We start from the raw sequence: 48,323 nt of genomic DNA, 5'->3' as shown, positions 1-48,323 counted from the left end.
GAAAAAACAAGGGTTAACTCTCAATAAGAGGGGTAAATACTGTTAAAGTGGAGGATTTGGCCAAATATTTATTTTGTTTTTTCATAAAAGGAAATATCAATTTTTTAATAATAAAAAAATATTCATATTTTAGACAATATTTCTCACCAAAGGGTTGCATTTTTTAGTGCATAGGTCTAGAATTGTAAGCGTTTAGTACATATCCTTTCTTCAGTTTCTTTTGGTCTTTAAAGCAATAAAAAGGCTGATTTTTAGTGAATTACTAGGATAAGTGCTACACTAATAAATGATTTAATCTACTGATTTTTTACATATCCAAAGGGGTGTAAGGAAATGATCAATCAACTTTCGTGGAAAGTTGGCGGACAACAAGGGGAAGGTATTGAAAGTACTGGGGAAATCTTTGCAATCGCACTGAATCGCCTAGGATATTACTTGTATGGTTATCGTCACTTTTCATCACGTATCAAAGGCGGTCATACAAATAATAAGATCAGAGTAAGCACAACAGATGTACGCTCTATTTCTGATGACCTTGATATCCTTGTAGCATTTGACCAAGAAACTATCGATGTAAACTACAAAGAGCTTCATAGCAAAGGAGTAATCCTTGCAGATGCAAAATTTACTCCAAAGAAACCAGAAGATACTGAAGCAGCAATGTATGCGGTTCCTTTTACAGAAATTGCAACCGAGTTAGGGACCTCCTTAATGAAAAATATGGTGGCAATCGGTGCGACTTCAGCTGTTCTAGATTTGGATATTCATGTTTTTGAAGAGGTTGTCCGGGAAATTTTTGGCAAAAAGGGCGACAAAGTAGTTGCTAAGAACATGGAAGCAATCAATGCTGGTTTTGAGTATATGAAAGAAAAAATGGATTCCGCTATTCCAACAATGATACTTGAAAAAGCAGATGGCAAAAAGCGGATGTATATGATTGGTAATGATGCAATCGCATTGGGAGCATTAGCTGCAGGCTGCCGCTTTATGGCTGCTTACCCAATCACACCTGCCTCAGATATCATGGAATATTTGATTAAAAAACTTCCAGCAGTTGGTGGAACTGTAATCCAAACTGAAGACGAAATTGCAGCATGTACCATGACGATCGGTGCTAGCTACGGTGGAGTTCGTGCAATTACAGCTTCTTCAGGTCCTGGATTATCATTAAAGATGGAAGCGATCGGACTTGCCGGGATTACAGAGACCCCGCTTGTTATTGTTGACACACAACGTGGCGGTCCTTCAACAGGATTGCCAACAAAACAGGAACAATCCGATTTAATGGCTATGATTTATGGAACACATGGGGAAATTCCGAAAATTGTAATGGCTCCAAGTACTGTAGAAGAAGCTTTCTATGACACAGCGGAAGCATTTAACCTTGCGGAAGAATATCAATGCCCTGTAATTGTTTTATCTGACCTTCAATTATCTTTAGGTAAACAAACAGTTGAACCTCTTGATGTTTCAAAGGTTGAAATTAGACGAGGTAAGCTCGTTGCGGAAGAACTTCCAGAGATTGAAAACAAAGGATATTTTAAACGCTATGAAGTTACGGAAGATGGTGTTTCACCTCGTTCGATTCCTGGTATGAAGAATGGTATTCATCACGTAACTGGTGTTGAACATGCTGAAACAGGAAAACCATCTGAATCGGCTACAAACCGGATTGCACAGATGGATAAACGTATGCGCAAGGTTGAAAATATTCGTTTTAATACACCGGTTTATAAAAATGCACCACATGAAGATGCAGATCTTTTAATTGTTGGATTTAACTCTACTCGCGGTGTAATTGAAGAAGCGATGACACGTTTAGAAAAAGACGGCTTGAAAGTAAATCATGCGCAAATTCGTTTAATTCATCCGTTCCCATCTGATGAAGTGCTACCGCTTATTCGTTCAGCAAAGAAAGTTATTGTCATTGAAAACAATGCGACTGGACAATTAGCCAATATTATGAAAATGAATGTTGGTCATGCTGAAAAAATTACAAAGTATGTTAAATATGATGGTAATCCATTTCTACCACACGAAGTTCATTCAAAATGTAAGGAGTTGTTCTAAATGGCCACTTTTAAAGACTTTCGAAATGATGTTAAACCGAACTGGTGCCCTGGCTGTGGCGACTTCTCCGTACAAGCGGCAATGCAGCGTGCGGCAGCAAATGTAGGTCTAGAACCACAAAATTTAGCAGTTATTTCAGGTATCGGTTGTTCTGGCCGTATCTCTGGTTATATCAATTCATACGGTTTTCATGGAATCCATGGTCGTTCACTTCCGATTGCCCAAGGTGTTAAAATGGCCAATCGTGATTTAACGGTTATTGCTTCCGGTGGTGATGGTGATGGATATGCGATAGGAATGGGACATACCGTTCATGCCATCCGTCGTAATGTAGATATTACCTACATCGTCATGGATAACCAAATTTATGGATTAACAAAAGGACAAACATCACCACGGTCTGCCGTAGGTTTTAAAACAAAATCTACTCCAATGGGGTCAATTGAACAATCTATTTCCCCAATGGAACTGGCTTTAACAGTTGGAGCAACCTTTGTTGCACAAAGCTTTTCAACTGATTTAAAAGACTTAACAGCCTTAATTGAAGCTGGTATTAATCATAAAGGTTTCTCTTTAATCAATGTATTTAGTCCATGTGTAACTTATAATAAAGTCAACACTTATGACTGGTTTAAGGAAAACCTTACGAAGCTTGCTGACGTTGAAGGTTATGATCCATCAAATCGTGAAATGGCGATGCAGACATTAATGAAGCATAATGGCTTAGTTACTGGACTTATCTACCAAAACACGGAGCGTCCTTCTTATCAAGAATTACTTACTGATTACTCTGAAGAACCATTAGTGGATGCAAAATTAACTTTAGATCAATCACACTTTGATAAACTTGTGGCAGAGTTCATGTAATAAATGAATAAAAAAATCCCGTTGAATCGTATTCGCGGGATTTTTTATGGCGAATTTAGTGAAATACATCACATAAATAGTTACTATTTCTCTATATAATTATCTTATTTACGTTAATGTGATTAATGTCATTTGGGAAGAATCTTGATGCGGGAGCGTTTACAGGGTTTTCTATTGTTTTCATAAAGGTAAACCTTTATACTATAATAATGTGCAGATATAGCGGTTATATTCATGTTAATGCACAGGTAAAAAATAACATTTGGAAATCCAATAGACGGTAAATAGGAAATTTTTAAAGAAAGGGGATTTAAAATAGATGAATGAAGAACAGCGATTAGAAGGTCAAAAAGTGGCAACTGAAAATTCTTCGGACAAAAAATCCGCCAAGGATTACAGTAAATACTTTGAACAAGTCATTACCGCACCTTCCTTAAAAGAAGCAAAAAAACGTGGTAAAGAGGAAGTAAAATACCATAGTGACTTTGCCATTCCAGAAGAATTCCGGGGAATGGGTGAAGGGCGTAAGTTTTATATCCGTACCTATGGCTGTCAAATGAATGAGCACGATACAGAAGTAATGGCCGGTATCTTTTTAGCATTGGGTTACGAGCCCACTGACAGCACAGAGGAGGCAAACGTAATTCTCTTAAACACCTGTGCTATTCGTGAGAATGCCGAAAACAAAGTATTTGGCGAGCTGGGCCATTTAAAGGCATTAAAAACAGAAAAACCGGACCTACTTATCGGCGTTTGTGGATGTATGTCTCAGGAAGAATCCGTTGTTAATAAAATCTTAAAAACGTATCAACAGGTTGATATGATCTTTGGTACCCATAATATTCATCGCTTACCTAATATTTTACATGAAGCATATATGTCAAAAGAAATGGTTGTCGAAGTATGGTCAAAGGAAGGGGACGTCATTGAAAACCTTCCAAAAGTTCGCCGCGGTAAAATTAAAGCATGGGTAAACATTATGTATGGTTGTGATAAGTTCTGTACGTATTGTATCGTTCCTTTCACTCGTGGAAAGGAGCGGAGCCGTCGACCTGAGGAAATTATCCAAGAGGTCCGTCAATTGGCAGCACAAGGCTATCAGGAAGTCACTCTCCTTGGTCAAAACGTAAATGCCTATGGTAAAGACCTTGAGGGTGTTAACTACGGTCTTGGGGAGCTAATGGATGATTTACGTAAAATCGATATTCCAAGGATTCGTTTTACTACAAGCCATCCACGTGACTTTGATGATCGTTTGATTGAGGTTCTTGCCAAAGGCGGTAACTTAATGGATCATATCCATTTACCTGTACAATCTGGATCCACAGACGTCTTAAAAATAATGGCTCGTAAGTATACAAGAGAACAATATTTAGAGCTTGTAAGAAAAATTAAGGCGGCAATTCCGAATGTTGCATTGACAACGGATATTATCGTTGGTTATCCGAACGAGACGGACGAACAGTTTGAAGAAACGATGTCCCTTTATCGTGAAGTGGGGTATGAATTGGCTTACACATTTATTTATTCTCCACGGGAAGGAACTCCAGCGGCAAAAATGGAGGATAATGTTCCGTTGGAAGTGAAGAAAGCCCGCCTGCAGCGCCTTAATGCACTTGTAAATGAGCTGTCTTTAGAAGCAATGAAAAAACATGAAGGTCAAATTCTTGATGTTCTTGTTGAAGGGGAAAGTAAGAACAACCCGGATGTCTTAGCTGGATATACTTCAAGGAACAAGCTTGTAAACTTCGCTGCTCCAAAGTCAGCTATTGGAAAAATAGTAAAAGTAAAAATTACAGAAGCAAGAACATGGTCATTAAACGGAGAAATGGTGGAAGAATTAGAACCGGTAGAGGTGAAATAAAGTGGCAAAATATACAAAAGACGATATCGTCGCTCGTGCGACAGATCTAGCACGGATGATAGCAGAAACTGAGGAAGTTGACTTCTTCAAACGGGCAGAAGCACATATTCATGATAATCAAAAGGTGAAGACGCTAATTGCCGATATCAAAGGGTTGCAAAAGCAAGCTGTTAACTTACAGCATTATGGAAAACCAGAAGCGTTAAAGAAAGTAGAAAATAAAATTGCTACTATTGAACAAGAGTTGGATGACATTCCTGTGGTACAGGATTTCAAACAATCACAAGTTGAAGTGAATGAACTACTTCAACTCATTGCATCAACGATATCTAATACGGTTACTGATGAAATTATCCTTTCAACAGGTGGCGACGTGTTACTCGGTGAAACGGGTGCTAGCATGCAAAATGGCGGCGGATCTTGTGAAGGTCATGATGATTGTGACCATGATCATTAACCACAAAGACCAGACTTCTAAATGAAGCCTGGTTTTCTTTTTTTTTACCCATACCCCCGAATGATTCAGCCCCACATTCCTTCATTTTAAAGTACATGCATGAAAGGCACACACCTATAAATCCCGCATAAAATGAACTATGACTAAACTTTTAACCAGTATTCGCAAAATTATATATCACACTAGTCTACAATTTAGCATACGATGAAATGAAAATGAATGAGGAGGGTTCGCGCGAAATGGGAGAATATAGAGAGATAATTACCAAGGCCGTAGTAGCGAAAGGACGGAAATTTACCCAGTCCAATCATACAATTAGCCCGGCACACAGTCCAACAAGTATTCTTGGCTGTTGGATCATCAACCATAAATATAACGCGAAAAAGGTTGGCAAGACCGTAGAGATACATGGCTCATATGACATCAACGTTTGGTACTCATTTAATGATAATACCAAAACAGAAGTAGTGACCGAACGTGTTCAATATACGGATGTCATCAAGTTAAAGTATCGTGACCATGATTGCCTCGATGACAACGAAATTTGTGCTCGAGTGCTGCAACAGCCTAACTGCTGTGAAGCTGTTATTTCCCCTAACGGTAACCGAATCATTGTCCATGTCGAAAGGGAATTCCTTGTTGAAGTGATTGGCGAGACGAAGGTTTGTGTCCGTGTCAGCTCTGAGGGCTGTAAAGACAATGACGAAGATTGGGGACTGGATGTGGACGATGAAGAATTCGAAGAACTAAACCCGGATTTCTTGGTCGGCTCTGAAGAGGAATAAAGACACTAGGAAGGTAATACTTCCTAGTTTTTTTCTTTTAACTAGGAGAGAAGTGTTGATATTACTAACTTTTCGATGCCCGTTTTTCTTGCGAAAATAATAAAGTGACCAATAAGTGACCAAATTATAATAATTCATTAAGTAGATCACTAACATTTTCTTTGTCTGCATCAGTTAAGTGGCTATAAGTTTTAAATATTAATTTAATATCAGAATGTCCAAGTTGCACCTGAACAACTTGAGGATTTGCTCCTTTACTAATCATATAAGAAGCGTAAGTGTGACGAAGGCCATGAAGATTCAAAGATGGTAAATTATATTTTTTTACGATTCCACCCCAAATTGTAGTCAACCTATCAGGATGCGTGGGAAATCCGTTAGATTTGGTAAATAATAAATTGATTGGTTTTTCATTTTCATCAAGCAATGGATTCCAAGCAGAACCAGAAGCATCTTTTAACTTAATTTGTTGTTCCGCATATTCCTTTATTTCCTTCATGAATTTTTTGGGGATATTAACAATTCTAGATCGCTTTGATTTTGTATCCCCAAGAAATATTTTTTTTGTTTCTTTGTCGTATTTTAATGTTCTATCGATTAAAATAGTGCAATTATTAAAATCGAGACATTCCAATCTAATTCCAGCGATTTCTGACATCCTCAGTCCGCCTAAAGCAGCTAATTTAATTTGTATACGGTCTTTTGGACGCACATTCTTTAAGACATCTAGTAAATGTTCAAGTTGTTCCTTATTATAAAATTGAATTTCACGTTTCTCTTTTTTTACTTGTGGACTCCGTACGTTTTTCATAGGATTTTCTTTTATGATCTGCCATTCTACGGCTTTAGCGAAAACACTTTTAAGCACGTTGTATTTTCCTACTAGGTTTGATGCTTTCTTTTCTTTTTGTTCCTTAAAAAAAACAACAATATCATAAGCTTTAATCCTTGCCATTTTAAGTTTTCCTAACGCATCAAGAACACCATCGTTTAATCGATTGTTATATGCATCTCTGGATCCTATGGCCAAGTCAACCTTTACGTAATTATCCATCCAGCGGGTTACAAATTGAGAAAAGGTGATATTTTCTATCCTGATTGATTTCGTTTTTTCTTTATTTGCAACTTCAATTTCAAATTCGGTAATGGCCTTTTTTATAGATCGTTCTGAAATCTTTTTCATTCGTACTGTTTTAAAAAATCTAATCCGTTCACCAGTGAGTTCATTGTATCCGTGTTCAACTGTTATTTTTATCCCAGGTAAGCCTTTTTTATTAGGTCCTAGTTCTTCGTAACTTGCCATGATTAATCACCCCAAATATTAAAAAGAAAGGCGGAGTGTCGTCCGCCTAGGGTTTAAAGGTCCCTTGTATAGCGAATTGCTTTACCTATTATTCTGGCTGGATTCTCCTCATTGATAATGTAAGATGGGAAGGCAGGATTATCAGGCAATAACATAATTACATTACCTTGTTTTTTTACTCTTTTCAGAGTTGCTTCTGTATCGCCATTTACTAAGACTGCTGCAATCTCACCATTTTCCACATCTTCCTGCTTCCGTATCAATACGAAAGAACTGTTAGGAATTGTAGGTTCCATTGATTTTCCTTTGGCTTCTAAATAAAAGATTTTCCCACTTGGTAAAGTATCTGGGGATTCATTTCTGTACCCCGCGAAGTTTTCTTCAGCATAAATTGGATCCCCACAAGCAATAGTACCCAATACCGGCACCTTAACTGTTTGAGGCATTATTTCGTACAAATTGGATGGCCGTTCTTCTATTAGTTCTGTCTTTTCAACATGAAAAAAATCTGCCATCATTTGTATTTTGTCAATTCGTGGATATTTTTTTCCTTGGGTCCAATAAGAAACAGATGTTTCACTTACTTTTAAATGATCTGCTAAATCTTTTTGGTCAATCCCTTTGGTGTTCAGTAACCTTTGAAGGTTTTTGGAAAACACTTCTCTCTGACTGCTCAATTTTTTCATCTCCTTCCACCTTTTCATTATAAACTTTAAGTTATTAATTTTAAACGCATTTTGCAAAAAAAATTAACTTTTAGTATTGACAGTTAACTTTAAGTTAATTATGATAAATGCATAAGATAAAAAAACGAGGTGATAACATGCAAATGTCACTAGAGGCTTTGCGAGTAAACAAAGGAATGACTCAACAAGATGTAGCTGATAGACTCGGAGTCTCTCGAAACACCGTAATAAAGTGGGAAAGTGGTGAAGTGAAACCTAAAGAATTAGTCATATACGCACTAGCCAAACTGTATGAAGTAGATTTGGATATGATGCGGGTTCCTGTTTAATTTTTTTTACTCTCCACTTAACTTTAAGTTAATAAACGAGGTGGTCTTTTTGAGAAAAGTTAGAGGAGTAAAAAGTGTTTGTGATTATCTAAGTTCCATTCAATGTCCGATGAGTGAATCAACCATTTTTCGTTTGATGCGGACGAATGAAGTGCCGTTTTCAAGACCAGCTCCAAGGGTTGTTATTTTTGACCTTGATGAAATTGATTGTTGGATAGGAAATGCTTCCAAAGAAAAACAAATTACTAACTAAAAGGAGGTTTTAAAAATGAAAAAAATCTCAAAAACAGAAGCTATCCAAAGCATGAATGAAATCGATCATAAAGTCATGGCCCAGGAATTAGAATCAGTTTTCAATTCGGATCAACGAAACGGTCGGGAAATGACTAATCATTTTTTCTTGGATAGTGATAATTCTATCGTCCTTGAAATGTATTGGGATAAAGTTCTGGTTCAAACGCTACGATTTAGTCGGCATTGAACCAAATTTCGTCGTAAAGGAGAAGATTGAGTGAAATATAAATTACAGCCAATAACCCTAAAAGAGGCTCAATTATTCGTTAATGAGTATCATCGTCATAACGTTTCTCCTCAAGGACATAAGTTTTCAATTGGATTAAATAATGGTGAGAAGATCATAGGGGTTGTAATGGTTGGCAGACCTGTTGCTAGGCATAATGACGATGGTTGGACGCTTGAAGTCATTCGTTGCTGTGTCATTGAAGGTTATAAGGATGCGTGCTCAATGCTATATGCTGCCTCTTGGAGAGTAGCAAGAAATTTAGGATATAACAGATTAATTACCTACACTTTGAAAGAAGAACCTGGATCTAGTTTAAAAGCAGCTGGTTACAAAATTATTGGAGAAACAAAAGTAAGACCTAAAGGATGGGATACTCCGTCTCGGCCAAGAGTAAAAGCCGAACGTTACCCAGAAGGGCAAAAAACGATTTGGGAGATTAATTAAGACGCATTACGAAACAAAATTTACACCAAGCCTATCTAGGCTCTTCTTTTTACCATTATGGCGAAACTTGATGAACGAAATTAGTAATACCTTAAGGAGGTGATGAATAGCGTGGGCATCGCAGTGACAGGAATCATCATTATCGGGTTAATGGTTGTTGGTCATGCGGCGGTTTGGGCATTTGGATTAGTTAATGAGGGAGGGGAGTAAGTGAGAAACAAATATCCTGGTACCTGTTATAGATGCGGAAAGGTAGTCGCAAAAGGCGAAGGGCATTTCGAGCGGTATTTAGGTGGCTGGCGAACACAACATGCTGATTGCGCAATTAAATACCGTGGTACTAATCAGCATTTCTTGAGGGGAGGTGAGACAAATGGACAGAAAAACGCTTGAGCAAATGGAAAAACAAGCAATAAAGGCTCGGGAGATTGTTGATGAAATTGAAAGTCTGGAAAGAGCAATCGAAAGAGTTGCTAATGCGGATGAAGTAGATTTTTCGACGAATGAGTTACTGTTTTGTGTGAACGTTACAGACAAATCCACGGTTAAGTTATTAGCAGAAACATTTGCTGCCATTGCAAAAGAAGAAATCCAACGGCTAGAACAAGAACTAGCTGAATTATAAGGAGGAGTTAATCAATTTGAGGGAGGTGATACATATTGAATAAGAAGGAAAAATTAGAAGAATTAATTCAAAAATTCCAAGCACTAGGGATCAAGATCGACTGGTGTAAAAGGTTTTTCGAGCAATAAAAAAGACCACTCCGTTAAAGTGGTCCATAAAAATTAAGACAGCTTAATTATAGCACGACTTGGAGGTTGAAGGAATGAGTCATAAAAGTATTGATTTACCATTATCTCGGTTAGCTAATGGTGCCATTCAAGAAAAATTAGATATTGAGCTTCAAAAGGTATTCGATAACATTCATGATCCTAACACAAAGGCAGAAGATAAACGTGCCGTAACGATTAAACTGGAATTCGCTCCTGATGAAAATCGGCAAACAGTAAAAGTAAATAGCAACATTTCTATTAAATTAGCAAATGTCCGCGATGTTTCCATGACGGTATTAACTGGCAAGGATCTCTCAAATGGAAAAATCGAAGCGAAAGAACTTAAGTCGAATGTGCCAGGGCAAACTTATTTTGATGATGAATTAACTCCTAAAACAGATATCGGTGTTCCGGTAGATGTCATAGAACGTGAGTTAAATAGAAAAAAAGTTATTAATCTTCAAGAAAATAGGGGGTAATGATCCATGTTAAAAGAAGCCATTAAGTTTTTAGTAGATTTATCAATTCAGCCGGACGAAAGATTCGTAGATATCCAAGATTCAGAAGGGGAAAATCGTTCATTTGTAATTGACAGTGAAGGTGCAGCTCGTGAAATTAAACCTCTTGTAACTCGTGCATCCGAATCATTACGTATAAATACCCTGACTGGATTGGTCGACTATGTGAAAGCTAATCTCGAAAGACAATCTTCTAATTTTTACTTACAGATATTAGACGAAAAAACCGTACTTCTTAAAGGGGTACTTGATATTGATGGCGGCCGCGAAACCTTAGTTACTGCTGAGGCGATTGTTCCTAAATTTAATTATGGATACTTCCATAATGCTGAAGAACTGATCATTGCTTTTCAATCCAAATTTACGACTACTAAGGACCGTGAGTTGCTTCTGAAAGTCATTGGCAACGTCAAGGAAGAAAATGTACGTCAGACTGGAGATAACGGGTTTTCTCAAGCTGTAACTATCAAAACTGGCGTTGCCTCTGCTGACGATGTGTTGGTTCCTAATCCAGTCACTTTAGCACCATATCGCACTTTCCTTGAAGTAGATCAACCAATGAGTGATTTTGTTTTCCGAATGAAGGATGGTCCGTCAGCTGCCATTTTTGAAGCCGATGGTGGTGCATGGAGAAATCAGGCTATTTCCAACGTCCGTGAATATTTAAAAGTTGAGTTAGTTGAAGAAATTGAATCCGGAAAAATTACTATCATCGCTTAAGGGGGAGGGAATCAAGATGATAAAAATTAACAAACTCGAAATAGAAAATGTCAAACGTGTTAAGGCTGTCAAAATTGAACCTTCGCCAAGTGGATTAACTGTTATTGGTGGGGGGAACGGTCAAGGAAAAACAAGTGTACTGGACTCCATTGCGTGGGCATTAGGTGGTAATAAGTATCGTCCTTCTCAAGCAAATCGTGAAGGATCTGTCGTTCCTCCACACCTTCATCTAGTTCTTTCTAATGGGCTAATAGTCGAACGTAAGGGTAAAAACTCTGATTTAAAAGTTATTGATCCCAACGGTCAAAAAGGTGGCCAACAACTACTTGATAGCTTTGTAGAAGAACTGGCCATAGATTTACCTAAATTCATGAATTCGACCAGCAAAGAAAAAGCGAACATCTTACTTAGAATTATTGGTGTAGGGGACAAGCTTTTTGAATTAGAAAGAAAAGAGCAAGAAGTCTACAATCAGCGCCGAACCATCGGTCAAATTGCAGATCAAAAAGAAAAATTCGCAAGAGAACAGCCTTATTTCTCTGATGCTCCAAAAGAATTGATATCTGCCTCCGATTTGATTAAACAGCAGCAAGAAATTTTGGCGAGAAACGGTGAAAATCAAAGAAAACGTAAAAACCTTACACAAATTCAAGCTCTGTATGCTAGTCAAGGACAAGAGATTCAAAGATTAGAAGCACAATTAAATCAAGCGAAATTAGCGTACGCGAAAACTGGCGAAGATTTAGCTATTGCACAAAAAGATGCCCTTGATCTAATTGATGAGTCGACTGAAGCATTAGAATCCAATATCCAACAAATTGACGAGATTAATAGAAAGGTAAGGGCTAATCTCGATAAGGATAAGGCCGAAACGGATGCTGCTGAATACAGAACGCAATATGCACAATTAACCACTACTATTGATGATGTGCGTAAACAAAAAACTGATTTACTGGCCAACGCCGATCTACCCCTACCAGGATTATCAGTTGCAGACGGTGATCTGATTTATAACGGTCAAAAGTGGGACAACATGAGCGGTGCAGAGCAGCTTAAAGTTTCTACTGCTATTGTCCGCAAATTGAAACCCAACTGCGGTTTTATCCTACTAGACAAATTGGAACAGATGGATTTGAATACCTTAAATGAGTTTGGACAATGGTTAGAGCAAGAAGGATTACAGGCCATTGCTACTCGAGTAAGCACGGGGGAAGAATGCTCAATTATTATCGAAGATGGTTATGTCGCTGGACAGGAGAATATACCAGTCCAACCGCCACAACAACCCGCGGCTGAGCCTAAAACTTGGAAAGCAGGTGAATTTTGATGCAAGACTTTGAAGTGCTTGATGGAAAAATTGAAAAGGCTAAAAAGGTTGTCTTATATGGTCCAGAGGGAATTGGAAAATCATCATTAGCCGCACAATTCCCGGATCCTATTTTCATAGACACAGAAGGTTCTACGACCGAACTTAATGTAAAACGTGTAAAAAAGCCAACAAGTTGGACAATGTTAAACCAACAAGTGGATTGGGTCAAATCAAAAGTAGGCACATATAAAACACTTATTATTGATACGGTCGATTGGGCAGAAATGCAATGCACTGAATTTGTATGTTCACAACACAATAAAAGTGGTGTCGAGGATTTCGGATATGGAAATGGATACGTTTATGTGAAAGAGGAATTAGGTCGTTTCCTTAATAAACTGAGTGATGTTGTAGAAGCTGGTATTCATGTTGTGCTTACTGCACACGCTCAAATCGTTAAGTTTGAGCAACCAGACGAAATGGGCTCTTATGACCGTTACCAATTAAAGCTAGGAAAAAAGACAAGTTCTCAAACAGCTCCTTTAGTAAAAGAATGGGCAGATATGGTGCTATTCATCAATTACAAAACGTACAGCGTGGCAGTTGATGACAAGGGCAAGAAGCACAAGGCGCAAGGCGGAGTTAGAACGGTCCACGCTACTCATCACCCTGCTTGGGACGCTAAAAACCGCCATGGCTTGCCTGATGAATTCCCATTAGATTACTCATATATTGCACATATTTTTAATGGAGTACAGCAGGCGCCAACTCAAACGGCAGTACAAAGTTCAGCACCACCAGTACAACAACAGATGCAGCCGCCTGTGCAACCGACTCAACCGCCAGTTGATCCAGTGCCCGCGCCTGCTAACCCGACGCCTGTAAATACTGTCAAATTAAATCCTTTAATTCCACAGTCATTAAGGGATTTAATGCAACAGAATGGAGTCTCAGAAGAAGAAATTCAAGTGGTGGTTAGTCAAAAGGGTTATTACCCAATGGATACACCGATCATCAATTATGATTCTAGCTTTATTGAAGGAGTGTTGGTCGGTGCATGGGCGCAAGTTCATGGCATGGTAGTGGATTTTAGAAAAACTCTACCATTCTAACAAATTTGAAGGGCGTGAACGAGATGAAAGTATTTGTTGTTCAAATCGATAATGGACAAGAATATAGCGACTATGCAGATTGGATAGATGGTATTTTCAAATCATTCAGATCAGCTTCAAAACACTTAATTGATAAAGGATTTATTCCTTATGCAATTAAAAATCAATTAGGTGAATTTATTCTTAATTTTGAAAACCCTAAGGTATCTGGTGCTGTTAATCAAACTGCTTGGATTACTAAATTTGAATTAAATGATTAGGAGGAATTAATGATGAATCAAGAAAGAGAATTAGGTTGGGATGATGAGATAGAAAAGGACGGTAGTGATTTTATATTGCTACCAGCTGGAGATTACAACTTTACTGTAACGAAATTTGAACGTGGACGCTTTGCTGGTAGTGCTAAAATGCCAGCTTGCAACCAAGCGAAACTCGAATTAAAAGTTCAAAGTCCAGAACATGGGGATGTAACTATTTTTCACACATTGCTTCTCCATACAAAAACAGAAGGGTTTTTATCAAACTTTTTCGCTGGTATCGGTCAAAAGAAAAAGGGAGAAAAATTACGAATGAATTGGAATACTGTTATTGGTTCAAAAGGGAAATTGAAACTAAAAACAAATAAGTTCATAGGCAAAGACGGTGTAGAAAAAACAAATAATGAAGTCCAAACATTCTATTCCTATGAAGAAGCTTTCCCGCAAGGACAAGCACAACAAGGTTATCAACAACCTACACAGGGATATCAACAGCCGCAACAACAGTATCAACAACAGCAACAGCCAATGCAGCAAACACCTTTTCCAACAAATAATAACGGATTTGTTCCGGGGCAATTCTAGGAGGTTCTTGATATATGAAGCTCAGAGATTACCAACAAGGTGCCCGGGAAGCTATACAAAAAGAGTGGGAAGATGGAAAAAAGAAAACATTGTTGGTTCTGCCGACAGGATGTGGAAAGACGATAGTTTTCTCAAAGGTTATTGAAGATAGAGTAAAAAAGGGCGAGCGTGTTCTCGTCCTTGCCCACCGGGGCGAATTATTGGAACAAGCTGCCGATAAATTAGAAAAATCCACTGGATTAAAATGTGCAACTGAAAAAGCAGAACAAACGTCAATTGGCAGTTGGTTTCGTGTTGTGGTTGGTAGTGTACAGACTTTGCAACGTGAGAAACGATTAAATCAATTTAGTAAAGATTTCTTTGACACCATTGTGATCGATGAAGCACATCACTGTATTTCAGATGGATATCAGAGGGTGCTTAGTCACTTTGATGAAGCAAATGTCCTGGGAGTTACTGCTACACCAGACCGTGGTGATATGCGGAATTTAGGCACTTACTTCGAGAGCTTAGCATACGAGTACACCTTGCCAAAAGCAATCAAATCAGGATATTTAAGCCCAATCAAAGCCCTAACGATTCCGTTGGAATTAGATTTAACGACAGTCGGTCAACAGGCGGGTGATTTTAAGTCTAGTGATTTAGGCACAGCGCTGGATCCGTACTTGCATCAGATTGCGGATGAAATGGTAAAGAATTGCATGAACAGAAAAACAGTTGTCTTCCTTCCATTAGTTAAGACAAGTCAAAAGTTCATGGAAATCCTGAACAAAAAGGGATTTAGAGCAGCTGAGGTAAATGGGGAATCCAAAGACCGTGCTGAAATTTTGGAAGATTTCGATAAAGATAAATACAACGTATTGTGTAATTCCATGTTGCTAACAGAAGGATGGGATTGCCCGTCTGTCGATTGTGTAGTAGTCCTGCGGCCGACAAAAGTTAGAAGCTTATATAGCCAGATGGTTGGGCGCGGTACCCGATTATTTGAAGGTAAAACTGAATTATTATTGCTTGATTTTCTTTGGCATACAGAACGTCACGAGCTTTGTCATCCAGCCCATTTAATTGCTGAAAATGATGAAGTAGCTAAGGCGATGACGAAACAAATCGAAGAAGCTGGTATTCCTTTAGATTTAGAAATGGTAGAAAAGCAAGCTGTCGAAGATGTTGTAGCCCAACGTGAAGAAGCCTTAGCTAAACAGCTAGAAGAAATGAAGCGTCGTAAACGGAAACTGGTGGATCCACTTCAATTCGAAATGAGTATCCAAGCTGAAGACTTATCAAGTTATGTTCCTTCGTTCGGATGGGAAATGGGCCCACCTTCCGAAAAACAGGTTAATACCTTAGAAAAATTGGGTATCTTGCCTGATGAAATCGATAATGCTGGGAAGGCCACAAAACTATTAGAACGCTTAGATAAGCGCCGTGAAGAAGGATTAACCACACCTAAACAAATTCGTTTCCTAGAGGGCAGAGGATTTGAACATGTAGGTACCTGGTCATTTGAAGGCGCCAAGAAATTAATTGACAGGATTGCGGCAAACGGATGGAAGATACCAGCTGGAATAAATCCTAAAGAATACCGCGGAGATAGCGAAAAAAGCGTAGTGGATATGTTCGGCTCATGGTGATGACAGTCATGTGTGACGAAATGACTAATGAAGTCAATATTCGATTTGGGTAGGAGGGCAAAGAAAGTGGAAATCAGACAAACCAGTACCTATCGTCCATATAATCGCAATAATTTTGAAGAAAAGCCACCTGGTAAACCAGTAGGAGAAATAGAAGTAGTGCCGTTTGGCTATCCGAAGGATAAATTTAATCCATTTATCGTTTATTTGGTCGTAAGTCCCTATCGTCGGGACTTTAATAAAATTGTTGATCAGATTAATCAACAGCGAAAAGCAAAACTACCGGCATATGAGAGAGATTTGTTCAATAGCTGCTTTAAAAACTGGAATAAAGGGAGCGAATGAAAATGAGTAATTTAGTTAATTGGGCAAAACAAGAATTAGAACTTATCGGCAGCCACGATGATGAAATGCAACAAATGATGAACAAAGATATTTTACAAATAGTTGAAGCGTTTTCTGATCAAGGTCATAGCGGATTTAGTGCTGGATATGCACTCAACCTTATTAAGCGACTATTAGACTGGAAACCTATTACACCACTCACCGGCGAAGAAGACGAATGGGGAGAGGTTTATTATACAGACAAAGAACAAACCCAACAAAATAAGCGTTGTTCGGCAGTATTTAGAAAATACAAAGATAATTCAACAGCTTACTATATTGATGGAAAAGTCTTTTCTGATGACGGAGGAGAAACTTGGTATACGAACCGTGATAGTTTCGTACCAGTGACATTTCCATATCTGGTACCGGAAAAACCCGAACGGATTGTCTTAGAAAAATAAGTCATGAAATTTGGTTGTCTTGTTGTCATAGCAGCAGATGTTATTCTATGGATCTCATTTATCGGATGGATAAAACTTATTTATCGAATACTCACTTAGGAGGTACCAAATGGTTAGACAAAAACCAAAAGGTTACAGCCAACGACAACAAGACAGACACCTCGAAAGACTGAAAAATAAACAAATGAGGCAGAAAAAAGGAACCACGGTTATTCGGATAGAGGATAGGCAGGCGGAACATATTGCTGATGATTTTTCCCAATTAATTGTTGAGAAAAAACAGATGCAAAGTGAATTAAGGACACAGGCTAGTTTGAATAATCGGTTGATGAAGGAAAAATCATTATTAGCTAAAAGAGCAAAAAATATGGAACGAAAAATATATTGGCTAATGATCGCAGTTTGTGTGTTGCTAGTGATTATTGCTTCTATCCTAGAGTAGGAGGTTGAGTTATATGAGTGAACCAGCATTTAATGGGGCGGTAAAAGAAGGCTTTGAACGAAGATTCACTATCATTAATGAAAGAGATTTCCAAAAATATGTCCCTAAATCCTTACAAGAGGATTTCCATTTAGAGTTTAACAATATTGCAGATTGGATTGAAGAAGGTCGTACAAAAGATGGGAAACAACTTTTTAATAATTATATAGTCATCAATCTGGATGAACCGTACATTAATGAAATTATTGAGATTATGAAGCGTAATGGACATTGGGAGAACCGGTCATGAGAGTCATTGGCCGTAACCTAATTCCAGAGGAAGCACCAAGAAATACGCTTCCTCCCCTCTCATGGGGAGATAAAGCGAAGATACGATATTACCATTTTCGAATGAAGCGATGCAACAAGTTGGCTGAGAAATATGGAACTTCTTCATCTCAAATTTATGGGCTACTCTGGGATGCTGCTGTTTCAAAACGAGCCTCTTATTACTATAGGGAACAGGTTATTTATGTAAGGGCTGAGATACGTGAGGGTAGGAGGCGAATGATGTAGTGCAACTAGATTTGTTTAGAGAAATCATAGTCGATAACTTTGCTGGTGGCGGTGGAGCTAGTACTGGTATCGAAATGGCAACAGGATTATCGGTGGATATTGCTATTAATCATGATCCAGCTGCCATAGCGATGCATAAGGCAAATCATCCTGACACAGAACATTATTGTGAATCAGTTTGGGATGTGGATCCTGTTAAAGCTGTTAATGGGAGAAAAGTTGGGCTTGCTTGGTTTTCACCTGACTGTAAACATTTTAGTAAGGCAAAGGGTGGTAAACCAGTAGATAAAAACATTCGTGGATTAGCTTGGATTGCAGTCAAGTGGGCGATTGCAGTAAAACCCCGCGTAATTATGCTGGAAAACGTTGAAGAATTTAAGACCTGGGGCCCGCTGAAAGACGGGTATCCAGACGAATCAAAAAAAGGACGTACCTTTCAATCTTTCGTTAAGTCTCTCGAGGCCTTGGGCTATGAGGTCCAGTTTAAAGAGTTGAGAGCATGTGATTACGGTGCGCCTACAATCAGAAAAAGGTTCTTCATGGTTGCTAGATGCGATGGAAAGCCTATTGAATGGCCGCAACCGACTCATGGGGATCCGCAAAGCTTGGCCGTACAAACAGGGAAATTAAAGCCTTGGCGTTCTGCTTCAGAAATAATTGATTGGGATATTGGTACACCGTCAATTTTTGAAAGAAAAAAACCTTTGTCAGAAAACACTCTTAGGAGAATTGCCAGAGGTATTCAAAAATTTGTAATTGATAATCCGAGTCCGTTTTTAGTTCAGGTAAATCATACGGGGTCTAGTCATCATTACTGCCGTCCACTTGATAAGCCGTTTCAAACGATTACTTCTAAAAATGGATATGGCCTTGTGACTCCATTCATTTCTAGAATTGGTCAAACAAACTTTGGTGGGGACAGGCTTCAATATGACATAGAAAAGCCATTAACCACTATTACCACTAAAGCCGAGCATCTACTTGTAAATCCTGTCCTTATCCAAATGGGGTATGGAGATCCAGAGGGTAGGAGAGTCCTAGATTTAGATAAACCATTGGGGACCATTACCGCAGGTGGAAATAAGTTTGGATTGGCAACTGCTTTTATTGCCAAACACTATGGAGGTAATTACACAGGACCAGGTACTGATATAGAGACTCCATTATCAACCGTTACAACCGTAGATCATAACGCATTAGTTACAGCCTTTTTGTTGAAATATTACGGGGTTGATACAGGACAAAAATTAAGCGAGCCATTGCATACCGTCACCACAAAAGACAGATTCGGCTTAATCACAATCAAAGGAACCGAATATCAAATTGTGGATATCGGAATGAGGATGCTTAAGCCGCATGAATTATTTGCAGCTCAAGGTTTTCCTGAAAACTACATCATCGATCGTGATTGTAACGGAAAAAGTTATTCTCAAGCTAAACAAGTGGCCAGATGTGGTAATGCAGTTCCGCCACCATTTGCCGAGGCGTTAGTAAGAGCGAATCTACCAGAGTTTAGCGTGAAGCATAATCGGTATAAGCCAGCAGTTAACGATTAGCCTAATCTATCAAACTCTAGGAAAATTAGCCTATTTAATCTAAGGAGTTGTTCCTATGGACGATGCAGATTTTGCAGCACTTACAGAAAAGTTAGGTACCGTAACCCTTCAAAATAAGCAGTTAAAAAGGGCTAACCTAAACATGAAGCGAGAAGTTAAGCAACTCCGCAGACTCGTTAAGAAGTTGAAGGATGAAGAAGCCATGAATCGGAAACCCCATTATAAAAATGGGCGGCGTGGAACTAAGTTTAATGGATAGAGGGTGGAATCAATGGAAGTTATTTATGCACACCCGGGGTGGACCACGATTTGGTTAATTATTATCGTTACCGTTTTAAGTGGAGCTGGACAGAAGGATAAGTCGTAGTCGAACCAAAGTGCGCAACAAATTGCAAAATCCTGAGCAAGAATGTAACAAAATAAGGAAGATACAAATAGGAAGATGAATTGTGGGGAAAACCTCTGAATAGGCAACTTCAGAGGTCTTAAATGAATTAAGTGATAATAGTTGTATCGCTAGTTGGTACGAAGTTTGTAACAGCTAAGACAACTGGAGAATTTTGTTCAATAGTTGAACCGGCAGGAACTGTAATTACTAATTGTCCTACACCTGTACCACCAGGTGTATAGGCTAATAAGTCCTCCATCTGTAGTACGCCGTTAACATAAACATTAAAGTAACTATTATCAGCTGCTAAATCTGGAAGTGTAGTAGCATTTGCTCCTGTGTCAGTCCAGAAGTCTCCAACAGCAATTGTTAAAGTACCTGCACCTGTTACAAGGGTAGCAGCTTCATTAAAGAACCTTTCGACAGTTGGAAACGTGTCAATAGTTGAATCGGCAGTAATAGCAAGTTTCATTATTTTAAGAGGCAAGATAAAACCTCCTTTCTAAGTTTCTAACATATTATGCGTTAAATATTTATTTGTATAAACTTTAGTTTAAATAATAAAAGACCAAGCACATTATAAGAACTAATTTATAAAATGTTGTGGGAGCATATGAATGGAATTTTTGGAGGCGAAGAATCAATGATACGTAAAAATTGTACTGGTATAGATAATTCAATAAAGCCATTTCTAACGATCCCGATTATGCCTACAGAAGAGGTTCGCTATCGCGTTCCTAAAAAAGTGGAAGTTTATGAGTATTACACAGTTTCAGATGGACATTCCAGAATTTATAAAGAAGAAGATGGAATCATTGAACTAGGTAAACAAGTGATTCTAGACCCTTGCAAAGTATCATACATGAATCTTTTTATTAACGGAGTATTACAACCTAAGGAAAGCTACGATGTACAGAATGGAATAATTAAGTTGAAAACAGTAGACGTGCCACCAAAAGGAGCACCAGTGATACTTCAAATGTTTAAAGTATGAATTTAAAAGTATATTAATCTGTTCATGGTGAGAACACAAATCAAAAATCACCAATGGAATGATTATTATATTTGGTTGAAATAAGGACAAGTAGTTTTAAGAAAAATATAAATCTAATACGCAGTTCGATGAAAAACAGTCGTAAAAAAGACAGGGGTGATTTTAATGAAAATCCCTTGGCATAAACGAATATACGCTTTATATAAGGGAGATCAATTCCTTTCAGAAGGGACGATTCGAGAAATTAACAGGGAAACCGGGAAATCCATAGACTTTCTCAGATATATGACCTCGCCATACTATAATAATGTCCGCTGCGGCGAAAGTAGCCGTCGACTTAGAATGGTTTCCTTGGAAGATGACTAAAAAAGGAGGTCAATCCGTGAAACAGACATTTGACTATCCACAAATATTCTACAACGAGGTCATTTATCATCTCGAATCGAGATGGGATAGAAAACTAAATGACCATGAGAAACATGTGCTTATCGAAGGTTACAAGTTTGGCAGATTAATTGAATCAAAAAACGAGATTAGAATACTGGAAGTGAAATAGATGGATGGTTTTGTAGGTTTACTTTCCACCATAGCCGTTGTAATGATGGCTGTCGGTGGGGCGATTAAAAAATACATGTAGGGAGGTCTTAATTATGCCATCAGAACCGTGGGAAATCATTCACGAAATTGTTCCGACACCTACGAGTCATAAAAAGAATGATGTGTCGAGAAAGTCCTTAACTTCATTGGAAAAAGTCATGTTCAAACAAGATGATTATGGATTTGATAAGTATCAAAAGCCATTGAGTCACAAAATGAATTATAACTGGATGACTATGGAGAAAGAAGAGATAGCAGATTTTTTGAAATATCTTCAATGTGAAGAAGATCGTAAAGCAGATGTGATTCATATGTTAAAAATGGGATTGCGGTCAGATGTACCAAAAGACTATATAGAGCTGGCTCTTGAGCTACTAACCATAGAAGGGACTGGGAAGTAATGCCTAAAATCCTACATGATACAGATAGTTTGAAATACAAAAAGCAGCTGGCAGAGTTTATGCAATCTATTAATCCAAAACCAAGTCTTGAAGATATCGAGAAATTAAAACAGCGGTTGTTGGAGAAACGGAGTGAGGCAAGTGTTGCTATCCGGGAATAAAAGGTTGCAGGTCTATAAAAAGTACTTTGAAACAGCAAGAGATAACACGCATTTAGTTATGCATCGAGGATATGCGCTTGCACTGGTAAAAATGATTGAAGAACTTCATCAAGAATACCTCACATTGTCTCAGTCAATTGTTGAAGAAGATACGATGATCCAACAGCTGCAGGAAGAAAACATCCAACTAAAGCACAAATACTTCGATGCTGATGATCAGCACTAATTAGGACTGCCATGAAATTAACGGATGAAGAAAAAGAAAATTTGGCAGGAAATAATTGGCGGTATATTCATTACTTTGCTAAAAAATATCATTCTTCACAATGGGATTATGAAGAGTTAGTCAGCGCGGGCACTCTTGGTATGACACAAGCATTAAACACTTTCGATACAGAAAAAGAAATAAAATTCAGCACTTACTCAGCTAGATGTATCACTAATGCGATTTTTATGTATATGCGGCGCGAGAAAAAACACCTTGGGAACATTAGTATTGAACAGCCGATTTCCACAGATGAAAGGGGGAATGATTTAACCATAATCGATTTGTTAAGCGTAGAAGAAAAGGAATTTGATTGGAGGGAAATAAGTTCGACAGTAAATAAAGTATTAAATAAGTACCCAAACAGAACGCGGAAAATCTTGACGTTATTTTTTGAGAATAAAAATCAACGTGAAATAGGAAAATTACTTGATTTATCTCAAAGTTATATTTCAAGAATTATCAAAGCGGCCTTGACAGAAATAAAAAAAGAGTACTGGAGAGGAGAACCACAAATGGCGGTTATCACGGTTGAAGAATATAAAAAGTTGAAAGAGGAAGGTTTGACGGATACCCAAATAGCTATCAAGAAAAACACTTCTCCATCATACTTGTCGGCACTTAAAAAGAAATGGGATAAAGTCCAAGAACGACCTGTTGAGATGGATGAACAAGTTCCGGAGACTCATACAGTAGCGGTAGACAAAACAGCTGAATACGAGTCACAAATCAAACGATTACGAGAGATTTGCGAAGAAAAATCATCTGCCGTTTTTAGCTTGCAAGAAACATTAAAAGAATATCAAAGTGATGGAGAAAAGTATGAAACCGAAATTCTTGAACTAAATAGAAAAGTCTCAGATTTGGAATCTCTTCATGCCACCTGTGATGATGTGGAGTCAGAAGTTGAGATCCTTAGAAAAGAAAACGATGCTTTGCGTGAGGAAAATTTCGCTTTGAAATTCTTTGCTCGTCGCTATTTAGCAGTATAAGGAGGTCTTAACCATGAAAGGGCCTGAACCCTTACCGATTCCTAATCATTTTACAGTTGATTGGTATCGGGAGCAGAAGGAATTAAGAAAAACTGACCATGAGATCGCAGCTTCCTTTTTTATCTCTTATGCACTTTTGCAAAAATGGAAGAGAAAAATCGGATGGGATTTTGATAGTAAGTATTCTGGCAGACGATTGAATCCCCATACAGAGAAAATGAAAGAATTGAATGAACAAGGTTATAAACCAGGGGAAATTGCGACCATGTTTTCAGTGACAAGAGAAACAGTAAAGAATCATTTAAAACGGGCTATGGCCATCGATGTGGAAAATGGCGAGAACAAATGGTTTTGATACGATGGGATCTCGCCACAAATAACCAGTTATGGACCATTATCGAGAGTGATTGGGATATACCTTACCTACACATTGAGGGGTTGGTAACCGAAGCATTAAACCGAAACCTATTTGACCATCTGATTAAGCATCTAATCAATAAAATGTTCCCCCGCTGGGAAAACGAACGCAGATATCACTATTACGATTTATATTCGATTGGCTACATTGGTGTTGTCCAAGCATTAAAAAATTACAAAATTGGCAAGGGTTCCTTTAAAACATTCGCTTATATTAACATAAAATCCGAGTTTTCACATCACATTAATAAGATAAAAACGGACAAGCGAAAACATTATGAAACTATGGTTTCTCTCGATGTCCAGAAACATGATGAAAATGAAGAAAGTTTTTTGGAATCATTAGTGGATAAGAGTCAGGATCCAGAGAAGATTGTCCTCAACAAACTGTTTTGGGAAGGGGAGTTTCGGAAAGTATCTGAAAACGAAAAAGAAGTATTACTCCTCTTCTCTCAAGGTTTTAGCATGAATGAAATAGCCAAAATCAAAGGGTATAAGGGAGCTGCCTTCATTAGCCGACTGTTTCACCGAGCGATAAAGAAAATAAACCCACAGGCCGAGAAAATGAATGTCAAGCATTCTGGATTAATGACAGTAACAAAGTTGGCTTAGGCAATAAATAAGGAGTGATAAGTATGTATCGAGTAGGTGACTGGGTGGTTGAAAAAGAAACTGGTCGTATTGGAATCCTTAAGAATAAAACTTGGTGTGAAGTCAGTATTCGTTTTGGACAAGCTGTAGCCCTTCGTCATCCTGATCAAATTGAACTCGCTCCTTTGGATATTCATTCAGTTGACATTTTGGCTATGCAGCACCTTGCCGTTGATATCGGGGATCGGGATTGGTTTATGAGGTTGGGGGAGAGATTGGAAAGTGAGATGAAATCATGATTTATCTTTACGATCCTAGAACCAATATCTTAACGGAGACCACATATAGTTATCTTTCCGAATTGACAGGGATGTCAAAGGGAAATCTGATGTCTTATAAATCTTCCAAAAAGCGGTTAGGGAAAATTAGTTGCTACATTGTGGATGAAAACGTAACTGTCCAACAACGGAAAGCCTGGTATGAAAAAGAAAAATATCACAATGAAACATGGAAAGTGATTGATGGTTCTGATGGTATTTTTCTGGTTTCGAATCACGGACGCTTTCAGAGAGTCTATAAAAATCATACCGGTTTCCTACTACCTACACTTAAAAAACGAGGCAGATTTTTAGAAATTAAGGTCAGGTTCAAAGGTATTTATAAAAACTATCAAGTTGCTAAATTGGTAGCTCATCACTTTATCGAACCACCAAGCTCAGGCGAAGTGCTGCACCATAAAAACTTAATCAAAACAGATAATTTTGCCGGAAATTTAGAGTACATCTCAAGAGGCAAATTGGGTGGGAAAACTGGTCATAAATCGAAATGTAAGCCAGTCATACAACTTTGCCGATTTACAGGGGAAGTGCTTGAAGAATATAGGTCAGCTCGGGAAGCCGGAAGGAAAAGTTTCGTTTCTTACCAGTCCGTCATGGATTGTTGCAACGGCAAACATAAGCATAGTGGTGGGATTTATGTGTTTAAGTGGGCGGAGGAGTATGAAAGTGATTTTTGAAAGGAGATTGAACAATGAATATAAACGACTCAATGGAGTTAATGAAAAAATACAATAAATGTCCAGAGTGTGGCAATGACAAGATTGGTAGCGGAGAAGGAACACTCATTATTGAGGACAATGTTTTTGAACGTTCTTGCAATTGCGGATGGAAAGTAATTGAGGACAGAAGAATTAAATGCGTTGCCTATGCGACAAAGAAACTAAAAGGAAAAACATCTGGAATTTACGAAGTTGCCATATACGGACAGGGACATAAGTATTTGCCTTTAAATGAATTGAAGGAATTATCAGGAGTAAAGCAAGTTAGCCAAACAAAAAAAATAGAGACTTGGTTAAATACCATTGAAGGCCGCAAATGGGCTTTAACAGTAAAAGAAGCAAATATTTTTTAATAATCTCAAACCACACACCAAAGAACCGACTCACTAACTACTAAACTAGGAGTTGATCTTGGATGAATCAATCTAAAAAGTGCGTTGAGTGTGGGGACCACGTTCCCCCGTACCAAAATTTCCTGTGTGAAGAGTGCTGGCGAAAAGCGTTGAATGAGAAGTTGGATATAGAGGATGAAAAATAGAACCAAATTGTGAAGTAAGGAGTGATGAAATGGAAGTGAAATTTGAAAACGGACTATTAGTAAAAAGTATAAAATCGGCTGTAATTCTTGAAGCTGATTTAAGTCACAGTGAAATATTCAATTTTAACAGTACCGAGTTTGAAGAATTCACCATGTGCATCCAACAAATGGCTAAAGTATCTTGGAAAAATATCGTTCCGAAGGAGGAACAAAGTGAAGCATCTGATTACTGGGAGTATTATGACAAGGAACTCGACAATAATGGCTATTTAACATTAGGTACCGGTCATTTATCAATTAGAAGACCATGCTCGGAAAATAAAAGAATTTATCAATTCAACAAAAGGAAAATGGAGTCATTTTTGTACGATTTGCAAAAGGAAATGACAGTTTAACTATTACGCATTCCGACCTAAAAAGGAGACCAAATAAATGAACCTAGAAAAAATGTTGCACATGCAGAAAACATTAGATGACCGCATCATCAATGAAAAAGGGTTAGAGAATATTGACTTATTTCCTAATACAATACTTGCCTTAAATGTCGAGCTTAGCGAGTTCGCAAATGAAGGCCGCTGGTTTAAGCATTGGAGTGATGATCAGGAGCCGAGGACTACGATGAAATGTATTTATTGCTCCGGGAAAGGTGAAGGATTTTTCAGCGGGAAGGTTTATACCGGTTCTAAAGAAGTGTGCGTTTTCTGTTCAGGATCAGGAAAAAGTACAAATAAAAACCCTATCCTCGAAGAATTTGTCGATGGTGTTCATTTCTTCCTATCGATTGCTATTCAGAAGGGATGGACAGAATCCTTATACATCTATGAGGAGGCGTTGCTTGAAATCAAGGAAACCGGATTTGATGGTGGGTTAACAGGAGCATTTTTGGAAATGCAGTATTTACTTCTTAATTGTTATATCAATAATAAGCCGATTGAAGCGATTGAAAAGAGCCTTATGATTTCCACCAATGAATTTTATTTTAAAAGCGCCTGGTTCCTTTTCATGGCGATTGGTCTATATGGGTTTCACTTTACTCCAGAACAGATTGAAGCTGCTTATGTGGAGAAGAACGCTGTTAATCATGAGAGGCAGGATAACGGGTATTGAAACTAATTTCGAAATAAGGAGATTGAATAATGGAATATGAGGGTCAATTAGATTCAGAAAAAGGGTATTGGGCTGACGTTCATTATTATATGGAACAGAATAATTGTGATAAAGAAACGGCTATTAAAGCCATCGAAAAGATTTATGATGATTATTCAAAAAATCGTAATGCGTAATTCGAACCAATATGGATGTAGTACAAATAAAAAAATGCTGATAATAGCCAGCATTTCAAGTGTTTATTCTCCATTATTTGATTAATTCCCATTGCCAGCCAATTAACCCAGAATTTAAGTTAAAAGGCTGGCAACCCTCTTTTTTTGAAAAATAATATTACAACCAGCTGCTAAGCCAGTAGTCGAATAGTTTCAGAATTGCACCAATCGTGACGCCAGTACCTACAGCAACAAGGATTTCAATGATTTTCTTTTTCATGCTAATCACCCTCTATTTGTCCGAGGGAGTGCCAGTTATTAAAGTATACGTTTTCAATCACATGATTATGAATGATTTTCAAATTAGTAAAAAACGAGGTGAATAGATTGGAAGCAAAAATGAACACGGTAAAACAATTAACAGGTCAACGATTTGGTAAATTAACCGTTATTCAGCGTTCAGAAAAAAACTCAAAAAGTGGGAACGCAATGTGGGTTTGTTATTGTGATTGCGGAAACCAGGCAGTTGTAATAGGTAGTCATTTACGTTCAGGTCATACAACTAGTTGTGGGTGTAATCGAATTAGTGAAAAGTCTATGGGACATTCACAGGAACGCCTTTATAGAATCTGGAATGGAATGCATAACAGATGTTATGACCCTAAACACGATCGCTATAAATGGTATGGGAATAAAGGTATTTCCATCTGTGATAAATGGCATGATTATCTAACATTCAGAGAGTGGGCTTTAGAACATGGGTATTCTAACAATTTAACAATTGACCGTATAAATCCCAATGGCAACTATCATCCGAATAATTGTCAGTGGGTTGATATGAAAATACAGGCTAACAACAGAAGTAACAATCGAATTATTAAATATAAAGGTAAGAATTATACAGCAATCCAACTAGCAGAAACGTGCAATTTGCTACCTCATACGGTATATAATCGTTTGAAACTTGGCTGGAGTGTTGAGCAAATCGTTGAAATACCAGAAAGAAGTGAAGATTATGGAAGGTAAATTAGACCTTATTTCATTGCTTGATTACATCGACCCCTCATCTCTTGATTACTCTGCTTGGATGTCTGTTGGAATGGCCTTAAGACAAGAAGGCTATACAGCGAGCGATTGGGATGAATGGAGCAGAAGGGATGGCATGCGATACCGTCCTGGTGAATGCTTTAAGAAATGGACTACATTTGAGGGATCAGGTATCACTGGTGCGACTATAACCCAGATGGCAAAAGATAACGGATGGATGCCGCGGTCGAATAGAGAAGAACGTGAATTAGGCTGGGATGATGAGATTACCGGCAACGATGATTATGTCATTATCGATAAGAACTGGATTGAGGGAAAGGAAATTAGCGAGCCTGCCGCATGGAATCCAGTGAAAGAAATTACGACTTATTTAGAAACATTGTTCGAAGCATCAGAAAACGTGGGATATGTCGTTTCTACTTGGCAAAACGATGAGGGTAAACATTTACCCACAAAGGGAAATTATGATAGAACAGCCGGAGAGCTAATCCAATTGTTCAATCAATCTGATGGAGATATCGGTGCCGTCTTAGGTGATTACAACCCCGAAGCTGGCGCCTGGATCCGATTCAATCCTTTAGATGGTCAAGGTGTTAAAAATGAAAATGTCACTGAATTCCGATATGCATTAGTTGAATCAGACACAATGGATTTAGCAAAGCAGAATGCCATTATGCGTGAATTGGAATTGCCGATTGCTGTCCTTGTGTACAGTGGGAAAAAGAGTATTCATGCCATCGTCAAAGTCGATGCTGCCAATTATGATGAGTATCGAAAACGTGTCGATTATCTATATGATGTTTGTAAAAAGAACGGTTTAAACATAGATAGCCAAAATCGAAATCCATCACGGCTGTCTCGTATGCCTGGTGTGGAACGGAATGGCAAAAAGCAATTTATCATTGATACTAATATCGGTAAAAATAATTGGGAAGAATGGCACGAATGGATTGAAGGAATAAACGATGACCTGCCGGATCCTGAAAGTTTAACAGATTACTGGGATCATATGCCGGAGCTCGCACCGCCTTTAATCGAGGGAGTGCTTAGGCAAGGGCATAAGATGCTTATGGCCGGTCCATCGAAAGCTGGTAAGTCGTTTGCCTTAATCGAATTATCAATTGCTATCGCTGAAGGTACCAAATGGCTAGGATGGCCATGTACAAAAGGGAAAGTATTATATGTCAATCTTGAGTTAGACCGAGCTAGTGCCCTGCATCGATTTAAAGACGTATACCAGGCTTTAGGATTAAGGCCGAACAACATTAATAATATTGATATTTGGAACTTGCGTGGGAAATCCGTACCAATGGACAAGTTAGCCCCGAAATTAATTAGACGGGCTCAAAAGAAAAACTATATCGCTGTTATTATTGACCCGATTTATAAGGTACTGACAGGGGATGAAAACAGCGCTGATCAGATGGCTCACTTCACGAATCAATTCGATAAGATTGCTACTGAATTAGGTTCCAGCGTTATTTACTGTCACCATCATTCTAAAGGGACACAAGGAAATAAAAAATCAATGGACCGTGCATCCGGTTCAGGTGTATTCGCCCGGGATCCTGACGCATTAATTGACTTAGTTGAACTGGAATTGACTGATGCTTTAATCAAGCAGCAGGAAGGTGCTATTGCCGCCACAATCTACGCAAATGCAATCAGAAAAGCAAACTATGATTATTTCGATGAACATGTCGGACTCGATGATCAGCAAAGTGTTAGCCAAATGAATACGCATGCTGCACGTGTTTTACAACCTGAACAACTAAAACAACTAGAAGCTGAGATTACTAGAGCTGTTCAAAGCGTCCGTATTCGGTCAGCATGGCGAGTGGAAGGTACATTGCGTGAGTATCCAAAGTTTAAGCCAGTTAATATGTGGTTCCAGTACCCTGTCCATAAAGTTGATGATACCGGCTTCTTAAAAGACATCGAATTGGATGCCGGCGGACCGAGCTGGAAGAAGAATTTCCAAAAGAAAAAGTCACCCCAAGAAGCAAAAAAAGAAAAGACTGCTGCACTTGAATCTGCCTTCGAAGCATGCGGGATTGAGGAGAAAATTACAGTAAATGCCATCGCTGAATATATGGGAGTTTCCGAAAAAACAGCTAGAAGACGCATTCAAGAACATGGGGGTTTTTGGATATCAGAAGGTGAAGTAGGCAGAAAAACCAAATAAAAAGGAAGGGACAAACTCGATAAAAGTCATTTGTCCTTACTAGGGACAAAGTCGAATATTCGCATGTCCCTACAAGAGACAAACTCGAAAAATACTTCTGTCCCTCTATCTGGACAAACTCGAAAATTATCGAGAATGTCCCTTCGAAGGTCAAAGTCGGTAAAATATCGAGTTTGTCCGAGGGACAGACAACCCTATTATAAATAATACTATTTTCCTGTCCCTCCCTGTCGGTCACTGGGGTAAGTAGTCGTGCGTCAGCTATCGCACGACGACTCCTTCCCCTGAACGTGACAAAGGAATTTTTTCTAACAAAAAATAAAAATGAATCTAGGTGATTGATTTTATGCTAGACCATATATGGAGATATCAAAGGAAACAATTGGAGACAGGAAGAAAGTTGCCGCCATCATATCACAAGATGCCAGACCAAGAGTTTGACATCGAGAAGAGTGAGGTTGCGAAGTGGTTGATCAATCAACCAGAAATTTTAAATTTCGTAGTGGAAATTATGAAAAAGTCTGAAGCGATAGTCTATAACAAAGATACAGAAAAGTGGCATGGTGTTGATTATGAAAATAATTTATGTCCGCATGATGATGAATGGGTAATTGTCCAGTTTGCAGACATTAGGAGGCCGACTTAAATTGATTACTGAATTTTTTATGCCTATGGAAAAGGTTCCAACTGTCACCCATCAGCAGAAACAAGTTCACGTGGTAAATGGCAAGCCGATCTTTTATGAGCCGGAAGAACTGAAAACAGCACGTGCGAAGTTGATGGCTCATCTCGGGCAGCATGTTCCAGAAAAGAAATATAACCATTCTATTCGCTTGATGACGAAGTGGTGTTTTCCTATAACCGGCAAACATACAGACGGCGAATACAAATATACCAAGCCTGATACAGACAATCTGCAAAAACTATTAAAAGACTGCATGACCGAATGTGGATACTGGAAAGACGATGCTTTAGTAGTTTCCGAGATTGTTGAAAAGTTTTGGGCCAAGATGCCTGGCATTTACATTCGAATCGAGGAGATCTGATGGACTATAAAGCTTTTTATACCGAAGTTGCTGAGTGGATCATGCAAGCTAATCAAATGGCCGTAAAGAACGGACTAGACAGTGATGCTTTTTGGAACTGGGTCACTTCTTCAATGGGGGAAATGAGTAAGCGATACAACAATAATCAATTGGTCATAAAACAAATGGCCATGTTGTACGAGTGGTTAGACGAAGTCTACGCAAAAGGGAGGAATAAGCAAAATGGATAAGGACGAAAGAGAATCGATTATTGTACAGCTGGCCTTTATGCAAGGTGTTAATCCGTCGGTATTTGAAAAATATACAGATGACCAGTTAGAGAAAGCAATGAATTCGTTGTATGGTGAAAGAGAGGTCTGATGATGTTGACAACAAAAATAAATTACAGCTTATCCAAAGCATCGTTCAAACATATCGAAGCTGAAATTTATAAATACAAAAATACCGTTGAAGAAATAAAAAAACTCAGGTTCAATATTATTCAAACTACTCCTGACGAAAATGTTGGTGGCGGACGAAGTGGACGTATTTCTAATCCAACAGAAATGATTGCTACTCGATTGGATACTCATAAGCAACTTGATTATTTAGAGGAGATCGCGTATGCCATTGAGACGATCTATAACATTTCTCCTCAGCATATTCGTAAGTTGATACAAGCCCGTTATTGGAATAAAGATTTATCCTGGGACGGCATTGCACTCGAACTCCATTGTAGTAAACGTCAAGCCCAACGATGGAGAGACAAAGTGGTGAGAGATATTGCAGAAATGTTAGGATGGAGATAAGTAAAATAAACCATGTCGCTATGATGTCACTTTCGATGTCTAAAATCATGGTAAGATGATAGTGTGAGATATTTGTTGAAGTAGGGAAAAAGACATTATCGTTGTGAGGGCGATGGTGTCTTTTTGTTTGTAACCGTGGTTTTAATAGAGCAATTAGTAAGTAGGTACTAGGAATGCCTGAGAATCAAAAGTTACAGGGGTGTCAACTTCTGCGTTCACCACGGAGAGATGTCCCAAATTTCGGGGGTCGTGATTCGTGGGACGAGCTGTCTTATAAATTTTCTATGCAGGATACGGATGTTTCGTTTATCGAAATGTATGCAAGAATCACGGGAAATAACTCATTGATTGATAACAAGATCACTGTTATATCAACGTTGTATAAAACAATGCATAATAGATAATTACGAACAGCTTACAAACGTTGTTATATCAACGTTTGCTTCAATGATTAATTGCGCAATAGATTTATTTTACGCAATTATGTTGAATAACAATGAATTAATATACGGTTAATCATATACAGTAATCATGAATAAACATGCGTCCAAATTGTTTTAATTGTGTACAGAATACACACAATTAAGACCCTGGGGGGTGCTTTATTGGACTAAAGTGTCCCCTGGTCCCCGAACATTTCTACCAAAATTTTAAACCTCGGGGGCATTTTTACTAGAAAGGGGCTGCGGAAATCGTGACACGAGTGACCTGTGACGAATGTGAAAAAGAGTTTCCGATCCATTTACGAGAATTCGAGCATCCGGCTCATAAATTCAAAGGCTATGTCATCGAAACGTATTTCCGTTGTGCTCATTGCGGCCATAAATACATTTCTTACGTGACTGATAAGCAGGCTCGAAAAATGCAGAAGGACATCAGACAATTACATGAGCAGATAATTAAGAAAAGCTATAAAGGGTTGTCGGAGGAAAATTATAAAAAAGCTATCGATGAACAGTACTCAGTTTTAGAAATAATGAAATCCGAGTTGAAGGCAAGAATGGACGGTTTGAAAGAATTAGTGGCATCCGAGTAATTGGGTGCTTCTTTTTATTTTGGGAGGTGGACGAACATGGAAGAGGTTATTTTGACTGAAGAACAATTACAAGAAAAATTAATAGAGTGGCAAAAACGACTGCGACTCCAAGATTGGATAATTAAAGCGCGTATCTGCCGGATTCATAATATTCCTAACGAAGCAATGGCTTGCGTAATTCCAACACTATCTAAAAAGATGGCACTTATTAAAATCCTGGACCCTAACGACTATGATCCTGACCTAGTGTTTCCTCAGGATATGGAAAATAGTCTTGTTCATGAGTTATTGCATTTACATTTCGAACCTCTTGGTTTGGATGATGATAAACATACCGAATTAGAGCAAGCGATCGAATGTATCGCCTCTGGTCTGCTAAGTGCTATACGCTCTTAGAAAAATAAAAAGGAGATGTTGTGACATGGCTGAAAAGCGCGAGTCGAACAAAGGATTAAGTGTAAAGGTGGATGTTGACGTATCCGATGCTTTAAAAAGTTTAAAAGCATTGAAGCGTGAAACGAATGACGTAATTAAGGGATTAGATACACTTACCAGGTCTTTGCAAGAAACCAGATTGATTAGTCTTTTTACAACTGCGGAATTACAAGACGAATTAATAAAACGTACAGGTGTAAAAGAATATGTTATTGATGCACATGGTAGGGGGGCAAAGATTCAAATCGATAATGGCCATGAGGTTGGCATGGTTTTGGTAGAAGGTCCTGCCCGAATAATAGTCAACACAGATTAGGAAAGGAGTAGATTTCCATGAGTAACCAACGGTTTCAGTTTGATGAGCGAAAGTTGAAACCAGGACAGCGACAGGCGGCTGCTTTACTGGTGGAATACGAGTTCACCAAAAAAGGTGAGAGAAAGACAAAAGAACAGATTGCGGAAGAAGTTGGAATCAGTCGTAAACAAATTCATCAATGGGACACGACAGACAACAACTTTATTGCTTACAAAAACCATTTAGCATCTCAAATTGTCGACTCTCAACTATCGCTAGTGTATTCAAAGTTAATTGACGGGATCAAGAACGGATCCATGAAGGGCATCGAATTATACCTTAAGCGGATGGGTGAACTTAACGATAAAAGTGAGGTCACAATTAACGATAATCGTAAAGAAGAGTCGTTTGAGGATAGGAAGGCGGCATTACTTGAACGGCTTGGTACTAATGGCGATGACTCAGGTGTTTAAAAAGGAGGTGCGCTGTTTTGGCGTTTGTGGATGGAGCATGGCTCGACCGACCTGCGCGACAACAGCGCATCGACGAGCTGGAAGAAGAAAATAAACTGCTTCAGAAAGTTATAGCGGGCCCGGAAGCAACAAATTATGACCTTGATCAGCTGGAGCTTAACCTGGAGTTATTGGAAAAGTTAAAGCGGGTCCACCGGGCTGAGTATGATTTGCTGTATATGACATATGAGTATTTTAGCGATGAGCGCAACCCGGAAAATGAATCGAACTTGATTCCAGCGGGTCAGATTTTAGAGGATGCTGCGGAGTTTCATCAGGAACTTTGCGGTCTTCTTGACGAGATAACCGAGGGCATAATTGATACGAACGTAGGCTGGTCAGTGGGACGGAATCATGCCAAGACAGCCTATCTATCAAACTCATATTTGTGTAAAGAAGTCGTCTATCGACACAAAAAATATATTGTAGAAGTTTCCGAGACGACCGATGTTGCCGGAGACTTTATTAAATGGACCGTAAACCAGCTGAAGTTTAACCAAAAGCTTCGAGATGATTTCGGTCCATTGTTGCATCCACGACCAGCCATGAATGAAGTAGACAACAAGTATGAATTCATTACGTCGACAGGAACGAAGGTGGAAGCAAAAGGGACAGGTACCCAGATGCGAGGCTTGCGGCACTTATCGTACCGTCCGGATTTATTTTTGCTAGATGACCTGGAGTCAGGGGAGAATACCTCGACTGCAGAAATGCGTAAAAAGAATCTGCATTGGTTTCGATCCGAAATGTTGGAGGCTTTAGGTTTTGGCGGCACATGTATTTATATGGGGACCATCGTGCATTACGATTCACTGTTAAATCATGTCCTAACAAAACGTAAAGACTTTACATCACGTAAGTTTCCGGCGATTCTGTCCTGGGCAAAGCGGGAAGACCTATGGGAAGAATGGCGGCAGCTATACAACGAAGATAGGGAAGACGCGAAAGAACGAGCTGACGATTTTTATGAAAATAACATAGAGGAAATGCTTAAGGGTACCGAGGTATTGTGGCCCCAGCGTTATTCCTACAAGTATTTCATGGAAAAACGTGAGGATATGGGTACCCGGGCATTTAATCAGGAGTATCAAGGGAATCCAATCGACGAAGAATCTCAGGTCTTTAAGCCCGAGCAAATGGTCTATTACGTCGAAACTGATTTAGAGGATAAAGAATTCGATTATTTCTGCGGGATTGACTTTGCTATGGGGAAAGAAAAGGGCGACTATGGCGCAATTATCTCGTTGGCCAGAAACCGAAAAACGCAAATTTGTTATGTGGTGGATGCGTTTATTGAACGGGTACACCCCGATAAGTTACTAGAAAAAGCAGTTGAATTGACTCTTAAATTCCAGTATGAGGGTATGGCCGTTGAGGCGCAGCAAGCACAGGAATGGTGGGCAGAGAAACTAGAAGAGGCATTACAAAAAGAAGGGTACCCATCGAAAACTAGACTTAAACAAATCAAGCAGCGGACGAGAAAAGCACTGCGGATCGAGTCTCTTTTGCCTGATATCCAGACGGGGAAAATTCGATTTAAGAAAATTCAGCTATTGCTTTTAGAAATGTTTGAACTATATCCGAACCATAATCACGATGACGGGCCAGATGCATTGCAGATGGCTTTTTCTATTGCTGGCGGAAAGAAAAAACGGAAAGCCGGTAATGCTGGTTCTTATCGATATGCAAATTAGAGAAAGGAGGGGATTACCATCGTTTTTCCTGACAGAAATTTAATGAACCCCTTTGTTTTTGAACAGCCTCTACAAATCGCACTAGGTTACAACGAATATCAGCGAATTGTTGAGGAATTACAGCTCTATAAACGATATGAAGGCTCGATTAATGTCTGGACAGCCCATGAGAAACCGAAAGACCTGGACTATGAGCCGACGCAATTAAACATAAATTATCTGCGAAGATTGGTTGATACGATAGCGGCATGGCAATTTGAAAAGGAACCGAAAGTATCCGTTGCTCCGGAAGTCCTAGATGATCCTGCACTTATGTTGTTACCAAATTATGAGCCATCAGACGAACAACAGACAGAGAATAGCCGGTCAAAAGCGAAAGAACGTCTCTTGCAGTGGGTATGGGATGATAATCGCATGCACGAAAAGTTGCTAGGTGCAGCCAAAGACCGGTCAATAAGCCGTACCGGTGTCTATGCGCGTTTGCACTACGACAAGCGGCGCGGAGAATTAAAAATATTGTGGCATCCGTCGTATGAAGTTATTCCAGTTTATAACGAATGGGATACAGATCAGCTCGATGCGATTCATTTTTCTGCTTGGTTAGATGAAGAAGGAACAAAGCTATGGAAACTATCTTACTACCTAGTGTGGAAAGGTGAAGAGGACAACGGCTTTTATGATTGCGAAATTGAAGAAGCTGTATATGATTCAGGATTAAATGTCGTTGATAAGAGAGTAGAAAGACAATCAATGGGTTTGGATTTTATCCCAGTTGTGCCCATTCCTACCGAGAAATTATCAGGTGACTTACACGGTTTTTCCGAGTTGGAAAAAATGATCGATATTGCTGATGAAATCGACATAAAAATGAGCGACTATTCGGATGCTCTACGCTTCGAAATGTTTGCTATTACGCTTTTAGTCAACGTTGAAGAGGATCCTAAGAATCCATTAAGGATTAGTCCATCAGCTAAATGGAATCTAGGTGAGGGAGAAGAAAACAGTAACCCTGACGCTAAAAAGCTGGAGAGTGGCTTTAAGTTCAAGGAAACGATTGAGGCCTATCTTGATCGCATGTATGAAGCATTACATGAAATCAGCGAAGTGCCTATCGTTAATACAGCGGAAATGAAAACTGGCGGGATAAATGATATGGCGCTAAAGCTATTATTCTCGTCAATTATTTCGAAAACGCAGCGGTCATGGATTATCTGGCAATCCCGTTTACAAACCTTGAACGAGTACATTTTGCGGTACATGAAAGCCAGGCAAGAGCATTCTCGTTTTAAATACGACAAAAAATGGCTTTCTCAAGTGGATGAGTATTATTACAGTAAAATCATTTTTGGTTTGCCGTTGCCGCAAGACCAAAAAGCATTAGTCGAGCAGTTGGGCGAGGAAATTGCTACGCAAATCGAATCGATTAAGGGCGCTATTACTCGTAGCGGTAAGGAAAACGCCGAGGCTAAATTGATGGAGATAATTGCGGAGCGTAATTTAATGCGGCAGTCGCAGGATCCGTATAACGAAAATAATAAAAATGACAATGGGGAGATATTAGATGAGTAAAAATACAGTAACTCAACAACAAATAACAGAATTGTGGACTTCTTCTAAATGGGAAGTAACAAAATTAGGTGAAAAAACATGTGTAGTTTCATGCACAACTCCAAGTGGATTTGTGATTGTAGAGTCTTCCAACTGTGTTAATCCTGCAAATTACAATGAGACAATTGGTTATGAAATCTGCAAAGAACGAATTATCAACAAATTATGGGAATTAGAAGGATATAAATTGCAATCACACTTCGCTGAAACCGAAGGATATACCACTGAAGATCTTGCGGAAGTAGGAGCAGAGTTTGGTTTTGATGTTGCACTTGCAATTTTAAAAGAGGGTGGAAAGGTTGCTCGCAAAGGCTGGAATGGTTCAGGTATGTTTGCATACTACGTTGAACCAGCAAGTTATCCAGCAAAAATGGAAGTAATCAAGGGAGTCTTCGAAAACGACATGGTACCATATCGTGGGTACTTCGCTCTTAAAACAGCTCAAAATGATGTAGCCACATGGGTACCAAGCGGTTCTGACATTTTAGCGGAAGATTGGGTAGTAGTTAAATAATTTAGGCTAAGGATGAGAGTTCCTTAGCCTTTTCTATGTATCTCGAAAATTGTCCTACGATATGACAAAAACTATCGGTTTATCAATCTAACAGCCTACTCGGGCTATAAACGTGGGAGGAAAAACACATGTTTAAAAATTATGTTTTATCGATGCTAAATGGAACATCATATCAACCAATTTTAGCCCCTGATGGCGGAGGAGGCGGTACACCACCACCTAACCCAGAACCACCTAAGCCTGCCGACAAAACTTTTACACAAGAAGAGCTCGATAAAATTGTTGCTGATCGTTTAGCACGAGAAAAGAAAAAATACGCGGACTATGACGAGAAAGCAAAGAAATTGGATGAGCTTGAGAAAGCGGAGGAAGAACGTAAAAAACAAGCTATGTCAGAAGCTGAACGCTTAAAAGCCGAAAAGGAAGAAGCTGATAAAAAGGCAATCGAAGCGGCTGAACAAGCGAAAAAAGCCCAGGACGCAGCTAATCAACGAATCTTAAATACTGAGATTAAAAGTATTGCCCGCTCCCTTAGTGCTAATGATCCTGCGGATGTTTTAGCGCTCCTTGATAAATCATCCGTCGAAATTGACAATGATGGAAACGTCAAAGGTGTAGAGGAAGCGGTAAAAGCACTAAAGGAATCAAAGCCATGGATGTTTAAAGCACCAATTGGTGCAGATGCTGGAGGCGGTGGAAATCCTGCAAAACATCCAAACCCGAATGAGTTAACCGTGAAGGAAAAAGAACTGGAAGACCTAAAGAAAGAAGCTCTTAAAAATCCTCGGTTGGCAGGGAAAGTAACAAAATTATTTAACGAAATTTTGGAATTGAAGAAGAAAAAATAATAATTTTTAGGAGTGGTTTACATGCCAGTACAATTAACGTATGATTTCCAACAACAAATTCGCCAAATGCAGGCGAATGTCGATTTAATTTTAGCGAAGGCTCCGGTATTATTCGGTCTAATCGGAACAGGTGATGCTTTAACACAAACTAAATTCGAATGGCAGAATGACTACCTCAACAGTGACATGGGTATTGTAAAAACGGCTGCTCTAGCGGCAGACACTAGCATTACTTTAAAAACAGGAGAGGCTCGTAAATTTACCGTAAATGCATTAGTGCAAAACGGCCTTGAAGTATTACGTGTTACTGCAGTAGACGAAGCGACTGACAAAATCACAGTTACCCGTGGTTTTGATACTACAACTCCGGAAGCCATTGCAGCAGATGCAGAACTGAAAGTAATTGCACGTCCTCGTCCTGAAGGAGAAGACACTTTCCGGAAAAATGAGATTAACGACCGCTTGGTGTCATTTAACTATTCTCAAATTTTCAGCCGTTATGCTGCAGTATCTCGCACCCAACAGCAGGTTAACACTTACGGCGTTGAGGACGAGCTCGATTACCAAGTCAATCTTCGTCTCCAAGAAATGGTTAGGGAGCAAAATAACTCTTTAATCTATGGCCGTAAGTATGTTGGTTCAGCAAGCCAGCCTCGCACAACTGGCGGGTTGTTCGCATTTGCGAATGAACAAGGATCTTTTAATAAAGATTTTGCCTCAGCTGAGATCAGCGCTAAAGGTTTAAATGATGCAGTAGAAGCTGTGTTTACTCGTGGTGGGTCTGTTAATACCATCCTTTGTGCACCAAACCAAGCACGACAAATCACTAAACTAGCTGGAAACACTATTCAGACTAGCCGTGGCGAAACACAAACTGGCCATCAAATTCTTTCTTTTGTCTCTGATATGCCTGGTGGCGCAATTTCCAGCGTCGTTGTTGATCAAAACATGCCTAAGGACCGTGCGCTTTTACTCGATGTTGATAAAATCAAAGCACGTTATTTAACCGAAGCGTACGACCAAGACGCGACATTAGCCGGTGGAGACTACTTCTCTCGTGTAATTCGTACTGAGGTAGGTTATGAAATCAAAAACGCAAAGGAATGCGTCGCTGTTCTTTCTAACATTTCTAAGACTATTTCCTAATGAGAGGCGAGCCTTTGTGCTCGCTTTTTCTTTCAGTGAAAGGAGCTATATATGGCAAAGTATAAAACATTACCAAACTACGAACTTTTTCGTCCAGAGATACATGTAAGATTTAATTTTGACGGTATCTATGAAACTGAAGACAAAGATGAAATTAAATATCTTAATAAGTGCGCTCCTTTTATAGAGCGTGTAGATAAACCGAACAAAAAGACGGGAGAAAAAGACCTAGATAATGGCAAAGAAAAATAACGGAGGTGACTCCGTATGGAGATTTATGGACGGTTAGAAAACCGTTTAAATAAAGTACCAGGCATCACTTTATCTGATATAGGTTCGTGGTCAGCAGAAGCTGAAAAAGAATCCGGTCTCACAGAAGAAGAAAACGAAAACGCAGTTTTTTATCTTGCACTTGCTATTGCTTACGAAACTATTGCTGGCAATGCTGCACATTATTTTAAATTTACTGACGGTGAAGAATCGGTGGACAAGTCGAACATCTTTTCGAACTATATAAAACTAGCAAAAGAAGCCCGAAAACAATACCGGAAACAGGTAAGGGGTCGCTACGGTGCCAGTCAATCTCATGTGGCTAGGGCGGATGAGTATCATGAATAATCAGGAGAAATTAGATGACATTTTTAAAAAGCTAACTGTAGGTTATAAAAAGCTAAACAAAGACCAAATTGCCTTTGCAATCAAGGAAATTTCGAGGGTACGAGGCGATTTAGCGGACATACTTGCAGATTATGCTGGAAAAGATGGCGTAATCAAAAAGCAGCGACTTTCCCGTTTACTTCGTGAGCTTGATGAAGTCGAAGTATTGATTCGAGAATATGGAACAACGGCTATGGATGCCATTATTCGTGATTCTGCAGTCTTTGCTTCTACCGGCATTAATGTAGGTCTAGCAGCTATTGGTGCTAAAGTTGTTGCTCAAATGGAACGTTTAAATCGTGACGTCTTTGAGTATGTCGTAAAACGTTTTGGTGAGGATGGGCTAGTGTTATCTGATCGTGTTTGGCGTCTAAGCGGGGATATGCGTGATAATTTATCGAAGGTGATACGTACCGATATCTTAAAAGGTGAATCCGTCAGTACCATGATTGCGAACATACGTCGCGTGCATGAGAACGAGACCTGGAAGATAAAAAGATTAGTCGTCACGGAAGGCAATACAGCTTATCGGACTGCTACAGCCATGAACGCTAGTCGTAGCGAAGTTGTGACAGCATTACGTGTCCATCGTGGATTAGCGAATCGCCCAGAACATCGTTGTACTCAACTAGAAAAACTAGACAGGTACGGAATGGGTCCAGGACTTTATCCTCCCACTGATCAGGAAATCTATAAGATGCATGTAAGTTGCACCGGTTTTCTAACTTACGAACTAAATGAAGATTATCTCTAGGGGGTGATTACGCTGTTAACACAGGCTGATATTGATTTTATGAAACAGACGCGCATGGAAATAGTTTCAAATCGTGAAATTCCTATCGTATTGATTTATGATGTTGAAGGGATTAAGGATCCTATAACTGATGAGGTTATCGGTGGAGAAGAAAATGAAAAGTCAACAACAGGCGTAGTCACTGAAATTTCGTCTCAGGGTACGATTGACCGTTTTTTGACCAATGGTATCTTGGTAGAAAAGGGAGATATCTGGTTTAGTGTCGTGATAGAGGAGTTAGTTGATATCTATGAAACCATTACAGGTGCCATTTATGATGGCAAACACTATGAAATTCAATCTAAGGACAAAAAAGGTATCGGTGAGAGAAATCGTGCAGAGTTTGTTGGGAGACTGATTTCATGAGTAATCGACTATTTACCGTGAGGGTTACAGGGCTTGATAATGTCTTAAAAGCTTTAGACTCAGCTGAGCTAGCCAGTGACTTGGATCAAATAACAGAGACCTATGCGCGAAAAATGGCCAACGAATCTGCAATAGGTGCTCCAAGGAAAACTGGTAAACTTAAGAATTCCTTTCCTCCAAGTGTTCAAAAAGAGGATGAATGCGTGTGGGTGTTTGGTTCTGATTTACCTTATGCTTTAAGGCAAGAGTACGAGCACCGAACGAAAAAAGGATTTGTTCGTAAATCGGTTTGGAATAATCGTGAGGCGTACAAAAATAAAATCCGAGAACGTCTAAGTCGAATGGGGCGCTGATTAATATGCAATTAAACCTGCAGCACTCTATAAAAACTCACTTGGAAGCAGAAACAGGTATCCCAGTAATATGGGTGTACGATGGTGTAAAACTACCTGCAGAAAAGCCCTTTATTACTATCGAACAGATGCAAAATAATAATGAAATTATATCGAAACTTCGCGAATCGATACAAACCACGTATCGGTTCCAGGTTGGGTTACATGCAAATTCAGCAAGTGAGCGGTCACGTAAACAGGAAGAAATACAACAGATATTTTTATTTGCTGAGATGGAATTATTAGACGCAGCTACACCGGGCAAATCGCTCGGTTTTTTTAATACAAATTTAACAGCTGAAGTACCTATGCCAGCTGATGATTTAAGTGATAAAACAAGCTATCATCGTGTTTATTTCGATATCGAGGTAGACATGACATTTAATAGGAGGCGGTTATAGATGGCAATCGAATATCGTGGTGAGGAAATATTATTTGCAGTATCCATTCCACCTGAAACTACAGGTGAACCCACAATTGTGCGGCCGTTTAACCAAACTGGTGGTTCTACGAATATTTCTGCTGATTCTATCGATTTAGATACAAAGGACAAAACAGGTTCTGACTATGGAAAAGTAACTCAGGAAGTCTCTCTTGAGGGTGTATTGTCCGAGGGAGATCCGTTTATCCCTTACATTAAAAAGGCTATTCGCAAAAAGGAATTCGTAAAAATTTATGAAATTGATACCCGCACGAAGAAAGCGGAGTCTGGGATGTACATGATTTCATCCTTCGAAAAATCTTTTGGTAATGGTGATTTTGCGACTTATTCATTAAGTGGATCTTTAAATGGTGAAGTAACAGAGGAAACATTAACAGAAGTGCCGGAAGGTGCGGAGTAAGAACTAAGGCGAGCTTTTAAACAGCTCGCTTTTTTAATTTTGAATATTACCGAGAGGGGTTTTTATAGATGGCACGTTTTGAGGTTGAAGGAAAAGAATACGAACTAAAGCTAAATTTTGAAAGTGTAAAGCACTTGAATGGACAATTTGAAGGAGGTTCTATGGAACTGATTGGCCGTGCCATGATGGGAGATTTAGATACCTTCACCAAAATTGTTCACGCCGCACTTTTTCATGCTGGCCAGAATTTTTCTTATTCGGTTGTAGAGAAAGAAATCGAAAAAGCATTTAACGAAGAAAAATTGGACATGGACTACGTTTTTAAAATTTCGAATGAGGTAGTCCTAGAAAGTTTTTTCTACAAAGCAACAGCGGACAAGCTACTCAAGAGCGATCCGAAAGCGGCGGAACAGTACAAAGCACTAATGAGCTAAAGAAAGAATTCGAAATAGACCAAGCAATATTTGATGGTTGGAGGTACTTAGGCCTCCGACCAAATGAGGTAATGGCTCTTACGCACAAAGAATTTCATATCCTCATGAAAGCTGAGAAAGAGCGCGGTTTTGATGAGATGGAAAAAGAAGCACGAATCGCTATTATTCGAGAATCTGCTCATAGGGCAAAGAAAGCAAAGGCAGCGGATTTGTTTAAGCGGCCTATCGGAGAGATGGATGAAGCTGTGTTACAAGAAAAAGTTGACCAAGCCGAGCATGCTTCTGAATGGTTATCGCAATTTGAATTCAAGTAACCAGGAAGGGAGGTAAGCCATGAACATCCCAGGAATTGTAGTTAAAATCGGTGCAGATATATCAAACCTAACAAGTAACCTTAGAACAGCCACCGCGCAGGTGGCTAATTTTGTAAGGGAACAAGAAAGAGGATTTAAAGCTTTAGGTGATTTAGGAAAAATTGTCACAGGTTTTGGGGTAGCAACCGCAGGCGGATTAGGTATGGCAGTTAAAACAGCTGCTAATTTTGAATTTGCTATGAGCCGTGTGGCCGCTTTAAGTGGGGCGACAGACAAAGAATTAAAACAGTTAACAGCTACTGCGGAAAAGTTAGGTAGGGAAACGAGCTTTACAGCATCCCAGGCGGCAGAAGGTATGCAGTATTTAGCGATGGCCGGTTACAAAACAAACGATGTAATCTCGGCTATGCCTGGCCTTTTAGCAATGGCCGCAGCGGGTCAAACAGAATTAGGAGAGACTGCGGATATAGCTTCCAATATTCTTTCCGGATTTGGTTTAAAAGCAAGCGAAACAGCAAGGGTTGCTGATATTTTAACTAAGACTTTTACTAGCAGTAATACAGATTTACGTATGCTAGGTTATACGATGAAATATGTAGGACCTGTTGCTAAAGCCTCAGGACAATCCCTTGAAATGATGGCGGCATCGGCTGGTATTTTAGGTAATGCAGGTATCCAAGCAGACTCAGCTGGTACAGCGCTGAGGATGATGTTAATCCGTTTAGCAAAACCTCCAAGAATGGCAAAGGATGCTTTAAAACAACTGGGTATTACTATTAGTGACTCCCAGGGAAACATGAAGGATTTATCCGTTATTATAGGAGAATTGTCAGAAGCTACAAAAGATATGGGTGAAGCTGATCGACTTGCGGCGATTGCTAAAATATCTGGAACAGAGGCGTCTGCAGCAATGCTAGCTTTAATGGACGCAGGCCAAGGCACTATCGAAAAGTTTACCAAAGAACTTGAAAATTCGGGTGGGACCGCTGAAAAAATTGCGGCTAAACAGTTAGAAAACTTGAAGGGTCAATTGATTATTCTATCGTCCGCTATAGAATCAGCGGCAATTTCGTTTGGTAATGCCTTGCTGCCAGCGTTAAAAAAAATTACAAGTGGTATTCAATCGTTTATGAATTGGTTTAACGGATTAAGCGAGGCAACAAAGAGTTTTATAGCCATTAGCGCCGCGCTTTCAGCAGTATTCATGCTAATTGTCGGCCCGATGCTAATCATGGTGGGATTTTTACCATCTATCATATCCGGATTTAGTTCGATTGCTCTAATGCTTGGTATGACCTCTAAAGCTTTACTTAGAGTTACTGCTATTTCATTTGGTTGGATTTCGGCCATTTTACTCATTGTGTCAGCTTTGGTCATTGCCTATAACGAGTGCGAATGGTTTAGAAACGCAGTAAATGCAGCCTTGTCATGGATTGTCAAAGCGACAAAAGCTGTAGGTGAAGCAATTAAGATAGCGTTCGGTGTAGCAGTTGATTGGTCTATTCAAAAGATTAACCAGTTTAAACCTGCTTTTTCTGCAATAGGGTCATGGTTCAGCGAAGCATTTATCGGAGCACTGTCAGCGATATCTTCTTTTTTTAGCAAACTTAATGAGAAGTTCGGGATAGTTGAAAAAATTGTAGATTATGTTAAAAGTTCATTTGATACAGTTGGCGGAATCATAGCAACCATATCCCCTCTGCTCGCGCGTTTGGCCCTTGGATTCTTGGGAGTATCAGGACCTATCGGTTGGATTATAGCGACTGTCATCAGCTTAATGGCTACCCTTTTTAAGCTATCAAAAACAAATGAAGATGTTCGTGCGGCATTTGAGTCTGTGTGGAACGGTATAAAAACTGTATTTACGTCTGTTTTGTCGGTCGTTAAACCGATACTTGATGCATTTGCTAAAGCATTTATTGAGTTAGCCCCTCAGTTTGCTGAGACTGGTAGAGTGATAGGGGAGAGTTTAGTAACATTGGGTCCGACTTTTTCACAGTTAGGTCAGGCTTTTTCGGGTTTAGTTGTTGCAATCATTAGTCTCTTACCGAATTTTATGGAAATCGGAAAAGCAGTTGTTCACGTCGCTGTTACAGTATTACCACAATTGTTAAGTGTCGCAGAACAAGTGTTTAAAGGCATGTTAACAATTGTTAGTAATGTTTTACCGATTATCATAAATTTAATAAACACAATTGTGCCTATTATCTTAGCAATCGTAACGAATGTGCTTCCAATGCTGTTAAAAATATTCGTAAGCGTGTTCCAAATGATAGTTTCGGTAATTGTCGCAGTCATGCCGGTTATTATTGGATTGATCCAAGCGTTAGTACCGGTAATAACGGCGATTGTTACAACAGTACTACCGTTGTTGCTCTCGATTATACAAGCGGTATTTCCAGTCATTTTAGCTATTATTCAGGCAGTTATTCCAGTGGTTATAGCAATAATAAAAGTGGCAGCTGACATCATAACAAATGTACTGGTTCCAGCGATTGCCTTTATTTTATCCATTGTACAAGCTGTTTTTCCGGTTATTGTTTCAATTATCGATGCCGCCCTAAAAATTGTGATGGGCATCATCAAGGTAGTAACAGGCATTATAAAAGGCGACTGGAGTACAGTTTGGAGTGGGATTAAGAGTATCTTTGCCGGTGTATGGGAAGCGATTAAGGCTATTGTTATCGGAGCAATAAACTTGATAAAAACAATTATTAGCGGAGCCTGGTCATTAATAAAAGGACTAACAGAAACGGTTTGGAACGCTATAAAATCCCTATTTTCTTCGGTCTTATCCGGGATAGTAAGTATTGTCACTTCTGGGTTTAATGCTATGGTTTCTATTATTGGTTCAATTTCAAACACAATAAAAGATGTTATCCAAACAGCTTGGAATTCTGCAGTTAGCTTTTTGCAGAGTATTGATTTAGTGGAGATCGGTAAAAACATTCTGCAAGGGTTAATTAAAGGTATATCTTCGATGACCGGAGCTGTAAGGGATGCTATCACTGGAATTGGAAAGAAAATTAAAGATGGATTTACGTCGTTTTTCCAAATCCATAGTCCATCAAGACTGATGTCGAATAAAGCAAAGTTTATCCCTCTCGGCATTATCGACGGAATCAAGAAGATGCGAGGCCGGATTGTAGCTGCAACTGCTCGAATGTCCGAATGGATGACTCCTGATATCCCGAGTGTTTCTATGGCTTATGACACCCCATCTGGCAGCTATGCTTCACTTAATTCTGCTATTAACGGAACTGTGGAAGTAAATCAACGGGACTCAGCTTTAATCAATATGATTGTCCGATTGGAAAAGAAATTAACAAATTTAAAGGTGGAAATGGATTCGCGTGAAGTTGGTAGAATTGTAGAACCGACGGTAACTGAACAACAAGAATTTAATTCAAATCGAATGAAAAAATTTTAGGAGGTGGTCTCATTGCTAGTATCTGTCGAAAACATGATATTCAACGGAATCGATTTATCGCAAAGGTTTAAATCTGAAAAAGGTTATTTTATCGTAAACGATGTTCGAGGGCGTGGGATCACATCCGACGATATTCAGTTATTAAAGATGCCTGGAATGCCTGGTGCGTTTGTATCTGAGGAGAGCATACCAGAAAGAATCCTTGAAGTGGACATTAGCTTGAAAGGAGAAACATTTGAAGATTTACGCAAAAAAATTGAGGAATTAAGCTCAATTTTACATTCTGGTATTTCTCCTATAATTTTTGCTGATGAAATTGATAGAGAGTACTATGGGAAACTAGGAAAAGTAGAGGATCGAAATGAAAAATCTTGCTTATATCAAGCCACACTTTATTTCACCTGCCCTGATCCCTACAAGTACGGGGCAGAAAAAACAGCAGACACCCTAAACGGCATGGCAACCATCATCAACAATGGTACAGTCGAAACCCCACCCATATTTACGCTAAACGTCATCAAGCCGACCACTTATATCGATGTGGTAACAGACGATGCTTATATGCGGTTAGGACAGATACCTAGTGCTGATAATTCCACATTCGACCCTGTTACAACTATTTTGAATGACCCATTATCATCCACGGTTGGATGGGCACCAACTACCTTTCCTGTTGATGTAGGTGTGATAAATAGTGATGGTA

68 protein-coding genes and 2 pseudogenes are annotated in these 48,323 nt (G+C 39.1%); 67 read left to right on the top strand and 3 right to left on the bottom strand.

From position 1 onward, the window contains the following. The first annotated feature begins 333 nt into the window (after positions 1–333). From G6554_RS19015 to G6554_RS18995, 5 genes are all read left to right on the top strand, one after another. Positions 334–2,070, top strand: a complete 1,737-nt coding sequence (locus tag G6554_RS19015; RefSeq protein WP_166244722.1) for a 2-oxoacid:acceptor oxidoreductase subunit alpha — start codon at positions 334–336, stop codon at positions 2,068–2,070. Next, positions 2,071–2,937, top strand: coding sequence for a 2-oxoacid:ferredoxin oxidoreductase subunit beta (locus tag G6554_RS19010; protein WP_166244721.1), 867 nt, complete (start codon positions 2,071–2,073; stop codon positions 2,935–2,937). A gap of 319 nt (positions 2,938–3,256) precedes the next feature. Then, the gene (gene miaB / locus G6554_RS19005) at positions 3,257–4,801 is read left to right on the top strand and encodes a tRNA (N6-isopentenyl adenosine(37)-C2)-methylthiotransferase MiaB (protein WP_166244720.1); all 1,545 of its coding nucleotides are present in this window, start codon (positions 3,257–3,259) and stop codon (positions 4,799–4,801) included. Between the two features lies 1 nt (position 4,802). After that, a complete protein-coding gene (locus G6554_RS19000) occupies positions 4,803–5,258 on the top strand; it encodes a YlbF/YmcA family competence regulator (protein ID WP_166244719.1) in 456 nt (151 codons plus the stop codon). Between the two features lie 239 nt (positions 5,259–5,497). Next, on the top strand, positions 5,498–6,043 hold the full coding sequence (locus tag G6554_RS18995; protein WP_149869644.1) for an outer spore coat protein CotE: 546 nt from the start codon (positions 5,498–5,500) through the stop codon (positions 6,041–6,043). A 124-nt stretch (positions 6,044–6,167) separates the two neighbouring features. Here G6554_RS18995 and G6554_RS18990 read toward each other — a convergent pair whose 3' ends face one another. Then, positions 6,168–7,346 (bottom strand): tyrosine-type recombinase/integrase, encoded by a 1,179-nt coding sequence (locus G6554_RS18990; protein ID WP_166244718.1) that lies wholly within the window; start codon positions 7,344–7,346, stop codon positions 6,168–6,170. A 53-nt stretch (positions 7,347–7,399) separates the two neighbouring features. Further along, positions 7,400–8,032, bottom strand: coding sequence for a LexA family protein (locus G6554_RS18985; RefSeq protein ID WP_166244717.1), 633 nt, complete (start codon positions 8,030–8,032; stop codon positions 7,400–7,402). 137 nt (positions 8,033–8,169) lie between these two features. On the opposite strand from G6554_RS18985, the gene G6554_RS18980 reads away from it, so the two are divergent. From G6554_RS18980 to G6554_RS18890, 19 genes are all read left to right on the top strand, one after another. Beyond that, complete coding sequence (locus G6554_RS18980; protein WP_166244716.1) at positions 8,170–8,361, top strand: helix-turn-helix transcriptional regulator; 192 nt, start codon at positions 8,170–8,172, stop codon at positions 8,359–8,361. 49 nt (positions 8,362–8,410) lie between these two features. After that, a complete protein-coding gene (locus G6554_RS18975) occupies positions 8,411–8,614 on the top strand; it encodes an AlpA family phage regulatory protein (RefSeq protein WP_166244715.1) in 204 nt (67 codons plus the stop codon). Between the two features lie 15 nt (positions 8,615–8,629). Continuing rightward, a complete protein-coding gene (locus tag G6554_RS18970; protein ID WP_166244713.1) occupies positions 8,630–8,842 on the top strand; it encodes a hypothetical protein in 213 nt (70 codons plus the stop codon). 30 nt (positions 8,843–8,872) lie between these two features. After that, positions 8,873–9,328, top strand: a complete 456-nt coding sequence (locus G6554_RS18965; RefSeq protein WP_166244711.1) for an XF1762 family protein — start codon at positions 8,873–8,875, stop codon at positions 9,326–9,328. A 373-nt stretch (positions 9,329–9,701) separates the two neighbouring features. Continuing rightward, positions 9,702–9,953 (top strand): hypothetical protein, encoded by a 252-nt coding sequence (locus G6554_RS18960; protein ID WP_166244709.1) that lies wholly within the window; start codon positions 9,702–9,704, stop codon positions 9,951–9,953. A gap of 202 nt (positions 9,954–10,155) precedes the next feature. Further along, a complete protein-coding gene (locus tag G6554_RS18955) occupies positions 10,156–10,581 on the top strand; it encodes a replication terminator protein (protein ID WP_166244706.1) in 426 nt (141 codons plus the stop codon). Positions 10,582–10,587: 6 nt separating this feature from the next. Next, a complete protein-coding gene (locus G6554_RS18950; RefSeq protein ID WP_166244704.1) occupies positions 10,588–11,340 on the top strand; it encodes a hypothetical protein in 753 nt (250 codons plus the stop codon). A 16-nt stretch (positions 11,341–11,356) separates the two neighbouring features. After that, a complete protein-coding gene (locus G6554_RS18945; RefSeq protein WP_166244702.1) occupies positions 11,357–12,667 on the top strand; it encodes an AAA family ATPase in 1,311 nt (436 codons plus the stop codon). Beyond that, a complete protein-coding gene (locus tag G6554_RS18940) occupies positions 12,667–13,761 on the top strand; it encodes an ATP-binding protein (RefSeq protein ID WP_166244700.1) in 1,095 nt (364 codons plus the stop codon). The genes G6554_RS18945 and G6554_RS18940 overlap by 1 nt, the downstream gene beginning before the upstream one ends. A 23-nt stretch (positions 13,762–13,784) precedes the next feature. Further along, on the top strand, positions 13,785–14,021 hold the full coding sequence (locus G6554_RS18935) for a hypothetical protein (protein ID WP_166244698.1): 237 nt from the start codon (positions 13,785–13,787) through the stop codon (positions 14,019–14,021). A 9-nt stretch (positions 14,022–14,030) separates the two neighbouring features. Continuing rightward, complete coding sequence (locus tag G6554_RS18930; RefSeq protein WP_242637885.1) at positions 14,031–14,603, top strand: hypothetical protein; 573 nt, start codon at positions 14,031–14,033, stop codon at positions 14,601–14,603. A 14-nt stretch (positions 14,604–14,617) separates the two neighbouring features. After that, complete coding sequence (locus G6554_RS18925) at positions 14,618–16,234, top strand: DEAD/DEAH box helicase (protein ID WP_166244696.1); 1,617 nt, start codon at positions 14,618–14,620, stop codon at positions 16,232–16,234. Positions 16,235–16,300: 66 nt separating this feature from the next. Next, positions 16,301–16,579: a hypothetical protein gene (locus tag G6554_RS18920; protein ID WP_166244694.1), complete on the top strand. Its 279-nt coding sequence runs from the start codon at positions 16,301–16,303 to the stop codon at positions 16,577–16,579. 2 nt (positions 16,580–16,581) lie between these two features. Then, entirely contained in the window at positions 16,582–17,022 is a 441-nt protein-coding gene (locus G6554_RS18915) for a hypothetical protein (protein ID WP_166244692.1), read from the top strand. 109 nt (positions 17,023–17,131) lie between these two features. Further along, on the top strand, positions 17,132–17,464 hold the full coding sequence (locus tag G6554_RS18910; RefSeq protein ID WP_166244690.1) for a hypothetical protein: 333 nt from the start codon (positions 17,132–17,134) through the stop codon (positions 17,462–17,464). A 13-nt stretch (positions 17,465–17,477) separates the two neighbouring features. Further along, positions 17,478–17,753, top strand: coding sequence for a hypothetical protein (locus G6554_RS18905; RefSeq protein ID WP_166244688.1), 276 nt, complete (start codon positions 17,478–17,480; stop codon positions 17,751–17,753). Continuing rightward, complete coding sequence (locus tag G6554_RS18900; protein WP_166244686.1) at positions 17,750–18,019, top strand: hypothetical protein; 270 nt, start codon at positions 17,750–17,752, stop codon at positions 18,017–18,019. The genes G6554_RS18905 and G6554_RS18900 overlap by 4 nt, the downstream gene beginning before the upstream one ends. Further along, the gene (locus G6554_RS18895) at positions 18,019–19,575 is read left to right on the top strand and encodes a DNA cytosine methyltransferase (protein WP_207343068.1); all 1,557 of its coding nucleotides are present in this window, start codon (positions 18,019–18,021) and stop codon (positions 19,573–19,575) included. The genes G6554_RS18900 and G6554_RS18895 overlap by 1 nt, the downstream gene beginning before the upstream one ends. Positions 19,576–19,630: 55 nt before the next feature. Next, positions 19,631–19,834: a hypothetical protein gene (locus G6554_RS18890; protein ID WP_166244684.1), complete on the top strand. Its 204-nt coding sequence runs from the start codon at positions 19,631–19,633 to the stop codon at positions 19,832–19,834. A gap of 235 nt (positions 19,835–20,069) precedes the next feature. Here G6554_RS18890 and G6554_RS18885 read toward each other — a convergent pair whose 3' ends face one another. Continuing rightward, a complete protein-coding gene (locus tag G6554_RS18885) occupies positions 20,070–20,450 on the bottom strand; it encodes a DUF4183 domain-containing protein (RefSeq protein ID WP_166244682.1) in 381 nt (126 codons plus the stop codon). 156 nt (positions 20,451–20,606) lie between these two features. Between G6554_RS18885 and G6554_RS18880 the strand changes: the two genes are divergently transcribed. The 43 genes and pseudogenes from G6554_RS18880 to G6554_RS18675 all read left to right on the top strand — a co-directional run. Beyond that, on the top strand, positions 20,607–20,957 hold the full coding sequence (locus G6554_RS18880) for a DUF4183 domain-containing protein (RefSeq protein WP_242637886.1): 351 nt from the start codon (positions 20,607–20,609) through the stop codon (positions 20,955–20,957). A 165-nt stretch (positions 20,958–21,122) separates the two neighbouring features. Beyond that, positions 21,123–21,323: a hypothetical protein gene (locus G6554_RS18875; protein WP_207627686.1), complete on the top strand. Its 201-nt coding sequence runs from the start codon at positions 21,123–21,125 to the stop codon at positions 21,321–21,323. Positions 21,324–21,339: 16 nt separating this feature from the next. After that, positions 21,340–21,513, top strand: coding sequence for a hypothetical protein (locus tag G6554_RS18870; protein WP_166244680.1), 174 nt, complete (start codon positions 21,340–21,342; stop codon positions 21,511–21,513). Between the two features lie 94 nt (positions 21,514–21,607). After that, complete coding sequence (locus tag G6554_RS18865; protein WP_166244678.1) at positions 21,608–21,955, top strand: hypothetical protein; 348 nt, start codon at positions 21,608–21,610, stop codon at positions 21,953–21,955. Then, the gene (locus G6554_RS18860) at positions 21,955–22,116 is read left to right on the top strand and encodes a hypothetical protein (protein WP_166244676.1); all 162 of its coding nucleotides are present in this window, start codon (positions 21,955–21,957) and stop codon (positions 22,114–22,116) included. The genes G6554_RS18865 and G6554_RS18860 overlap by 1 nt, the downstream gene beginning before the upstream one ends. Continuing rightward, entirely contained in the window at positions 22,088–22,342 is a 255-nt protein-coding gene (locus G6554_RS18855) for a hypothetical protein (protein WP_166244674.1), read from the top strand. Before G6554_RS18860 ends, G6554_RS18855 begins: the two co-directional genes overlap by 29 nt. Positions 22,343–22,353: 11 nt before the next feature. After that, positions 22,354–23,373: a sigma-70 family RNA polymerase sigma factor gene (locus tag G6554_RS18850; protein WP_166244672.1), complete on the top strand. Its 1,020-nt coding sequence runs from the start codon at positions 22,354–22,356 to the stop codon at positions 23,371–23,373. 13 nt (positions 23,374–23,386) lie between these two features. Continuing rightward, positions 23,387–23,728, top strand: a complete 342-nt coding sequence (locus G6554_RS18845) for a helix-turn-helix transcriptional regulator (protein ID WP_166244670.1) — start codon at positions 23,387–23,389, stop codon at positions 23,726–23,728. Then, positions 23,719–24,402 carry a sigma-70 family RNA polymerase sigma factor gene (locus G6554_RS18840; protein ID WP_166244667.1) on the top strand — a complete coding sequence of 228 codons (684 nt, stop codon included), beginning with the start codon at positions 23,719–23,721 and terminating at the stop codon, positions 24,400–24,402. The genes G6554_RS18845 and G6554_RS18840 overlap by 10 nt, the downstream gene beginning before the upstream one ends. Before the next feature lie 23 nt (positions 24,403–24,425). Further along, entirely contained in the window at positions 24,426–24,680 is a 255-nt protein-coding gene (locus G6554_RS18835; protein ID WP_166244665.1) for a hypothetical protein, read from the top strand. Then, complete coding sequence (locus tag G6554_RS18830) at positions 24,677–25,396, top strand: NUMOD4 domain-containing protein (protein ID WP_166244663.1); 720 nt, start codon at positions 24,677–24,679, stop codon at positions 25,394–25,396. The genes G6554_RS18835 and G6554_RS18830 overlap by 4 nt, the downstream gene beginning before the upstream one ends. A gap of 14 nt (positions 25,397–25,410) precedes the next feature. Then, entirely contained in the window at positions 25,411–25,791 is a 381-nt protein-coding gene (locus tag G6554_RS18825) for a DUF3797 domain-containing protein (protein WP_166244661.1), read from the top strand. A gap of 214 nt (positions 25,792–26,005) precedes the next feature. Beyond that, positions 26,006–26,371: a hypothetical protein gene (locus G6554_RS18820; protein WP_166244659.1), complete on the top strand. Its 366-nt coding sequence runs from the start codon at positions 26,006–26,008 to the stop codon at positions 26,369–26,371. 37 nt (positions 26,372–26,408) lie between these two features. Next, positions 26,409–27,083 carry a dUTP diphosphatase gene (locus G6554_RS18815; protein WP_166244657.1) on the top strand — a complete coding sequence of 225 codons (675 nt, stop codon included), beginning with the start codon at positions 26,409–26,411 and terminating at the stop codon, positions 27,081–27,083. Between the two features lie 29 nt (positions 27,084–27,112). Next, the gene (locus tag G6554_RS18810) at positions 27,113–27,259 is read left to right on the top strand and encodes a hypothetical protein (protein WP_166244655.1); all 147 of its coding nucleotides are present in this window, start codon (positions 27,113–27,115) and stop codon (positions 27,257–27,259) included. A 366-nt stretch (positions 27,260–27,625) separates the two neighbouring features. Beyond that, positions 27,626–28,264 (top strand): hypothetical protein, encoded by a 639-nt coding sequence (locus G6554_RS18805; protein ID WP_207343069.1) that lies wholly within the window; start codon positions 27,626–27,628, stop codon positions 28,262–28,264. Next, the gene (locus tag G6554_RS18800) at positions 28,254–30,470 is read left to right on the top strand and encodes an AAA family ATPase (RefSeq protein WP_166244653.1); all 2,217 of its coding nucleotides are present in this window, start codon (positions 28,254–28,256) and stop codon (positions 30,468–30,470) included. Before G6554_RS18805 ends, G6554_RS18800 begins: the two co-directional genes overlap by 11 nt. 346 nt (positions 30,471–30,816) lie before the next feature. Then, positions 30,817–31,116, top strand: coding sequence for a hypothetical protein (locus tag G6554_RS18795; protein WP_207343070.1), 300 nt, complete (start codon positions 30,817–30,819; stop codon positions 31,114–31,116). Position 31,117: 1 nt separating this feature from the next. Further along, positions 31,118–31,516: a RusA family crossover junction endodeoxyribonuclease gene (locus tag G6554_RS18790; protein WP_207343071.1), complete on the top strand. Its 399-nt coding sequence runs from the start codon at positions 31,118–31,120 to the stop codon at positions 31,514–31,516. Further along, positions 31,516–31,746 (top strand): hypothetical protein, encoded by a 231-nt coding sequence (locus tag G6554_RS18785; RefSeq protein WP_166244651.1) that lies wholly within the window; start codon positions 31,516–31,518, stop codon positions 31,744–31,746. The genes G6554_RS18790 and G6554_RS18785 overlap by 1 nt, the downstream gene beginning before the upstream one ends. Then, the gene (locus G6554_RS18780) at positions 31,739–31,876 is read left to right on the top strand and encodes a hypothetical protein (protein WP_166244649.1); all 138 of its coding nucleotides are present in this window, start codon (positions 31,739–31,741) and stop codon (positions 31,874–31,876) included. Before G6554_RS18785 ends, G6554_RS18780 begins: the two co-directional genes overlap by 8 nt. After that, complete coding sequence (locus G6554_RS18775) at positions 31,876–32,304, top strand: transcriptional regulator (protein WP_242637887.1); 429 nt, start codon at positions 31,876–31,878, stop codon at positions 32,302–32,304. Before G6554_RS18780 ends, G6554_RS18775 begins: the two co-directional genes overlap by 1 nt. A 694-nt stretch (positions 32,305–32,998) precedes the next feature. Next, positions 32,999–33,340, top strand: coding sequence for a hypothetical protein (locus tag G6554_RS18770; RefSeq protein ID WP_166244647.1), 342 nt, complete (start codon positions 32,999–33,001; stop codon positions 33,338–33,340). A 36-nt stretch (positions 33,341–33,376) separates the two neighbouring features. Next, the gene (locus G6554_RS18765; protein ID WP_166244645.1) at positions 33,377–33,736 is read left to right on the top strand and encodes a hypothetical protein; all 360 of its coding nucleotides are present in this window, start codon (positions 33,377–33,379) and stop codon (positions 33,734–33,736) included. 25 nt (positions 33,737–33,761) lie between these two features. Next, positions 33,762–34,091, top strand: coding sequence for a BC1881 family protein (locus G6554_RS18760; RefSeq protein ID WP_166244643.1), 330 nt, complete (start codon positions 33,762–33,764; stop codon positions 34,089–34,091). 17 nt (positions 34,092–34,108) lie between these two features. Then, on the top strand, positions 34,109–34,543 hold the full coding sequence (locus G6554_RS18755) for a phBC6A51 family helix-turn-helix protein (RefSeq protein WP_166244641.1): 435 nt from the start codon (positions 34,109–34,111) through the stop codon (positions 34,541–34,543). Positions 34,544–34,569: 26 nt separating this feature from the next. After that, positions 34,570–36,276, top strand: coding sequence for a phage terminase large subunit (gene terL / locus G6554_RS18750; RefSeq protein WP_347564330.1), 1,707 nt, complete (start codon positions 34,570–34,572; stop codon positions 36,274–36,276). 42 nt (positions 36,277–36,318) lie between these two features. Continuing rightward, the gene (locus G6554_RS18745) at positions 36,319–37,845 is read left to right on the top strand and encodes a phage portal protein (RefSeq protein WP_166244637.1); all 1,527 of its coding nucleotides are present in this window, start codon (positions 36,319–36,321) and stop codon (positions 37,843–37,845) included. Then, a pseudogene (locus G6554_RS25610) lies at positions 37,838–38,071 on the top strand (Gp49 family protein); the annotation flags it as partial. The gene G6554_RS18745 and the pseudogene G6554_RS25610, both read left to right, overlap by 8 nt. Positions 38,072–38,143: 72 nt before the next feature. Further along, positions 38,144–38,398 (top strand): annotated as a pseudogene (locus G6554_RS18740) (DUF2829 domain-containing protein); the annotation flags it as partial. A 152-nt stretch (positions 38,399–38,550) separates the two neighbouring features. After that, the gene (locus tag G6554_RS18735) at positions 38,551–39,246 is read left to right on the top strand and encodes a phage scaffolding protein (RefSeq protein ID WP_242637889.1); all 696 of its coding nucleotides are present in this window, start codon (positions 38,551–38,553) and stop codon (positions 39,244–39,246) included. A 21-nt stretch (positions 39,247–39,267) separates the two neighbouring features. Next, a complete protein-coding gene (locus G6554_RS18730) occupies positions 39,268–40,392 on the top strand; it encodes an SU10 major capsid protein (protein ID WP_166244633.1) in 1,125 nt (374 codons plus the stop codon). Between the two features lie 51 nt (positions 40,393–40,443). After that, on the top strand, positions 40,444–40,644 hold the full coding sequence (locus tag G6554_RS18725) for a hypothetical protein (protein WP_166244631.1): 201 nt from the start codon (positions 40,444–40,446) through the stop codon (positions 40,642–40,644). A 15-nt stretch (positions 40,645–40,659) separates the two neighbouring features. Continuing rightward, positions 40,660–41,010 carry a hypothetical protein gene (locus tag G6554_RS18720; RefSeq protein WP_166244629.1) on the top strand — a complete coding sequence of 117 codons (351 nt, stop codon included), beginning with the start codon at positions 40,660–40,662 and terminating at the stop codon, positions 41,008–41,010. After that, positions 40,964–41,803 (top strand): hypothetical protein, encoded by an 840-nt coding sequence (locus G6554_RS18715; RefSeq protein WP_166244627.1) that lies wholly within the window; start codon positions 40,964–40,966, stop codon positions 41,801–41,803. The genes G6554_RS18720 and G6554_RS18715 overlap by 47 nt, the downstream gene beginning before the upstream one ends. 3 nt (positions 41,804–41,806) lie before the next feature. Continuing rightward, on the top strand, positions 41,807–42,208 hold the full coding sequence (locus tag G6554_RS18710; protein WP_207627685.1) for a hypothetical protein: 402 nt from the start codon (positions 41,807–41,809) through the stop codon (positions 42,206–42,208). Continuing rightward, entirely contained in the window at positions 42,205–42,561 is a 357-nt protein-coding gene (locus G6554_RS18705; protein WP_166244622.1) for a hypothetical protein, read from the top strand. Before G6554_RS18710 ends, G6554_RS18705 begins: the two co-directional genes overlap by 4 nt. Positions 42,562–42,566: 5 nt before the next feature. Beyond that, on the top strand, positions 42,567–43,001 hold the full coding sequence (locus G6554_RS18700) for a hypothetical protein (RefSeq protein ID WP_166244620.1): 435 nt from the start codon (positions 42,567–42,569) through the stop codon (positions 42,999–43,001). Continuing rightward, positions 43,002–43,442 (top strand): phage major tail protein, TP901-1 family, encoded by a 441-nt coding sequence (locus tag G6554_RS18695; RefSeq protein WP_166244618.1) that lies wholly within the window; start codon positions 43,002–43,004, stop codon positions 43,440–43,442. It abuts the gene before it with no gap. A gap of 68 nt (positions 43,443–43,510) precedes the next feature. Then, positions 43,511–43,876 carry a tail assembly chaperone gene (locus G6554_RS18690; RefSeq protein WP_166244616.1) on the top strand — a complete coding sequence of 122 codons (366 nt, stop codon included), beginning with the start codon at positions 43,511–43,513 and terminating at the stop codon, positions 43,874–43,876. Positions 43,877–43,947: 71 nt separating this feature from the next. Beyond that, complete coding sequence (locus G6554_RS18685; protein ID WP_166244614.1) at positions 43,948–44,190, top strand: hypothetical protein; 243 nt, start codon at positions 43,948–43,950, stop codon at positions 44,188–44,190. Between the two features lie 19 nt (positions 44,191–44,209). Next, a complete protein-coding gene (locus tag G6554_RS18680; protein WP_166244612.1) occupies positions 44,210–47,620 on the top strand; it encodes a phage tail tape measure protein in 3,411 nt (1,136 codons plus the stop codon). Positions 47,621–47,632: 12 nt separating this feature from the next. Next, on the top strand, positions 47,633–48,323 hold a 691-nt coding region (locus G6554_RS18675), incomplete at its 3' end, for a distal tail protein Dit (protein ID WP_166244610.1).

This window comes from Bacillus sp. MM2020_4 (assembly GCF_011250555.1).
In the GTDB taxonomy this organism is placed as follows: domain Bacteria; phylum Bacillota; class Bacilli; order Bacillales; family Cytobacillaceae; genus Neobacillus.
Note: the sequence above shows the minus strand (reverse complement) of the source record. Positions and strands in the feature narration are given on the sequence as shown.

What these genes read in the sequence shown, in the direction of transcription:
- G6554_RS19015 (WP_166244722.1), top strand. Translation starts at nt 334, where the DNA reads ATGATCAATCAACTTTCGTGGAAAGTTGGCGGACAACAAGGGGAAGGT.
- G6554_RS19010 (WP_166244721.1), top strand. Translation starts at nt 2,071, where the DNA reads ATGGCCACTTTTAAAGACTTTCGAAATGATGTTAAACCGAACTGGTGC.
- miaB (WP_166244720.1), top strand. Translation starts at nt 3,257, where the DNA reads ATGAATGAAGAACAGCGATTAGAAGGTCAAAAAGTGGCAACTGAAAAT.
- G6554_RS18995 (WP_149869644.1), top strand. Translation starts at nt 5,498, where the DNA reads ATGGGAGAATATAGAGAGATAATTACCAAGGCCGTAGTAGCGAAAGGA.
- G6554_RS18990 (WP_166244718.1), bottom strand. Translation starts at nt 7,346, where the DNA reads ATGGCAAGTTACGAAGAACTAGGACCTAATAAAAAAGGCTTACCTGGG.
- G6554_RS18985 (WP_166244717.1), bottom strand. Translation starts at nt 8,032, where the DNA reads ATGAAAAAATTGAGCAGTCAGAGAGAAGTGTTTTCCAAAAACCTTCAA.
- G6554_RS18980 (WP_166244716.1), top strand. Translation starts at nt 8,170, where the DNA reads ATGCAAATGTCACTAGAGGCTTTGCGAGTAAACAAAGGAATGACTCAA.
- G6554_RS18970 (WP_166244713.1), top strand. Translation starts at nt 8,630, where the DNA reads ATGAAAAAAATCTCAAAAACAGAAGCTATCCAAAGCATGAATGAAATC.
- G6554_RS18960 (WP_166244709.1), top strand. Translation starts at nt 9,702, where the DNA reads ATGGACAGAAAAACGCTTGAGCAAATGGAAAAACAAGCAATAAAGGCT.
- G6554_RS18955 (WP_166244706.1), top strand. Translation starts at nt 10,156, where the DNA reads ATGAGTCATAAAAGTATTGATTTACCATTATCTCGGTTAGCTAATGGT.
- G6554_RS18950 (WP_166244704.1), top strand. Translation starts at nt 10,588, where the DNA reads ATGTTAAAAGAAGCCATTAAGTTTTTAGTAGATTTATCAATTCAGCCG.
- G6554_RS18945 (WP_166244702.1), top strand. Translation starts at nt 11,357, where the DNA reads ATGATAAAAATTAACAAACTCGAAATAGAAAATGTCAAACGTGTTAAG.
- G6554_RS18940 (WP_166244700.1), top strand. Translation starts at nt 12,667, where the DNA reads ATGCAAGACTTTGAAGTGCTTGATGGAAAAATTGAAAAGGCTAAAAAG.
- G6554_RS18935 (WP_166244698.1), top strand. Translation starts at nt 13,785, where the DNA reads ATGAAAGTATTTGTTGTTCAAATCGATAATGGACAAGAATATAGCGAC.
- G6554_RS18930 (WP_242637885.1), top strand. Translation starts at nt 14,031, where the DNA reads ATGATGAATCAAGAAAGAGAATTAGGTTGGGATGATGAGATAGAAAAG.
- G6554_RS18925 (WP_166244696.1), top strand. Translation starts at nt 14,618, where the DNA reads ATGAAGCTCAGAGATTACCAACAAGGTGCCCGGGAAGCTATACAAAAA.
- G6554_RS18915 (WP_166244692.1), top strand. Translation starts at nt 16,582, where the DNA reads ATGAGTAATTTAGTTAATTGGGCAAAACAAGAATTAGAACTTATCGGC.
- G6554_RS18910 (WP_166244690.1), top strand. Translation starts at nt 17,132, where the DNA reads ATGGTTAGACAAAAACCAAAAGGTTACAGCCAACGACAACAAGACAGA.
- G6554_RS18905 (WP_166244688.1), top strand. Translation starts at nt 17,478, where the DNA reads ATGAGTGAACCAGCATTTAATGGGGCGGTAAAAGAAGGCTTTGAACGA.
- G6554_RS18900 (WP_166244686.1), top strand. Translation starts at nt 17,750, where the DNA reads ATGAGAGTCATTGGCCGTAACCTAATTCCAGAGGAAGCACCAAGAAAT.
- G6554_RS18890 (WP_166244684.1), top strand. Translation starts at nt 19,631, where the DNA reads ATGGACGATGCAGATTTTGCAGCACTTACAGAAAAGTTAGGTACCGTA.
- G6554_RS18880 (WP_242637886.1), top strand. Translation starts at nt 20,607, where the DNA reads ATGATACGTAAAAATTGTACTGGTATAGATAATTCAATAAAGCCATTT.
- G6554_RS18875 (WP_207627686.1), top strand. Translation starts at nt 21,123, where the DNA reads ATGAAAATCCCTTGGCATAAACGAATATACGCTTTATATAAGGGAGAT.
- G6554_RS18865 (WP_166244678.1), top strand. Translation starts at nt 21,608, where the DNA reads ATGCCATCAGAACCGTGGGAAATCATTCACGAAATTGTTCCGACACCT.
- G6554_RS18860 (WP_166244676.1), top strand. Translation starts at nt 21,955, where the DNA reads ATGCCTAAAATCCTACATGATACAGATAGTTTGAAATACAAAAAGCAG.
- G6554_RS18850 (WP_166244672.1), top strand. Translation starts at nt 22,354, where the DNA reads ATGAAATTAACGGATGAAGAAAAAGAAAATTTGGCAGGAAATAATTGG.
- G6554_RS18845 (WP_166244670.1), top strand. Translation starts at nt 23,387, where the DNA reads ATGAAAGGGCCTGAACCCTTACCGATTCCTAATCATTTTACAGTTGAT.
- G6554_RS18840 (WP_166244667.1), top strand. Translation starts at nt 23,719, where the DNA reads ATGGTTTTGATACGATGGGATCTCGCCACAAATAACCAGTTATGGACC.
- G6554_RS18835 (WP_166244665.1), top strand. Translation starts at nt 24,426, where the DNA reads ATGTATCGAGTAGGTGACTGGGTGGTTGAAAAAGAAACTGGTCGTATT.
- G6554_RS18830 (WP_166244663.1), top strand. Translation starts at nt 24,677, where the DNA reads ATGATTTATCTTTACGATCCTAGAACCAATATCTTAACGGAGACCACA.
- G6554_RS18825 (WP_166244661.1), top strand. Translation starts at nt 25,411, where the DNA reads ATGAATATAAACGACTCAATGGAGTTAATGAAAAAATACAATAAATGT.
- G6554_RS18820 (WP_166244659.1), top strand. Translation starts at nt 26,006, where the DNA reads ATGGAAGTGAAATTTGAAAACGGACTATTAGTAAAAAGTATAAAATCG.
- G6554_RS18815 (WP_166244657.1), top strand. Translation starts at nt 26,409, where the DNA reads ATGAACCTAGAAAAAATGTTGCACATGCAGAAAACATTAGATGACCGC.
- G6554_RS18810 (WP_166244655.1), top strand. Translation starts at nt 27,113, where the DNA reads ATGGAATATGAGGGTCAATTAGATTCAGAAAAAGGGTATTGGGCTGAC.
- G6554_RS18800 (WP_166244653.1), top strand. Translation starts at nt 28,254, where the DNA reads ATGGAAGGTAAATTAGACCTTATTTCATTGCTTGATTACATCGACCCC.
- G6554_RS18795 (WP_207343070.1), top strand. Translation starts at nt 30,817, where the DNA reads ATGCTAGACCATATATGGAGATATCAAAGGAAACAATTGGAGACAGGA.
- G6554_RS18785 (WP_166244651.1), top strand. Translation starts at nt 31,516, where the DNA reads ATGGACTATAAAGCTTTTTATACCGAAGTTGCTGAGTGGATCATGCAA.
- G6554_RS18780 (WP_166244649.1), top strand. Translation starts at nt 31,739, where the DNA reads ATGGATAAGGACGAAAGAGAATCGATTATTGTACAGCTGGCCTTTATG.
- G6554_RS18775 (WP_242637887.1), top strand. Translation starts at nt 31,876, where the DNA reads ATGATGTTGACAACAAAAATAAATTACAGCTTATCCAAAGCATCGTTC.
- G6554_RS18765 (WP_166244645.1), top strand. Translation starts at nt 33,377, where the DNA reads ATGGAAGAGGTTATTTTGACTGAAGAACAATTACAAGAAAAATTAATA.
- G6554_RS18760 (WP_166244643.1), top strand. Translation starts at nt 33,762, where the DNA reads ATGGCTGAAAAGCGCGAGTCGAACAAAGGATTAAGTGTAAAGGTGGAT.
- G6554_RS18755 (WP_166244641.1), top strand. Translation starts at nt 34,109, where the DNA reads ATGAGTAACCAACGGTTTCAGTTTGATGAGCGAAAGTTGAAACCAGGA.
- G6554_RS18745 (WP_166244637.1), top strand. Translation starts at nt 36,319, where the DNA reads ATGAACCCCTTTGTTTTTGAACAGCCTCTACAAATCGCACTAGGTTAC.
- G6554_RS18735 (WP_242637889.1), top strand. Translation starts at nt 38,551, where the DNA reads ATGCTAAATGGAACATCATATCAACCAATTTTAGCCCCTGATGGCGGA.
- G6554_RS18730 (WP_166244633.1), top strand. Translation starts at nt 39,268, where the DNA reads ATGCCAGTACAATTAACGTATGATTTCCAACAACAAATTCGCCAAATG.
- G6554_RS18725 (WP_166244631.1), top strand. Translation starts at nt 40,444, where the DNA reads ATGGCAAAGTATAAAACATTACCAAACTACGAACTTTTTCGTCCAGAG.
- G6554_RS18720 (WP_166244629.1), top strand. Translation starts at nt 40,660, where the DNA reads ATGGAGATTTATGGACGGTTAGAAAACCGTTTAAATAAAGTACCAGGC.
- G6554_RS18705 (WP_166244622.1), top strand. Translation starts at nt 42,205, where the DNA reads ATGAGTAATCGACTATTTACCGTGAGGGTTACAGGGCTTGATAATGTC.
- G6554_RS18700 (WP_166244620.1), top strand. Translation starts at nt 42,567, where the DNA reads ATGCAATTAAACCTGCAGCACTCTATAAAAACTCACTTGGAAGCAGAA.
- G6554_RS18695 (WP_166244618.1), top strand. Translation starts at nt 43,002, where the DNA reads ATGGCAATCGAATATCGTGGTGAGGAAATATTATTTGCAGTATCCATT.
- G6554_RS18690 (WP_166244616.1), top strand. Translation starts at nt 43,511, where the DNA reads ATGGCACGTTTTGAGGTTGAAGGAAAAGAATACGAACTAAAGCTAAAT.
- G6554_RS18685 (WP_166244614.1), top strand. Translation starts at nt 43,948, where the DNA reads ATGGCTCTTACGCACAAAGAATTTCATATCCTCATGAAAGCTGAGAAA.
- G6554_RS18680 (WP_166244612.1), top strand. Translation starts at nt 44,210, where the DNA reads ATGAACATCCCAGGAATTGTAGTTAAAATCGGTGCAGATATATCAAAC.